The sequence below is a fragment of the Acinetobacter sp. YH18001 genome, from assembly GCF_013416975.1.
Taxonomy (GTDB): domain Bacteria; phylum Pseudomonadota; class Gammaproteobacteria; order Pseudomonadales; family Moraxellaceae; genus Acinetobacter; species Acinetobacter pseudolwoffii.
On record NZ_VPEU01000006.1, the window covers coordinates 57672 to 106223 of the forward strand.

The following is a 48552-nucleotide window of genomic DNA, read 5'->3' on the forward strand; positions in this document are numbered from 1 at the left end:
CGTAATTTCAATCGAGCGATCGATCAAGTCCGTCTTGAGTTTTGCATACTCTTTTGGCCCTAAAGACAGCTGTAAAGAGGTCCGAACCAGGGGTGTTTCCATAATTTCATTAATATGACGTTTGACAATGCGGCGGGTTTTGTCTTTTTTCCCGCCATACATCATCTCGGTCATGATCGATTTTAACGTAATCAGATCTTCTGTGACTACACTTGCGAAAACATCAGAGACTTCATCCTGACGTTTCATAAATGCGCCTTGTATGTTATAGGTGCCAATACGCGGAATGACAGGTTTAATCCATGGAAACTTGCGACTTGTGGTACGGCTAAAGAATTGCGGGTACTTTACCGGGTGCGGATAGAGCGGGTTGAATACCATCCAGATTGCAATCCAGTTGGTCAAAAAGCCCCAGATGGCAGCCCAGAACGGAACAGTCCAGTGCCAAGGCACCACGAACCAGACAATCATCTGGAAAATACCAAAGAACATGCCGATGAGTGCACTGATATGCCAAATAAAATTGATTTCTTTTTGGCCCACTTTCAGAAACATGCGCACCATTAACCGACGGTCACCTTCCATCTGGCTGACCACCATTTCACGCATATCGACAAGTGACTCGACGTTCATGGTCAGCTCGGTCACCAATTCACGCAAAATTGCCGGCATTTGTTTTTGTGCCTGTGCATAAATTCTGCGTTTGATGGCAAAAGGCAGGTTTTCCCAAAGGACTGCATTACGATCCATCATCACTTCATCAATCAGATGTTCCAGTTCGAAACCGACCTGTTCACCAATGATCCGTGCCATATCATCTGGATCCATGGCCTCTAAAAATTCGCGGATGGAACCTAGTTTAGACAAAGTGTTATCGGTAATAATGCCTGAAATACGGCCAGCTTTGCGTGGCACGATCCCCTGCCAGCCGACAGGTACAGGACCGAGATGGACACCCCAAAAATTGATCGGATAAAACACCATTTTCAGTGCCATCCAGACGTGAGCCCACGTTACAAATGCGGTCACCGGAATAATGCTGAGCACGGCCCAAAAATCCGGGCGATTCACAAAGGTTTGCCACAATTCGTTGACGTACTCAAGCATGCATAAGTTCCATATTTAATTTTTTGTTCACAGAATACACATATTTATAAGGTCAAATATTTTGTCTATAAACCGATACTTAAAGTATAGGAAAATTGTAGTCGCGGTTCAGTTTCGGCCACCACACGACCATTTCGATCTTCAAATTTCTCTCCGGCACCAATGCCGACACTAAAACTGCTGATTCGCTCTGAACTCAACAAAACATAGGCCAAATCAATTCCAGCACCTAAGCGGGCCTTGTATTCATTGTCGACGCGTTTGCTTTCAATATGACCCGCATAGCCTCCGACATAATACCCATTTTTATCCTTGCCGGTCAGATGTGCAGGATAACGAAAGCCTACTTGTCCCCCTATCGTTCGATCATCATCCAGAAAAACCCCACCTTTCACATAAGCAATCCCATAAGGATTAACCCATTCAGTATTTAAATGTACCAGCTTCCGGGTAAAACCAGCCCCAACATTAAAGGCTTTTGCCTGAGTAGCTTCTACTTTATCTGCAGTATTATTGATTTGATCATGTGCATAGGCCCCGTTCGCCCACAATGCAAACGCCAACAAAGGGTAAACCTTGTTCATTCCTTCACCATCTTCCTTAATTATAGTTTTTGGTATAGTCCTATTTTTATTCGATTTTACTGTATCAGAATTATCACAACTCTTATATACAGCACTTTACAATTTTCATGTCTGCAAAGTCAAAGCTTAAAGGAACTGATCGTAATGGCAGTTTTTCATTATCAAATCAAGTCCAGTTGCGTTAGAATATTCCACTTTGATTCTTTCCTCCTTTCCTCAGGTCTCAAGTCGATCGCGTATGAAGCAGCACTTTCCTTTAAAAAATGCACAACAAGAAAAGCGCATCTATCGTAGTCGAGTATGGATTTCTGTTGGAATAGTCATCTTTTTTATGCTGCTGCTGGTTAGCCGCTATGCCTATTTACAACTCTTTAATTTCGAGACCTTCAGTACCGCTTCTGACCAAAACCGGATTCGTCTGCAACCTCTGCCTCCAGCGCGCGGTTATATTTATGACCGTAACGGCGTATTGCTGGCCGATAACTACCCGGTTTTTACCGCAACTTTAAGCCGCGCCGATGTGCAGGATATTGACCAGACTTTGGAACGTCTGAAGCCTATTCTGGAGCTGACTGAAGAAGATATTGAACGCTTCCAAAGCCGGATCAAAACAGCACGTAGAACCGAACGGGTTTCGATCAAGCTCAACCTGAATGAAAATGATATTGCCCGTTTTAGCGAGGTCAAATATCAGTTTCCGGGCGTGAATATTGAAACCCAGATGACCCGCTATTATCCGCATGGCGACCTGTTTGCCCATGTGATTGGTTATGTGGGCCGGATTAATGACAAAGAACTCAAAGCCATTGACAAGGATCTGTATGCCGGGACCAACCTGATCGGGAAAATTGGGGTAGAAAAATCCTATGAAGAACTTCTGCATGGGGTGCCAGGAAATGAATCGGTAGAAGCGGATGCTTTTGGTAATGTGCTACGGCATTTGGGCCGTAAGGATCCGGTGCGCGGTAATGATCTGTTCTTGTCACTGGATTATGGTTTGCAGGTGGTGGCTTCAGAGCAACTGGCTGGACGCCGTGGTGCGATTGTGGCGATGAATCCGAAAACTGGGGAAATTCTGGCGCTGGTTTCCAGCCCAAGTTTCAATCCAAATCTGTTTGTGACCGGTATCAGTCATAAAGATTATAGTGATCTGCGTGATAATCTGGATCAACCTTTATACAACCGCGCCGTGCAAGGGGTTTATCCTCCTGGTTCAACCATTAAACCGATGTTTGCATTGGGCGGCCTGCATTATGGTCTGGTGGACTGGGATACCACTATTTCTGATCCGGGCTATTTCAGTCTGCCGGGCGATAGTCACCGCTTCCGTGACCATAAAAAATCCGGGCATGGCGCAGTCAACATGCACAAAGCTCAGGTCGTTTCTTGTGATACTTATTTCTATGTCATGTCCTACCGCATGGGCATTGAGAAAATGAACACCTGGATGCGTCAGTTTGGTTTTGGTGAAAAAACCGGCGTGGATTTACCAAGTGAAAGCTCAGGACTGTACCCGAACCCGGAATGGAAGATGCGTACCCGTAACGCCAAATGGTTACGAGGTGAAACTATTTCGGTGAGTATCGGTCAGGGGGCTTTCACTTCAACGCCGTTACAACTGGCCATGGCAACGGCCATTACCGCCAACCATGGCAATAAAGTCATTCCGCATGTGTTACGTGAAAGTCGCGGTGCCAAAACGTTCAAGGTACATAATGGTACCCACGGCAAAATCGATTTTAATGGTCAGGAAGAAGACTGGATCAAGATGCGTGATGCCATGGTCGACGTGATTCAATCTGGTACAGGCCGAGGCATCAAAAGTGGCTTACAATATTCCATTGCAGGTAAAACTGGTACAGCTCAGGTGAAGAGTATTGCTCAAGGCAAGCGTTATAATGAATCCTTATTGACCGACCGTCAGCTGGATCATGGCCTGTTTGTCGGTTTTGCACCTGCTGAAAATCCTGAAATTGCGATTGCGGTCATTCTGGAAAATGGTCGTGGCGGTAGTGCAGCCACTGTGCTGGCTCGTCCGATTTTTGATTACTGGTTGCTGCATAAAGATAAGAAGCCGGTACGCCCGCAAGGTCATCAGCTCAGTGGTGGTCTGATGACAGCCGGAATCAAGCCTGCTGAATTGCCAAGTGGTGCAGGCATGTTGAGTCAAGATGCAGCAACTGTAGCTCCAGCCAATATTCAGCCACCAGATCCTGCCACCAATCCATCTGCAAATGCAGCTGCTCCAGCTGTAGCGCCTCCTGCTCCCACACCGGTAGAACGAGACTAAAATGAAAAACCAACTTCGAATTATTGGGGGTGACTGGAAACGTCGTCAACTACCTTTTGCCAGCATTGAGGGTTTACGCCCGACGCCTGATCGAGTACGCGAAACCCTGTTTAACTGGCTTATGTGGGACGTACAAAATGCACAGGTTTTGGACATTTGTGCAGGATCTGGTGCCTTGGCTTTTGAAGCCTTATCGCGTGGTGCGGCCTCAGTCGTCATGATTGAACCGGATCATACTCAGGCACAATTCCTGACCCAGAATCTTGAACTATTACAAGTCACCAAAGCACGCGCCCAATTGAAAATAGCAACGGCGCAGCAAGCTTTAACCAGCCTGCAAACACAATTTGATCTGGTTTTTCTCGATCCACCGTATAGCCTGAACTTATGGGAAGAGCTGGCATTACAGGCGGATCATCTGGTGAAAAATAATGCTTATATTTATGTGGAAGCAGACCGTGATCTACAGTTGCTTAAATTACCAGCGTCATGGCGACTCATTAAAAATACCAAAGCCGGCACAGTGCGTGCAGGGCTTTATCAAAAAAGTGTTTCTTAAATAAAGTTACAATTAAGACCCATTAAAAAAGGATTCCGCGGTGGAATCCTTTTTTGTCAATAATAGTCAAACTGAAAGATGCGAGAATCATTTTAGTCACGATCACGGCGCCAATCACGGTTGTCACCTCTGTCACGCTTCCAATCCCGATGATCTCTATGCTCCCGATTTTTCCAGTCACGATCCTTGTGGTCTCGATCATAATGTCCGTTGCGATCCCGGTGATCACGAGAACCATCATCCCATGGATCAACCACACAACCAGTTAATGACACTGCCAATACAGAAAGTAAAATCGCTTTTTTAATCATGTCCCTAATCTCTTTACTGCACCCTATCAGTATCAGGCGAGTTCATGGAGACTAAACGAACTCATTGTTGCTCTGTTGTAGTGATTTATGCATTTTTTATGCAGGAATAAAAAACTCATTCCTTATTTTCGCTTTAATATTTTACGCACATTTGAACTTTAATTTGCATAAATACAGCTAACTAAAAGCTTGGCTTTTGCCCTGATCTTTAGAATACTGCTGCCTTTCCTTCTGACCTTACCTTTATGACCTGGCTGTTATTTATTCTTGGTGCAATGGTCGCTGGTTTCGTACAGGGGCTGACCGGTTTTGCCTTTGCCCTGATTGCCATGTCATTCTGGGTCTGGGTATTGGCTCCGCAACTGGCAGCGCCCTTGCTGGTATTTGCTTCCATCTGGAGTCATTTAATTTCACTGACGCAGGAACAGAAGCCACCCATATTATCTAAACAGTGGCTACTGCCTTATTTAGTGGCGGGTCTGATTGGCGTACCGCTCGGCACTTACCTGCTGCACATCATTCAAGCTGATACATTTAAATTAGTTTTGGGCATTTTTCTGGTGCTCTGGTCTCCGCTGATGCTGCTCAATCCACAAATCAAAACCATTCAGCGCTCGGGAAAAATAGCCGACAGTAGTATCGGATTGATGGGTGGAATATTAGGCGGACTTGGTGGTTTTTGTGGAGCCGTCCCTTCAGCATGGGTGATGTTGAAACAACTCCCGAAAGCCCAGCAACGCTATATCTTGAGGCATTTTAATTTTGCAGTTCAGGTCTTCGCACTCGGTACCTATCTATGGCAAGGTATGATCGATCAAAGTCATTTACCCTATATGGCAGTGTTAATAGTTTTTGTCAGTATTCCGGCCATTTTAGGGGCAAAACTCTTCTATAAAATTTCTGAACTGCTGTTTAAACGTATTATCCTAAGTTTGCTGTTCAGCGCCGGCTGTTTTCTTATAGCGTCCCAATTCATTTAAGCCCAATCTCATGCAGAGTTGGTTTACTTTGCCTCAGGCTTGAATCCGCTGACATAACTGCTATGTTAGGGCCAATATTTCGTAATATAGATCATCATTATGCAGATTCGTGATCAGATTGTTCTCGTTACCGGCGGAGCACGTGGCTTGGGCTTGGCGATTACTCAAGCCCTATTGGCAGAAGGTGCTCGCGTCGTCGTCAATTATCATAGCAGTCAGCAAACCGCCGAACAGCTTGTGCAGCAGTATCCCGAGCAGATCTTTATTTATCAGGCCGATGTCACTCAGGCTGATCAGGTACGGACTTTATTTGCTGCGGCAAAAAACCATTTCGGGGAAGCGATTCATGCGGTCGTCAATAATGCGCTGATTCAGTTTGAATTTAATGGGGATGATCGTCCTAAGGTTGAAGATTTGACTTGGGAGACCATGTCACATCAATTCAGTGGTGCAGTACAGGCCGCCCTCAATACCACACAAGCCGCACTAGATGATATGAAGCACGCGGGTTTTGGCCGGATCATCAATATCGGCACAAACTTAGTGCAAAATCCGGTGGTTCCTTATCATGACTATACCGCAGCAAAAGCGGCTTTATTGGCCTTTACCCGCACTACGGCGCAGGATTTGGGACAATATGGTATTAATGTCAATATGCTCTCTGGCGGCCTTTTACAAACCACAGATGCCAGTAAAGCCACACCAGACTTTGTTTTTGATCTAATTGCTCAATCAACTCCTTTACGCCGCGTGATTACACCAGAAGAGTTTGCTGCTGCAATCCTGATGTTTTTATCGCCTTATTCACGTGCCGTGACCGGACAAAACCTGATTGTGGATGGCGGCTTGGTTAAAGGTTAACTGACCAGAGAATAGACCGGGATTTTTAGATTCTATTGTTCTATTTTTTGACCATCTGGTAGATTAAAAAGGTTTTGTGACCGGGTTTTACTTCTACAATACGGTGTTCCCATAAAACCTTTTGTCTATTTTCTATGAAATTTATCACGACATTGCTCAGTACCTTATTGCTGGCAGGTTGTATGTCTAGCGATCTGAAAAAATCGGAACAGCTGCTGCAAAATTTCCAGTGCTCCCAGATCGAGATGTCACAGATGTCGCATACCAGTATGACCGATTATTATCAGCATTCGCTCTATAGCACAAAATCCAAGGCCGAAGCGTATATCGAGCATTATCACCAAGGTGAAAAGTTATTTGATATTCCCTTATCGGAAGTTGTGCAACAGCAATATGAGCTGTATAAAAGTGCCTGTCAAAGCCTCGGTGGAATTTTACCCGCTTCTGAAAACTAAGTAGTATTTGTCTGATATTCTTAATTCTTAGGCAATAAAAAAGCAGGGAAAATACCCTGCTCTTTTTACAACGCAATTTTAATTCTGATAATAACGCTGATCGACACTGAAACATTCAGGGAATTTTGGCTGAATATCTGCATAAAATGCCATGATTTCCGCCATATCTTTTTCATAATCCCCTGTCGGATAAACAATTTTACCTACGCCAGTTTTTTTCTTGGCATAGTCCATATAAGCCAAAGCAATCGGCACACCCGCATTGATCGCAACATGATAAAAACCGGTTTTCCACTGTTCCTGTTTGGCACGCGTTGCTTCTGGTGTGACCAGCATGACCAGTTTGGGATGGGTCTTAAATAAATCCGTCATCACCTGTACCATGCTCGGACGCGGTTCACCCGGCTGCTTAGGTCGACGGTCAATCCCGATTCCGCCCATCGCCCGTACAAAAGGCCCCAATGGAAATTTCATATAACTGTCTTTAATGGTTAAGCGAACATTCACACCTAACGCTTTCAAAGCCAGACGCGCATAGAGTGCATCCCAGTTACTGGTATGAGGAGCAGCAATCATGACACATTGCTCTAAATCTAGTGGCCAGTGATTATCAATTTCCCAACCCATCATGTTCAGACTTTGTTCTGCTAACTTCTCAAACACCTTATGCACCAGTTCTATTCAAATCTGCGCAGATTCTAGCAATCTAAGCAAATATAGATAGTGCAAATTGCACAACAAATAACCAATTAATCTATATTTGTATAATTAGATTTTTCAAATAAAAAATGAATTAAACACTTATACATTTCAACTTAATTTACCCATCAAGCTGCTCTCAGATTTGACTCTCTCGCTCCATCAACGATGATTGTGAAATAAATTCAAGAGCTTATTCACTAAAATGCTCCTAACCTCCTCATTTTGGGATATGGCAAAACATCACGTCTTTTTATACTTCCCTGACATTATAATTTCAGCAAGATTCTGATGAAAAAGACTTTAATTTGTCTTGCTTTAACGGGGTTAATCACGGCATGTGGCGGTTCGGACAATGATTAAGCCATATGAAAATATTCTTCGACAGCACTCAATTAAAAATTTCGGAAGCCCAAAATCCAGATGAAAGTGCAATTTTTACGAAAATTACCCTTCATAATTCGGGAATTATAGGTGCCTGGAGCTCAGGTTCGGGTAAACAATTATTCGTTTTCAAGGCAAATCATACATATACGCTAGTTGATGCTATCGGGCATGATCAAGTCGAAGCTGGAGACACATCTTGTAGTGGAGCGGGAATCGAATATGGTAACTACCAGATCCGAGATAGTAAATTATTTGTAGATTGTTCAGATCATTGATACCAACGGTTGTACAGGTCTTTCCGAGACTCATGCACATTTAGGTTTGTTAGGTACAATTGATGCTATTATCCTCACATTGACGGGAAGTGGCGAAGGTGGTTTTACACTCTCTCGACTCAACTAAAATAAAATCAACTCAGATAATCCCATCAGAAGATGGCGTTATTTTAATCAATATGTTCAAACTGAATCGTACATCCCATTAATAAGTGCATCAGCTCAATTTGTGAGGTGCAGTTGGTCTTTTCATAAATATTTTTAAAATAGGTGCGAACTGAACTTAGGGTAATACCACATTGCTCTGCAATATCTTCCAGCTTATAGCCATTAATTAACAATTCACATAAATCAAACTCTCGCTTTGACAGATGGTAGCACTGCTGTAGATAAGCTCTGGACAGTGAGTAATGCTGGTTCTTGTCGGTCATAAATAATGCAATCTGGTGCTGATCCGCTTGTAAAAGCTGCATATTTCTTAATTTTTTAAACGGCACGATTGTGAGCATTAATTGAGACCCCGTACTATCACTCAGTGCCAAGACTCCACCGACCTCAGCCTGAACCGTTGTAGCATCCAGTAAAGCACTTTCTAACAACTGATCAAGACGTGCCTGCTGAGAAGGATGGGTTTTTAGATGATTATGTCTATCCAGATCCAGACATGAACTTTGCTGAATCATCTGCTGTGCAACAGGATTGGAATAGCTTAAACACAAGTTTTGATCAAGCAGCACAATCCCTGTTTTTAAACCCTCCAATAGCGTATACAAGTTTAAATTATCTTGTTGAATCAAGCTGATTTGTCGGTGAATTTGTAAAGCCCGGCGTAAATGAATACTGATTCGTCGGAGAAAATCCAGCTCTGCCTGTTCAAAAGGCTGCACCTCAGGCGCACGATGGATACCGAGTACGGCCCAGCGATAATGACCTCGATCGAGCAACACGCCTGCCAGATAGCAGACACCTGTTGGCTTTAAACATTTTTCATAAAATACATAATGATCCGTACCGGGCCGCTCTGCATAATGCTGACAATTCTGATTTAGCGCATCCCCCATCTCAATATCATTCCACAAGGGCATATGAAGTTTCATATCAATCACTCTGATACGTTCATCCTGATAGGCAGCCAAACTTTCATTCGGGATATTATACGTGTGAACAAAATCATAGCCTGGATTAAGCTGATCCAGACCGGTAAAGATTGCACTCTTACTTTTAGTGTAGCTCACGATATCTTCGATCACCTCCAGCCACAAAGCTGGCAATAATGCAGCATCATAAATTTTTGCAATAAGATTATTTTCTTGTTCTAATTTCATTGCTGCCTCATTTTTTATAGTTCTTTCTTAATCATAGCGCCAAGCAGCCCTTGGTGAAACGACATAAAATGCCTTTAATATTTTATGAAAATCCCTGAAGTCTATTGATTGATGAATAACTTTGATCTGATTCACCTAATGAATCAAACTTTAACAAGATTGCTCTATTTATCTATACAGACTGCTTTTAATGTAATTAGCTAACAAATAAATCCATAGGATCAAAACAATGAAGAAATTTATATTCACCGCTGCGATGGCAGTCGCTATTTCATCAACGTTGACAGCATGTTCAAAACAGAATGACAATGAGCCAATGAATCATAATGCACCATCCAGCCCAGCGATGACGGAGCAAAATAACCCCGGTACCAATCTGACTCGGGCTGATAGCGCAGAGACCTCATTAGATTGGGCAGGTGAATATGAAGGTGTATTTCCTTGTGCCGACTGTGAAGGCATTAAAGTCGAGTTACAGCTTAATTCAGATAAGACTTATGAACTGAGTGAAGAATATTTAGGGCAAGCTAATAATAATGAATTTGAACTCAAAGGCAGTTTTAGTTTTGATCCTCAGGATCCGTCACTCATCACATTAGATAACAAAGCTGAAAACCGTAAATTCTTTGTTGGCGAAAATTTTATCGAAGCACGTGATGTTGAATCAGGTAAAAAAATTGAGACTAATTTAAATTATAAATTAGTTAAAAAGTCTTCATCATAATTTTGTAAAGAATAAAAAAATCCCCGCTATTGCGGGGATTTTTTTTAAGATCGGATGATCAACATGAATTACATCATGCCGCCCATACCACCCATGCCGCCCATATCAGGCATTGCAGGCTTGTCTTCTGGAATATCTGTGATCATACATTCAGTTGTCAACATTAATGCAGCAACAGAAGCAGCATGCTCAAGTGCAGAACGCGTTACTTTTGCTGGGTCAAGAATACCCATTTCGAGCATATCGCCATAAACACCTGTTGCCGCGTTATAACCGAAGTTGCCTTCGCCATTTTTCACAGCATTGATCACCACTGAAGGCTCATCACCCGCATTCGATACGATTTGACGAAGCGGCGCTTCAATCGCACGACGTAGAATGTTGATACCTACGTTTTGGTCATCATTCGCGCCAGTTACGTTATCCAATACTTTCGCTGCACGTACCAGTGCAACACCACCACCTGCAACCACACCTTCTTCAACCGCAGCACGCGTTGCATGAAGGGCATCGTCTACACGGTCTTTCTTCTCTTTCATTTCAACTTCAGTCGCAGCACCGATTTTGATCACTGCAACACCGCCTGCCAATTTAGCAACACGTTCTTGAAGTTTTTCTTTGTCATATTCAGACGTCGATTCTTCAATTTGCGCACGGATTTGCTGAACACGTTCAGAAATTTGACCTGCATTGCCCGCACCATCCACAATCACTGTGTTTTCTTTAGATACAGTCACTTTATGTGCAGTACCTAAATGTTCAAGTGCAGTTTGATCTAGCTGCATGCCAATTTCTTCAGAAATCACCGTACCGCCAGTCAAGATCGCGATGTCTTGCAGCATCGCTTTACGACGATCACCAAAACCAGGCGCTTTTACTGCACATACTTTGATGATGCCGCGCATGTTGTTGACAACCAAAGTTGCCAACGCTTCGCCTTCAACATCTTCAGCGATGATCAAAAGCGGTTTACCAGTTTTTGCAACAGCTTCAAGCACTGTGATCAACTCACGAATGTTGCTGATTTTTTTGTCAACCAGAAGAATGAACGGATTTTCAAGCTCCGCAGTTAACGTGTCTTGCTTGTTTGCGAAGTATGGCGAGATGTAACCGCGGTCAAACTGCATACCCTCTACCACATCTAGAGAATCTTCAAAGCCTGAACCTTCTTCTACAGTGATGACGCCTTCTTTGCCCACTTTTTCCATTGCTTGCGCAATCAGTTTACCTACAGTGGTGTCAGAGTTTGCAGAGATCGAACCGACTTGTTCAATCGCTTTAGAATCAGACGCAGGTTGAGCAGTTGCTTTAATTTCAGCAACCAAAGATTTAACAGCGATATCGATACCGCGTTTCAAGTCCATTGGGTTCATACCCGCTGTAACGGACTTGATGCCTTCGTTCAAAATTGCTTGAGCCAATACAGTTGCAGTGGTTGTACCGTCACCTGCGATGTCATTGGTTTTTGAAGAAACTTCTCGAACCAGCTGAGCACCCATATTTTCGAATTTATCTTTTAGGGTGATTTCTTTGGCAACCGTTACACCATCTTTGGTGATGTGTGGCGCACCGAAAGAACGGTCGATCACAACGTTACGGCCTTTAGGACCTAGTGTTACTTTCACTGCATCTGCAAGGATATTCACACCAGCAATCATTTTGCTGCGCGCTGAATCACCAAATTTTACGTCTTTAGCTGACATTTTTGACTCCAAATACTTTTAATATCTTTTAAATTCTGATGAACATAAGACGACTTTAAACGGAAATTAAGCAAATACCGCTAAAATGTCAGATTCTTTCATAATAAGAAGTTCTTCGCCGTCAACTTTCACAGTTGTACCCGCATACGTACCGAACAATACTTTATCGCCAACTTTTACATCTAGCGCACGTACACCATTGTCAGTGATTTGACCATTACCTACAGCAATGATTTCACCTTGAGCTGGTTTTTCTGCAGCAGAACCAGGAAGTAAAATACCGCCAGCTGTTTTAGTTTCTTCTTCAACACGACGAATAACAACGCGGTCATGTAATGGACGAATGTTGCTCATATTTAACTCCATCAGACTAAGTCTTTTTTAGGTCACTGATGACGACTTAATTATTCCATGGGTCATCATCAAAAATTTTTGATGTCACTTTTATGGAGATGGAATAAAACGCTTCAAGGGCAAAAATGAAAAAAAATTGCTTTTTTTTAACGAATACTGATTTTTCGTCTATTTATTCAACATATCAGGCTTTAACAGAAAGGACTGGGTCACATCATCGAATAAATACTGGGAAATTTTTCCTGATGCATCAATCAGATTAAAACTATTTGGCTCTTTTTTATGTAGCCGATGCGAGGCTGAAGTACCTGCATGTACATCATAAACAGGATGATCTGCCCCCAACTCAAAGATCAGGTTCAAATCATAAACCGCAGGTTGATGCAGATGTCCATGCAAGACTGCAAACAGGCCATGTGCTGCCCAAGCCTCTAAAGCAATTTTGGCCATCAATGGACTATCCTTAAAACCGCGCTTATTTTGAAAAGGCACATAGAACGGTTGATGGCTGACAATAATTTTTAATTTGGAAGAAGGCGCTTGGCCTAATTTCCGATCAATACGCTGAATCTGCTCAAGCGATAAATGCCCTTTGGTGTGATAGCGGCGCCGGATTGAGTTCACCCCCACCAGATAAAAGTTGTCTGTTTCAAGTGTGGGTTCAAGTTCACCAAAAAAAAGCTGATAACGGGTAAATGGATTGAACAGCCGATTCCATAAATGATAGAGCGGAATATCATGATTACCCGGAATTACCAGATAAGGTGTCTCAAGCTGATCTAAAAACCGTTTACAGGCCAAAAACTGGCTTAAACGTGCGCGTTGGGTCAGATCACCACTGACGACGACCGCTTCCAGAGGATGAGTCTGACAGAACTGTCGAATTGCCTCTAAACACTCGGGTTTTTCTGTCCCAAAATGCAGATCAGACAGATGCAGGATCATGCGGCACCCTTACACTCAGGCTGTTTTTTAAAACAGAAATATTGAGGGGCGGCGCCATTTCTACGATTTCGCCATCAATCGCCACCATCAATTTCTTGGATCTAGATTCGATACGGACTTGATCGGCAGCAAAACTGTAAACATCCGAAGCCTGATCAATCTTGCCACGAACCAACTGATACACAAGCTTAAATAAAGTTAGCTTATCACTTTTAGAAACCACCACTCCTGCGACTTTACCCTGCTCTGCTGCTTTGGCAATCTGCATTTTCATATCTGCCAGTTGCAAGGGATTGTTGCCAAAAAAGATCAGCGGTGTTTTTACCGGATATTTCTTGTGATCTACCCAGATTTCCAGTTTCAGTTCCTTACGGTCGCGAATCAGCACATCCAGTGCGGAAGTATAGGCATGTAACGGCAATCGACCAAACCGCCGGTTATAATCTTCACGTTTTTTGATAAATAAGGGATACAGACCCAAACTGGCATTATTCAGATAAATATCCTGATTAATTTGGGCTACATTGATACGTTTAGATTGTCCCGTGGCAATCACTTTAGCGGCTTCAATTAAATCCAAGGGAATATCTAATAATCTGGCTACATAATTAAAAGTACCCAAGGGTAAAATTCCAACAGAAATTTGCGTATTCAATAAATGTTTGGCGACTGTATTTAAAGTACCATCCCCACCTGCTGCCACCACGATACCTGCTTCATCCGACGCTAAATGTCGTGTCAACACCTCCGCCATAACGTGATCAAATTGCTGTGAATCATTGATTTCATAAGCTTTAGTCTGATAACCTTGCGCTGAAAATATTTCAGTCAGTTGTTCATAGATCCCTTCTGGCCCTTGTATGCGAAAACCAGCATTATGATTATAAATAAGCGATAAGGGTTTAGATTGATTAGACATTTTTCGCACAACTTTATGAAGCCTATTGGCATTTTGTCCAATTCATAGACAATTAACAGTAGCTTTATGTAAAATTCAAATGGCAACCATTTATTTAATCAATAACGAATATGAGACGTGCTATAAAATTAATAAACTGATTTTATTAATAATTTTTAAAATAAATACTATTCATAATTAAAATAAATAACCAAGACAATTCAAATATTTAGTTTTATCTTATTGTTTTCATTATATTTACAAATAAAATAGCATTATATGCCAAAAGAAATCTAGTGCTTCTTTGGTCTTATTTTTTTTATCATTTTATGCTTTAATACAGCCACTTTTTTTCATATATCATCCGGGCAACATTTTTATTGCTCGGATTGTACTTTGTACATCCTTTTTGTACACATTTGAGATAGGCCTCACCATGACCCAAGTGAACGCACCAGAATTCGTTCGTCACCCTAAGCTTATTGCTTGGGTGGAAGAGATTGCTAAATTAACAAAACCAGCAAAAATTGAATGGTGTGACGGTAGCGCAGAAGAATATCAACGTTATATCGACTTGATGATCGCTAACGGCACAATGCAAGCACTGAATCAAGAAACTCATCCTGGTTCTTATCTTGCGAATTCTGATCCTTCTGACGTTGCTCGTGTTGAAGGTCGTACTTACATTTGCTCTGAAAACAAAGAAGACGCTGGCGCAACCAACAACTGGGAAGCACCTGCTGAAATGCGTGCTCGCCTCAACGGTTTGTTTGACGGTTCTATGAAAGGTCGTACTTTGTACGTTGTGCCTTTCTCTATGGGTCCTTTAGGTTCTCATATTGCACACATCGGTATCGAATTAACAGATTCTCCTTACGTTGCTGTAAGCATGTCTAAAATGGCTCGTATGGGTAAAGCTGTTTATGACGTTCTGGGTACTGATGGCGAATACGTTCCATGTGTTCACACAGTTGGTGCTCCGCTTGCTGAAGGTGAAAAAGATGTTGCATGGCCTTGCAACAAAGAAAAATACATCGTGCATTATCCAGAAACACGTGAGATCTGGTCTTACGGTTCAGGTTATGGCGGTAACGCACTGTTGGGTAAAAAATGCCTGGCTTTACGTATTGCATCATTCATGGGTCGTCAACAAGGCTGGTTAGCTGAACACATGCTGATCCTTGGCGTGACCAACCCGCAAGGCGAAAAACACTACATCGCAGCTGCATTCCCATCTGCGTGTGGTAAAACCAACTTCGCAATGCTGATTCCACCAGCGGGCTACGAAGGCTGGAAGATTGAAACTGTAGGTGATGATATTGCTTGGATCAAACCAGGTGAAGACGGTCGTCTCTATGCAATCAACCCTGAAGCCGGTTTCTTCGGTGTAGCACCAGGTACAAATACCAAAACCAACCCGAACTGTATGGCAACCATGCACAAAGACGTTATTTATACCAACGTTGCTGTGACTGACAACGGTGAAGTTTGGTGGGAAGGCCTGACTAAAGAAGCACCTGCTAACCTGACAAACTGGAAAGGCCAACCACATACTGGCGAAGAAAAAGCGGCGCATCCAAATGCTCGCTTCACTGTTGCTGCTGGTCAATGTCCTTCGATCGACGCTGACTGGGAAAATCCAGCCGGTGTTCCGATTTCTGCGTTCATCTTCGGTGGTCGCCGTGCGGACACAGTGCCTCTAATTTCAGAAGCATTTGACTGGGTTGACGGTGTTTATAAAGCTGCAACTATGGGTTCTGAAACTACTGCTGCTGCTGTTGGTCAACAAGGTATCGTTCGTCGTGACCCGTTTGCGATGCTTCCTTTTGCTGGCTACAACATGGCAGATTACTTCGCGCACTGGTTAGAAATGGGTGAGCAAGTTGCTAAGAAAGCTGAAGCTGCTGGCAACAAACTTCCTGGTATCTATAACGTGAACTGGTTCCGTCGTGATGCTGAAGGCAACTTCGTATGGCCTGGTTTCGGTCAGAACATGCGTGTTCTTGAATGGATCATTGACCGTTGTGAAGGTCGTGCAACTGCTGTTGATACCCCAATCGGCCGTGTTCCAACTTATGAACAGTTGAACTGGACTGGTTCAGACTTCACCAAAGAGCAGTTTGACCTTGTGACTTCTCAAGACAAAGATCAATGGATCAAAGAGCTTGAAAGCCACACTGAATTGTTCGACAAACTGGGTGAGCGTTTGCCAGAAGCGTTGAAACAACGTCAAGCAGAATTGATCACTGCGGTTAAATCTGCTTAATTGCAGTTTTAGCTAAAGGTGTAAATAAAGAAGGTCGCGAAAGCGGCCTTTTTTATTCAATAGATAAACAATTGATCACAATTGACCAGTCCGGCAGTTTGAACAAACTATGGCATACTTAGCCCAAGACATCAGGAAGTATAAATATGAAAAAAACAACAGTAATTTTAGCTTTGGCTGCAAGCGGTTTTGTGGTGAGTGCATGTCAGACTGCTCCACAACAATTTAACGGTCAAAGCGGTTATGAAATTCTGGAGCGCTCAGGCAATACTGCGACTCTGAGCTATACGCTTTCAGGACGGCCCAATCAGGATGAAAGAAGATTACAAGCCGCCTGCCAGCAAGCTCTGGGCGGTTCAAAAACATATAATATCCAGATTATCAGCAGCAATGAAATTTCCAATCCAACTGTGCAGCAAGAACATTATAGCCGCCAACTGGGTAATAGCCGTACCCAAATCAGCTTGAGCAATACGCCTGATTTATATAATAGTGAAAACCCTGGTGCGCGCGAAGCCTTAGATGCCCGTCCAACCACACTACGTGTTATTCGCTACACTTGTTCTTAGTTGTTCATTTTTCATTAAGAGTGGACAATAAAAAAGGGCTGACTGCCCTTTTTTTATTTTTAAAAATTTAAAGCGTTTTATAAAAACTGACATTACGGAATTCTGGTGATTCATCCAGATCGGGCCAGGTCGTTGCACTCCGTTCATCCAGCTTTTCATATTTTGGATGACTAAAATTTTTTACGCGGCTGTCCGCCACCCAGACTTGTGGGGAAAATTTTAAAAACTCATCCAGGAAGAAACGGTTGCACTGATCATAAAGTACATCAGCAGCCAATAAAATATCGACTTGCTCGGCTTTATATAAATCATCTAGATATTCTAATTCAACGCCATTGAGTTCTGCGTTGGCACGACAAGCATCCAGACTGACTTTGTCAATATCACAACAAATCACCCGTTTTGCCCCTGCCATTTTCGCTGCAATCGCAACCACACCTGAACCCGCGCCAAAATCCAGCACCACTTTATCTTTCACATGATGCGGCTCAGCTAGCAACCACTGTGCCATGGCCAAGCCTGAGGCCCAGCAGAAAATCCAGTACGGCGTATCATTCCAGATCCGGTGGATGACTTCATCATCGAGTTTATCGGTGGGAAATACTGGTGGAATCAGCCACAACGAGATGGGTGTATCCGGCAATTGCTGTGCATGCAGTTCACAATGTGGAATCACATCATGCAAAGCGTTTAATAGATGTTCAGGGGCTTTTGGCAATTGAAAGGTGCAGCTCATTGGGTTTTTATTCTTTATGTATTTCAGCAAAAATCTGATGTTAGAGGTTTTACCCTCATCCCAACCTTCTCCCTGAGCCGTATACGGCGCAAGAGAAGGAGTATCCATTATTTTTACAATGAATTTTCCCTCTCCTGAGCAAGATTTAAAGCACTGCTTTTAAATCTAGCGCAAGTGGAGGGTTAGGGAGGATTTGATTAACCCAAAGCCTTCTCAGCCGCTTCTACGGTTTGACGAATCAAAGTAGTAATGGTCATTGGACCGACACCGCCTGGCACTGGTGTGTAAGCAGAAGCAACTTCTTCGATACCTTGTAATTGAATATCACCTACACCGCCGCCTTCACGTGGGTGGAAGCCCGCATCAACGACCACTGCACCTGGCTTAATCCAGTCTTTCTGAATCAGTTCAGCTTTACCAACTGCGCCCACAATAATGTCTGCCTGCTTCACGAATTCAGCCAGGTTTTGTGTGCGTGAGTGGCAGGTGGTTACGGTTGCATTGGCTTCTAGCAGCATCGCCGACATTGGTTTACCCAGAATAGCCGAACGACCAACCACCACCGCATGTTTACCCGCGATTTCAATGTTGTTTTCTTTCAAAATCGTCATGATCCCGGCAGGCGTCGCTGAACCATAGGCAGCTTCGCCCATCGCCATACGCCCGTAACCCAGGCAAGTGACACCATCGACATCTTTTTCAAGCGAGATCGCATCGAAACATGCACGCTCATCAATTTGCGCAGGAACCGGATGCTGAAGCAGAATACCATGTACATCTGGATTGGCATTTAACTTTTCAATTTCTGCAAGAAGTTGTTTAGTTGTGGTTTCTGTTGGAAGCTCAACTTTCAATGAATCCATACCAACACGGCGACAAGCATTGCCTTTCATACGCACATAAGTTGCAGATGCACCATCGTCACCTACCAAAATCGTCGCAAGAATTGGAGTACGACCTGATTTTGCTTTCAGCGCTTCTACGCGAGTAAACAAGTCAGCTTCAATTTGCTTCGCCAATGCACGACCGTCTAGAACTAATGCCACGGCATTTCTCCCAAGTGTTGATATGAATCAATTTTGCACATTCTACATGAATAATTTAAATATTTTCCGCCAGATGCTGTTTTTATGCGCATACAAATGAATATGCTATTGTTTTTTTTTCAGGGCTTGATAATATACGCATCAACAAGACGTGGCGGGGTGGCAGAGTGGTCATGCAGCGGACTGCAACTCCGTGGACGCCGGTTCGATTCCGACCTCCGCCTCCATCTTGTTAAAGCCCGAGTGGTGAAATCGGTAGACACAGGGGATTTAAAATCCCCCGCCCACAAAGCGTGCCAGTTCGAGTCTGGCCTCGGGCACCATTTTAATCCTTGTTAAAATGGTGCAATAAAATCTCCAGCATTAAGCTGGTTTTTTTATGTCTGAAATTTAGAAAATAAGTTAAATCATCAATCCAGTCATCTTATACAGACGTGCGATTTTATCCTGCAGAACGTAAATAACGTTCTAAATCTTGCTCCAGTTTCTGCTGAAAATGTACAGGCTCAGTAATCTTGATGTGGGGCATCCAGTAACGCACCAAAGGTAAAAGCTGCATTTCATGGCGAATCTGACAACTGATTAACAACTCTCCCGATGCTGACTCTTGCTCAATCTGTTGTTCCGGAAATAAACGACGCTCTTTAAAAAACATGGCGACTTCTGGCTGAATTTTTACCCAGACTTGTTGTTTCTGCTGCCCAAACCAGATCCCTTCTTCATCCTCCAGAATTTTTAATATTTCAGCCTCATGTTCAAAGGGCTTCAGATCAAGCAACAATTCAACTTGCTGAATCTGACTGAGACGGTAGGTGCCTAGTTTTCCCTGATCTATACCCGCCAGATACCAAATGCCATGATGATGGATTAAACGATAAGGCTGGATATTTCTGGATTCTTCACGATAACGTAAATGAATATAATAACGCTTATGAATAGCAGCGGCTAAAGTTTTAAAATGCTCAGCAAACTGTTTGGTGTCTTCAAAATGATAGCCTTTTGCAGAAAACACCAGATTGGCACGATCATCTAACAATTCACGTAAAAACGACATATCCAACGCCGGATAAAGCTCACTGATCCCGGAAAGTTGAGCAAAGTTTTGAATATCTTGTAGCTTAAACCGTCCCAAATAAGAGGTATCCAGATAATATCTTTTTTGTTCATCCTGAAGTAAAGGCAAGTAAGAGCTTAGCCGATCGAAATCACGCTCTATGGTGCGGGTGCTGACCTGGAATTCTGCAGCCAATTCGGTAGCCCGAAGTTGATATCCGACATTTAATTTGGTCAAAATTCTGGCTAAACGCTCTGCAAGACGTTCATGTGTTGAAGCTTGACGCTTCATAAATCCCCACTTAATACACTGTTATGTACTTACTTATAGCTAAATATTTGATTAATTATACTCAATCTCAATAAGTGAGTAATATTAGGACAAAGTCTAAGGCATTTATCTATATAAAGTCCTCGTTATCTATTGACTATAAAAATATAACTGCTTATTTAGATTTTCTGGATCGTTTTTGACCTGAATGACTATTCTGGGTGGTTAATCTTTCCACATAGCGCTCCAGATGCAACATCGCACCATATAATTCATGTAGTTTTGCCCAAGTGATTGTCCCGCGTATAATCATTTTATGAATACGCCCTAACGCTTTTGAACCATGTTTAGGACTATAAGGTGCTGAAATAATTTTCATATATTTTTCCATCTCATATTCATGTGAATGTTGAATCTTTTAGTCGGAATTATCTATGAGTGCAATTTACCTATCATTCTTGACAGGTTGTGTCGCATAGTTGTTATTTTTTAACTTTTATTCAAAATAATATACATTTTTTATTGTTAAATTTTTATTTAAAACCAAAAAAATACCAGTGAAATCACTGGTATTTTTTGACTCGATCACATTCGATCAAATTACTTCAACCACCACTTTACCGACATGCTCCCCGGTATCCATGGCTGCATGTGCATCTTGGATTTGATCAAACTTGAAAGTTTTATAAATCATAGGCAGACATTCACCTTTCGCCCATAACGGTGCCACTTGTTCTTTGAGACCTTGTGCAATTTCAGCTTTTTCAGCCCTAGTACGTGCACGCATGGTCGAACCCGTAATGGTCAGACGTTTCATCATGATAGGACCTAAATTAACCTCTTTGGCTTTACGACCGCCCAAAAAGGCGATATACACCAGACGTCCATCACGACGCAGCAAATTCAGGTTCCGCTCTAAATATGGCCCACCCACCATATCCAGAATGACATCGACCCCGCCATTGTCAGTTGCTTCATTAATCACTTGCTCAAAGTCTTGCGTCTTATAGTTAATCGCATAAGTTAACTCTGAAATAGCTGCAACCTTGTCATCCGTACCGACAGTCGCAAAGCTTTTGATTCCGAGTGCTTTACATAACATTAAAGCAGTAGTGCCAATGCCGCTGCTCCCGCCATGAATCAGCACGGTTTCGCCTGCTTTGGCCTGCCCCATCTGGAACACATTGGCCCACACGGTAAAAAAGGTTTCAGGAATGGCTGCCGCCTGTGTAAAGCTTACACCTTCCGGAATATTCAAGGTCTGGCTTTCTGGTACGACACAATATTCTGCATAACCGCCACCATTGGTCAGGCCACAGACTTTATCACCAACTTTAAACTGGCTTACCTCAGTACCGACTGCAATCACTTCACCCGCGACTTCAAGACCCGGGACTGGTGTTACGCCTTTCGGCATTGGATACAAACCTTGACGTTGCAAAATATCTGGACGGTTAATTCCGAAAGCATGGACTTTCACCAGAACTTCATCTGCTTTGGCTTCGGGGATTGCAACCGTTTCATAAGCTAATTTATCGATATCGCCCGGTTCTGTAATAATGACCTGTTGCATGGTTGCTTGTGACATATATTTCCCTGCTTATTGAATATTCAAGATACTTGGCTTTATTTGAACATAGTTAAGCTGAGGAATGAAGCCAAGTCGGACTTATGTATAATCAAGTCACTATTCAAAAAATTGATAGGAGATGGATATGAGCGAGATCATTGAGTATAACGAGAATAATTACAGTAATTTTGAATGGTTCGAAGGTTTTGCAGTCATTCGCTTTTATGCCGAATGGTGTAAGCCTTGTATTCAGAATTTTCCGGTCTTTAATGAACTGGCAGCGCAATATGCTGAAAGCAAGCCCGAAATCAAATTTGGCAAAGTAAATATCGACCAATCTCCAGTATTAACCTTGCGCTATCATGTTTATGGCCTGCCTTCTACGCTGATTTTTAAAAATGGCACAATCATTAAAAGGATTGCTGGCGCAAAAAGTCTAACGGAGATAAAGACGATTCTATCTCAATCCCTAACTGATTTTTCTGAATAATTGAAGCATACATATCTGAAGATAAACTGTAGAGAAAATTTCGTTTTTACCCATCGATAAAATCCTGACTTGGTAATTAACCACGGCTTTTATACTCTTTGACCATCCGATCACTGACATCTTCCGGATAACACAAAGGTGCATGTCCACCCGCCCGATTATATGCACTACGTTTACCACAGCGACTGCCATTACTGGCCGTATTGTAAGGACATGGACAATTCCCCGGATAACGATCAATCGACTGCTGGATAATTTTTTGCTTAATTGCATCTGTACTGGTCGCCTGTTTAGCATCCACCCCAAAAGCCAAACACAACCCGATTAAAATAAATATTTTTTTCATAAACACCCCTCAATATTTGTATTATATCGAGAAGAAATTTAAGTGAAAGTTCAACATTCACACGGCTGCACATTATTTACATACTTAAAAGCATCCAAATAAAAAACCCGCTTTACAGCGGGTTTTTTAAATCGACTCAGTCTTATAATCGAACCAATTCTACAATTTTATCAGCAAGCTCTTCGACTGCTTCCATAATTAAAGTGGTGTCCGTACCTTCAGCAGTATCGGTAATCACCACCACACCTGTTTCACGAAGCAATGCAACTTGTGTAACATCAAGACCCGCTCTGGCAATTGCCACGATGCCTTGCTGAATCAATAAACTTTCAAGTGCCTGAGCATTTTCCAAAGCTTTTGCCGAGACAGTCAGCGCAGCAGGTTTTTGCCCCAAACGCGCAGCACGCACTTCAGCAGTCACGGGCTCATCATGTGCAGACCATTCAACTGATTCTTCCACCATACCTGCACCAATCGTCACGTTATTTAAACGATCAATAAAGATAAATGAACCGGTATAACGGCTGTCTTGATAACGGTCAAAGACCACGGGCGCATCAAATTCAACAGTCACATTGGCAATCGCATTCAGCTCAAGATTTTCGACCTGAACTTTCTCCAGTGTGTTGACGTTGGTACGGTAATGAATCGCTGTCACTTTTGCAGGAACAGTCTGTGTACCAATCTTAATGTTGTACAGCTTGCCAATCACCAGCGCTTGATCTGCCATCCACACCACAGTCGCTTGAACTGAACGAGAAATATTTGGAACCGCTTGATCGGCACGAATTAATACGTTACCACGTGAAATATCAATTTCATCGTTGAGCGTTAAAGTCACCGCTTGACCTGCAACAGCATGCTCAAGATTGCCATCAAAAGTAACGATTTCTTTTACTGTTGATGATTTACCTGATGGTAAAGCCGTTACGGTATCGCCAACGTTGATATCACCAAGTGCGATCGTGCCGCAGAAACCACGGAAATCGAGGTTTGGACGGTTGACATATTGCACAGGAAAACGAAAATCTGCTTTTGCCGAAGTACGGTTAATTTCTACCGACTCAAGCGTACCCATCAATGTTTCACCGGTGTACCACGGTGTATTGGCGGACTTGTTCACCACGTTATCGCCATTCAATGCAGAAATTGGCGTAAAGATGATGTTCGATGGTTTGCGATCGCCCAACTGCGCAACGAATGCTGCATATTCAGCCTGAATTTCATTAAAGCGGGCTTCAGAGAACTCCACCAGATCCATCTTGTTGATCGCAACAACAATATTTTTAATACCAAGTAAGCTTGCAATAAAGGTATGACGACGGGTTTGAGTTTGCACACCATAACGCGCATCAATCAAGATAATCGCAAGGTCGCAGGTCGATGCACCTGTTGCCATGTTACGGGTGTACTGCTCATGTCCCGGAGTATCGGCAATGATGAACTTACGCTTTTCAGTCGAGAAATAACGATAGGCGACATCAATGGTAATGCCCTGCTCACGTTCTGCCTGCAGACCATCTACCAGAAGTGCCAAGTCAGGTGCATCGCCTGTGGTACCGACTTTTTTCGAGTCACGGGTGACGGCTTGCAATTGATCTTCATAAATCAATTTTGAATCGTAAAGCAGTCGACCAATTAGAGTCGATTTACCATCATCTACGTTACCGCAAGTCAGGAAACGCAACAGGTCTTTATTTTCATGTTGTTTCAAATAGCCCAAAATATCTTGGCTAATCAGTTCTGATTGATGAGACATTGCCCAAAGCTCCACATATTTTTAGAAATCGGTTTTTAATCCCTCTAAATCTCCCTGTATAAAAGGGAGACTTCCTCCACTTTTAAGCCCCTCTTTCTCAAAGAGGGGTTTGGGGAGATTTTTAGGGGGAGATTAAATTAGAAGTAGCCTTCCTGCTTCTTCTTCTCCATCGAGCCTGCTTCATCATGGTCAATCATACGACCCTGACGCTCAGAGCTGGTTGCCAAGAGCATTTCTTGGATAATTTCCGGCAAGGTATCTGCAGTTGATTCAACTGCACCTGTTAATGGATAACAACCTAAAGTACGGAAACGTACCGATTTCATTTGTGGAACTTCACCTTCTTTTAAAGGCATACGTTCGTCATCCACCATAATAAGTGTACCGCTACGCTCAACCACAGGACGTTCTGCAGCCAGGTAAAGTGGCACAAGTGGAATGCTTTCCAAATAGATGTATTGCCAGATATCCAACTCGGTCCAGTTTGATAACGGGAATACACGAATACTTTCACCTTGATTTACTTTACCGTTGTAAAGGTTCCAAAGTTCAGGGCGTTGGTTTTTGGGATCCCAACGATGTTTATCATCACGGAATGAATAGACACGTTCTTTGGCACGAGATTTTTCTTCATCACGGCGCGCACCACCAAAAGCAGCATCAAACTTGTATTTATTTAAGGCTTGTTTTAAACCTTGGGTCTTCATGATGTCAGTATATTTTGAACTACCATGATCGAAAGGATTGATGCCTGCCTCGACTCCTTCTTTGTTTTGATGCACGATCAAATCAAAACCATGTTTTTTTGCCATGTTGTCACGGAAAGCAATCATGTCTTTAAATTTCCAACCCGTGTCTACATGCAGTAGCGGGAATGGAAGTTTGGCTGGATAAAATGCTTTCAGTGCAAGATGCAGCATGACTGCTGAATCTTTACCAATGGAATAAAGCATGACTGGATTTTCAAATTCAGCTGCTACTTCACGGATAATATGAATACTCTCAGCTTCAAGCTGTTTGAGATGAGTAAGTCTTTCCTCATTTAACGACATGGACAACACCAGCTTAGAAAAACGTGTACTTATGACACTTTTGAAAATTTATATTCATTATAGTGATTTACTTATCTTAGCCATTGCTTGTTTTATGATATTGATATATCAAAAGCTCATATAAAAATTCACTAATAACAAATATCAGTTTTTATGAATCAATAATGAACGTCACCACATCTGACTATTTTTGCTGTACTAATTTTTAAATTCATCCATAAAAGCATAGATAAATAATCTAAAGTAGTGGTTTCCAAGATGCTGAAAAATTAATAGAGTAGGCTAAATTCTCCCTTTGATATATTTTGCTTATGGCTTATAGCGCTTTTGATCTCTCCACTCTAAAAACTCGCCTGGAACAAGCAGAGCTTGCAGGTTACATTTATCAGCATCAACAACACATTTTAGTCTTACAAGAACCTTTCAGTGAAGATGGCAAGCCTTTAAATATCTATTTGCAACATGAACTGACTGCCGACCAGATCGGATTACAGTTTGGTCTGCGTTTGCAAGAAGGTCATTGGGAATTCTTATTGGGTGTGACGTATAGCAACCAAAATGCAGCTTATGAAATCGGTGCAGGTAATCTTAAAGGTGATCAAAAAGCCTTTAACTTACTCTATGCATTTTACAATTACCCTAAAGCATTCTATCTGGTGGCATTGCCTTTAACCAGCAATAGCCAGATGCTGGAGCAGACTTTGGAACAGCAACTTTTCAGTCAGCCGGATCTGCATTTTCTGGATACTGCGATCAAGGTGAACCCGATGGGTGAACAGATCACATGGATAAAAAACTATATTCTGCAACAGACTCTGGATATGAAAGTTCGGATTCAGACTGCCTTACTCTAAGTCTTTAAGAGAGAAATATAGAGATACTAAGACATAGTATCTCTATATTTCTCAGAAAAACCAATCCACATAACCTTAAAATTCATGTAAAACATTGAAGATAATTAATTTTTTAGCAAATCCTAAATGAACTTATAGTTTACTATTAACTTTAATAGTTCAACAATTATTAAATACATAATATATTCAATCCTTGTTTATAAGGTTTTTTGTTATTTTTTTGCATACAAAATTAACAATTACTGCTATCGTTATAGCATCAGAGGCTTCCTTACACTTTTCCTAAAACATAATTATAGAGATAAAAAATGTGGGAACTGTTTACTCATCCGTCAAATATCGTATTTAGTATCAGCCTGAGTCTGATGCTGATGTTTGCTGCACTGGAATGCATATTACTGCTGCTCGGTGGCGGCTCGCAGAATATGTTAGAACAGTTTTTGCCTGAAGACCCCCTGCAACCAGAAATTAATCCAGATCAACATCCCGGCTTTTTCACCAAAGTATTTGACTGGTTATATCTGGGACGTCTGCCTTTATTTATCTGGCTCATCATTTTTCTGACCAGTTATGGCCTGAGTGGCTTATTGATTCAGGGAATATTTGAACGCCTGACCAGCCAGCTCTTCAATGTATGGCTAATTTCCCCAGCCTGTCTGTTTCTGTGTATGCCGATAGTGCGCTGGCTTGCCATGGCTGCCAGCAAGCTTATGCCTCAAGATGAAACTTCTGCCATTTATAGTGACGAGCTTATTGGGCGTACCGCAATCATTATTCTGGGTGATGCCAAAGTCAACTCTCCTGCACAAGCCAAAGTCCGGGATCAGCATGGCCAGACCCATTATGTTTTAGTCGAACCAGAAACCAATCAAATTTTAAATCAAGGTCAGAATGTCGTACTGACCCATAAAACCAAAAATGGCTTTCAAGCCACTGCACTCTAATTTTATTCAGCCAGAACCAAACTGAGACTTTATAACAATGTTAACTTTTGATTTATATAATATTTTAATTATTTCTGGAATTATTTTTGCAGCACTGGTGACCTTCGGTCTCATCATTGCGCGCCTATACCGCCGGTCCAGTAAAGAAATCTCCTTTGTGCGTACCGGTTGGGGTGGTGAAAAAGTGATTTTGGGCGGAGGCGCAATCGTGCTCCCAGTCTTGCATGAAATTATTCAAGTCAATATGAACACTCTGCGTCTTGAAGTGCGCCGTGCAGATGATCAGGCACTGATTACCCGTGACCGTATGCGCGTGGACGTCATGGCCGAATTCTATGTGCGGGTCAAACCTACTGCTGATTCAATTGCAACAGCCGCACAAACGCTCGGGCAAAAGACCATGTCACCGAATGAATTAAAAAATCTGGTCGAAGGCAAATTTGTCGATTCACTGCGTGCAGTAGCAGCAGAAATGGCCATGGAAGAACTGCATGAAAAACGGGTCGACTTTGTACAAAAAGTACAGCAAGTGGTTTCAGAAGATTTGCATAAAAATGGTCTGGAATTGGAAACCGTTTCCCTGACTGGCCTGGATCAAACTGGATTTAAATATTTCAATCCACAAAATGCCTTTGATGCTGAAGGCCTGACCAAGCTCACTGAAACCATTGAAGATCGTCGTCGCAAGCGAAATCATATCGAGCAGGATACCGACCTGGCGATCAAAACTAAAAATCTGGAAGCAGAACAGGCGCGCCTGCAAATCATTCGTGAAGAAGAATATGCCAAGCTGCAACAGGAACGCGAAATTGCCATTCGCCGTGCCGAGCAACTGGCTGAAATTTCTGCTCAGGAAGCCGGTAAAAAACGTGAAGCAGAAGAAGCACAAATTGCTGCTGAACGAGAAGTCGACCTCAAGCGTATTTTAGCGGCCCGTGATGTAGAAAATGAGAATATCCAAAAAGCGCAGCTGATTCAAAAAGCCCAAGTCGAACAAAAGAAAACTATTGAGCTGGCCGAACAGGATCGTGCCATTGCCATTGCAGAAAAATCTCGCGCCGAATCTGAAGCCAAAGCGCAAGCCGATCAGGCACGTGCTCAAGCGGTAAAAGCGGAAGAAGAAGTCATCACTGTACGCCAAATCCAGCAGGCAGAGCGTCAAAAAGCGGTTGAGCTGGTCGCAGCCAAAGAACACGCAGAAAAAGATGCAATTGCGATTACGGTTGCCGCTGAAGCCGGAAAACAAGCCGCAGCAGATGATGCCGAAGCAGTACGTATTGCTGCTGAAGCTGAAGCCGAAAAGGTTCGTCTTAAGGCCAAAGGTGAAGCGGACGCAAAAATTCTACTGGCTCAGGCGATGGAAAAACAGTATCAGGTCGATGCAGAAGGTACCCGTGCAGTCAACGAAGCCAATAATGTGCTGTCACCTGAACAGGTCGAAATGCAGATTCGCCTAGCCATGTTGAAATACTTGCCTGAAATTATCCGGGAAAGTGTTAAACCGATGGAAAATATTGATGACATCAAGATTCTTCAGGTCAATGGCCTGCATGGCAGTCATGCCGGTTCCTGTCAGACAGATGCACATCATGAAAATGGCAATGTTGCCCTGTCAGATCAGGTGGTAAATAGCGCCCTGCGTTATCGCAGCCAAGCACCCTTAATTGACAGCCTAATGAATGAACTTGGTATTCAGGGTGGTGATATTAATGGTATGACCCAGAGTCTGAAGGCTAAAACTTAAAAATAGAATGAGATATAAAAAAGCTCCCAACTGGGAGCTTTTTAGTGCATGTTTAATCTATAAATCAAACCAAACCTTTATCTTTCAATACTTGCAACATGGTTGAACCAAGTTCCGCAGGACTGCGGGTATATGCCATACCCGCACGCTCAAAGGCAGCAAATTTTTCTTCAGCAGTTCCTTTACCACCTGAAATAATTGCACCCGCATGCCCCATACGCTTGCCTTTAGGTGCGGTAACACCTGCAATATAACCGACCACAGGCTTGGTGACATGAGCCTGAATATATTCCGCTGCCTCTTCTTCTGCGGTACCACCAATTTCACCAATCATAATAATGGCTTCAGTCTGAGGATCGTCCTGGAACAGTTTCAAGCAGTCAATCTGGTTCATGCCCGGAATCGGATCTCCCCCGATCCCGATACAAGTAGACTGACCCAGTCCAAGCTTGGTGGTCTGCGCTACGGCTTCATAGGTCAAAGTCCCTGAGCGCGAGATAATTCCAATTTTACCCGGCTGATGAATATGACCCGGCATGATCCCGATCTTACATTCACCCGGCGTAATAATGCCCGGACAGTTTGGCCCGATTAAACGCGTGCCATTACCATTGGTTTCCAGATAACGCTTGGCTTTAAGCATGTCGATGGTCGGTACACCTTCAGTGATCACCACAATTAACTCAATGCCCGAATCAACCGCTTCAACAATAGAATCCAGCACAAATGGTGCAGGAACATAAATCACCGAAGCATCTGCGCCAGTTTCTTTCACCGCTTCGCGCATGGTATTGAATACTGGTAATTCCAGATGGGTTTGACCACCCTTACCCGGTGTTACACCACCGACAACTTTGGTGCCGTAAGCCAAAGCCTGCTCAGAATGAAATGTACCGTTTTTTCCTGTAAAGCCCTGTACCAATACTTTGGTGTCTTTATTCACTAATACGCTCATGATTGATACTCCTTAAGCTTTTACAGCAGCAACGATTTTTTCTGCAGCGTCAGCAAGACCATTTGCAGAAATCAATTTCAAACCTGATTCATCCAGTAATTTTGCACCCAGTTCCGCATTGTTGCCTTCGAGGCGAACAACCACAGGAACGGTCACATTTACTTCCTGAACCGCCGCAATAATTGCTTCTGCAATCATGTCACAACGTACAATTCCACCAAAAATATTAATCAACACACCCTGCACAGAATGATCTGCCAGAATAATTTTAAAAGCTTCAATCACGCGCTCTTTGGTCGCACCACCACCGACATCAAGGAAGTTAGCAGGTTGACCACCATAAAGCTTGATAATATCCATGGTTGCCATCGCAAGACCGGCACCATTCACCATACAGCCAATGTTCCCTTCCAATGCCACATAGTTCAGATCGAATTCAGATGCTTTGAGTTCACGTTCATTTTCCTGAGACTTATCACGTAGCGCAGCCACTTCAGGCAAACGGTACAGTGCATTCGAATCAATCCCGATTTTGGCATCCACACACAGAATATCGCCATTTTCACGTACCGACAGCGGATTGATTTCAAAAAGTGCAAAATCATTGTCTACAAATGCCTGATAAGCAGCAGTCATGACTTTAACAAATTGATTAATTTGGCCATCTTTGAGTTTTAGGGCAAAAGCCACTTCGCGAGCCTGAAATGGCATGAGCCCCACTAAAGGATCAACTTCAACTTTAATAATTTTTTCAGGGGTTTCTTCGGCCACTTTCTCAATTTCAACACCGCCTTCAGTCGATGCCATAAAAGTAATGCGGCGGGTTGAACGATCGACCACCGCACCCAAATAAAGTTCGCGCTCAACAGGATAAACATCCTCAGAGACTAAAATGCTATTTACCGGCTGACCATTGGCATCGGTCTGATAAGTTACCAGGTTTGAACCGATGATCTGGTTGGCATATTCAGCAGCCTCGGTAGCCGATTTAACGACTTTTACACCACCGGCCTTCCCACGACCACCCGCATGCACCTGAGCTTTCAGTACTGCGAACTTTCCACCTAACTGCTCGAAAGCATGTACCGTTTCATCGGCATTGGTGGCAAGTATCCCTTCCTGTACCGGCATACCATATTTTTTTAATAGCGCTTTTGCTTGATACTCATGTAAATTCATTCAATAACCTTTTATTACTTCTTTGCCTTGTTATAAACCCACCAGTACCCAGACGTCCGTCAAAGCAGTACCAGCATTTCTTAAAATCGTTATCTTTATTTTTAGATGATTGTTCCCATAAAAACAACCATGAAATGTAAAAAGAGCGACCTAAGCCGCTCTTTTTTTAATTTTATTTACGTTTGCGTTGAATCGCATGAATCGCACGACCATCGACCGCAAGTGCAGCTTCGTGTACCACTTCAGAGAAAGTTGGATGACCAAAAGTCATCAACTGTAGATCTTCAACTGAAGATACAAACTCAAGTGCAATCATACCTTGGTGTACGATGTCAGACGCAGCAGGTCCAATCACGTGCATACCCAATAGACGATCTGTTTTCGCATCAGCAACAAACTTCACAAAACCAGCATTTTCGCCAGCAGCCATTGCACGGCCGTTTGCAGCAAAACCGAATTGACCGGTTTTCACTTCGTGACCTTTGTCTTTGGCTTGCTGTTCTGTTAAACCAACCCACGCCGCTTCCGGATGGGTATAGATGACAGAAATAATCGTGTCGTAGTTGACTTGAGCGGCATGACCGTGAATACGTTCAACGGCCATTACGCCTTCTTCCATGGCTTTATGCGCAAGCATAGGACCACGAACCAAGTCACCAATTGCGTATACGCCGTCCACAGACGTTGCACACCAATCGTTCACTTCAACCAGACCACGCTCAGTCAGTTTAATGCCGCAATCATCCGCCAATAAACCTTCAGCATAAGCACGACGGCCTACACATACGATTAACTTGTCGAAAGTTTGAGTCTTGTCTTCACCGCCCTGAGTGTACTTCACAGTCACTTCAGAACCGTTCACTTCAGTACCAGAAACTTTCGCACCAACGCGAATATCAAGACCTTGCTTAGTCAACAGTTTTTGGTAGTCTTTTGCCAAGGCTTTATCAGCCATTGGTAAGAATGCATCCATTGCTTCAAATACAACAACTTCAGCACCCAGACGACGCCAAACTGAACCTAATTCAAGACCGATAACGCCCGCACCAATTACGCCTAATCGTTTCGGTACTTCTTGGAATTCAAGTGCGCCAGTTGAGTCAACAATAATGTTTTGATCAACAGGTGCAGATGGGATATTGATTGGCACAGAACCAGTCGCAAGAATCACGTATTTTGGTTCTAAAATTTGAGTTTCGCCTTCATGAGAAACGAACTCAACTTTTTTACCGGCAAGTAATTTACCTGTACCTTTTAACCATTCGATGCCGTTGCCTTTCAGCAAGCCATCAATACCCATGGTCAATTGGTCAACGATTTTGTCTTTACGCGCTAAAAGTTTAGCAAGATCAAATTTCACTTCACCCGTGGTAATACCGTGATCATCTAGATGCTGCACTGTATCTTCGTAACGGTGAGAAGAATCAAGCAAAGCTTTAGACGGGATACAACCCACGTTTAAGCAGGTGCCACCTAAAGATGGCTTGCCTTTATGAATACGTTTTTCGATACACGCAACTTTGAAACCAAGTTGAGCTGCACGAATTGCTGCTTCGTAGCCGCCCGGGCCACCACCAATTACGACTAAATCGAATTGAGACATGTTTATCTCCAAATAATCCCCTTTAATCTCCCTTCAAAAGGGAGACCTAAGCCCTCTTTTTAAAAAGGGATTAGGGAAGATTCTTAATAAATAAATTACAGATCAAGGATAAGACGCGCTGGCTCTTCTAACAATTCTTTGATTGTTACAAGGAAACCGACTGCTTCTTTACCATCGATTAGACGGTGGTCATAAGACAATGCAAGGTACATCATAGGCAAGATTTCTACTTGACCATTGACTGCCATCGGACGTTCCTGGATTTTATGCATACCCAGAATCGCAGTTTGTGGCGTGTTCAAGATCGGAGTAGATAACAATGAACCGAAAGTACCACCATTGGTAATCGTGAATGTACCGCCAGTCATGTCTTCGATGCCTAATTTGCCATCACGCGCTTTCGCAGCGTATGCACGAATACCGTTTTCAACTTCGGCATAGTTCATGCGGTCTGTATCACGAAGTACAGGAACCACCAGACCACGCTCAGATGAAACTGCAACACCAATGTCATAGTAACCGTGATAAACAATGTCATCGCCATCGATTGATGCGTTCACTGCCGGATAGCGTTTTAGCGCTTCAGTTGCTGCTTTAACAAAGAATGACATGAAGCCAAGACGTGCTCCATGACGTTTTTCAAACACATCTTTGTATTGAGCACGCATTTCCATGATTGGTTTCATGTTCACTTCGTTGAACGTGGTCAACATTGCAGTTTCTTGAGTCGCTGCAAGTAAACGTTCAGCAACACGCTTACGAAGACGTGTCATTGGAACACGTTTTTCGATACGTTCGCCCACAGCAACGCTTAATGGCGCAGCAGCAGGAGCAGCTGGTTTCGCTTGGTGGTTTGCCACATCTTCTTTGGTGATGCGACCGCCACGACCTGTACCCGCAACATCAGCTGCTGCAACACCAGATTCAGTCAATGCTTTACGCACTGCTGGCGCTTGGTCTTGTACTTGCTGACGTTCAACGATTGGTGAATTACCTGCTTCAGTATTCGCCGCAGCTTGTTCAACTTTCTCTTCAGACTGAACTGCTTGAGTTTGAGCAGCGCCAGAAACAGCACCTTCTTCAAACTGTGCAATGACTTCAGCTGAAAGTACAGTGTCGCCTTCATTTTTAATGATAGAGGCAATTGTACCGTCTGCAGGAGCAACAACTTCTAAAACAACTTTATCAGTCTCAATATCACAGATCACTTCATCACGTGATACTGCTTCACCTGGTTGTTTGTGCCAAGTTGCGATCGTACCGTCCGCAACTGACTCTGGGAATACCGGTGCTTTAATTTCGGTTGCCATTACTTAGAATCTCCTGGATTATTCAGCGTCGATCGCAAGCGCGTCGTTGATGAGCTGAGCTTGTTGTTTTGCATGCAAATATGGTGAACCACAAGCCGGTGCAGCAGATGCTTCACGGCCAGCGTAGCTAATACGGACTTGTTTATCCGCTTTCATCACATCGTCATATAGACGCGGAGCGATGAACAACCAAGCACCTTGGTTTTTAGGCTCTTCTTGTGCCCAAACCAGTTCTTTCACATTTGGATATTGTGCAAGGACTTCTGTCAGGCGTTTTTCTGGGTATGGATATAATTGTTCAATACGCACAATCGCAGTATTGTTCAATTCTTTTTCACGACGTTTTTCAATCAGGTCGTAATACACCTTACCACCACACAGAACCAGACGGGTTACATCTGACTTGTTGATGTTGTCCACTTCATCAATCACGGTCTGGAAGCTACCGTTTGCAAGTTCTTCTAGCGTAGACGTTGCAAGTTTGTGACGAAGAAGAGACTTCGGTGAAGTCACGATCAATGGCTTACGGATTGGACGAATCGCTTGACGACGTAAAGCATGATAAATCTGTGCAGGTGTGGTCGGTGTGATCACTTGCATGTTGTCTTCAGCACATAGCTGTAAGAAACGCTCTAAACGTGCAGATGAATGTTCCGGACCCTGACCTTCAAAACCGTGTGGAAGAAGCATGGTCAAACCACAGACACGTTCCCATTTGGTTTCACCAGACGAGATGAACTGGTCAATCACAACCTGTGCACAGTTCGCGAAGTCACCGAATTGCGCTTCCCAAATGATCAAGCTCTTAGGAAGAGTCGTCGCATAACCATATTCAAATGCCAATACCGCCATTTCTGACAACAATGAGTCATAGATTGCAGTACGCGGCTGGTTTTCTTTCAGGTTACACAGCGGAAGATAAGTTGAACCATCGACCTGGTTATGCAGTTTTGCATGACGGTGCGAGAAGGTACCACGACCTACGTCTTCACCGGTTAAACGAAGCAAGTAACCATCATCTAGTACAGTTGCATACGCCAGAGTTTCAGCAGCACCCCAGTTCAGTGGCATTTCACCCGTTTGCATTTTCAGACGGTCATCGATCACTTTCGCAACCTGACGCTGCATCACGAAGCCTTCAGGAAGTTCGCGCATTTTCGCGCCAAGTTCTTTTAGACGCTCGATCGGGAAAGTCGTATCCCATTCGTCTGTGTAGTCATGACCCAAGTAAGGCGTCCAGTCCACAAACATTTTCTTGTTCGGTTCAAGTACCAGCGCATTGGCAACGTGATTACCCGCTTCCAGATCTGCACGGTAATTTTCAACCATTTGATCTGCATTTGCACGATCAAGAACACCCTGTTGTACCAGTTGATCCGCATAAAGCGTACGCGTGGTCGCTTTCTTGCTAATCACTTGATACATCATTGGTTGAGTTGCAGCTGGCTCATCCGCTTCGTTATGACCACGACGACGGTAGCAGAACATGTCAATCACAACGTCTTTACGGAAAGTATGACGGAAGTCATGTGCCAATTGTGAAATGAACACCACAGCTTCAGGATCATCCCCATTGACATGGAAGATCGGCGCCTGAATCATTTTCGCGATATCAGTACAGTATTCTGTAGAACGCGCATCACGTGGATCAGAAGTGGTGAAACCCACCTGGTTATTAATCACAATGTGCACTGTACCACCCACGGTATAACCGCGAGTTTGTGACATCTGGAAAGTTTCCTGGTTGACGCCCTGACCTGCAAATGCAGCATCACCATGTACGATTAATGGCAATACGTCATCGCCGCCAATGTCTTTACGACGTACTTGACGTGCACGTACCGAACCCTCAACCACAGGGCCAACGATTTCCAAATGTGACGGGTTAAACGCCAATGCCAAGTGAACTTCGCCACCTTGGGTCATCACGTTTGAAGAGAAGCCTTGATGGTACTTAACGTCACCAGAACCTTTCTTGTGAATCGATTTACCTTCAAACTCACCAAACAGGTCAGCCGGGTTTTTACCCATGATGTTAACCAGAAGGTTTAAACGGCCACGGTGAGGCATACCGATTACAACTTCTTTACAGCCAACAGAACCTGCACGCTGAATAATTTCGTTAACCATCGGGATGAATGATTCACCCCCTTCAACGCCAAAACGTTTTGCACCAACAAACTTATTACCTAGATATTTTTCCAGGCCTTCAGCTGCGGTTAAACGTTCAAGGACATGTTTCTTTTGTTCAGCATTAAAACCATATTGACCGCGTGCACTTTCCAGACGTTGTTGAATCCAACGTTTCTCTTTGGTGTCCACGATGTGCATGTATTCAGCACCGATTGAACCACAGTAAGTGGCTTCCATTGCCTGAACCATCTCAGCCAAAGTCGCTTCTTCTTTACCGATCGCCAGGTTGCCAGTATTGAATACCGTATCTAGGTCCGACTGAGTTAAACCATGCGCAGCAAGATCTAGATCAGGCACAACTTCACGTTTCGCCAAACCTAATGGATCCAGTTTTGCTTTCTGGTGACCACGATTACGGTATGCAGCAATCAGCTGTAACACGCCAATTTGGCGACGTTCATGCTCTGAGCTGACAGTTGATTGAACAACAGGCTGAATACGGCTTGAATTACGACCTAAAAGTAGGAATTGCTCACGTACATTACTGTGTGGTTGATCACCTTTTGGGAATTTACCGAAGTATTCTTGCCAGTCAGCACCTACTGAATCCGGAGCCGTCAAATACTGCTCATAAAGTTCTTCAATATACGCTGCACTATCAGCGCTAAGTTCAGTGTCAAGACGCAGAGCGTCAGCAACTTCTTGCATTTGTGGACCCATTTCCTATTGCAAAAACATTTTCAGGATGCTTTTTAAGCAAAACCCAGGATTATTAGCGTCAGATTGGTAATATGACACTAGTCCCCCATAAGGCATAAGCCATGAGGCGTTATCACCACACCAAGAAAATCTTGATATGTTTAATGAACAATAACACCCCTCAGCGGTATCATTACTCATTGAATACCCGATCGAAACCGGGCAATTTTTTGCAAATCGACTTAGAAAAAACAAGTAGGAACAAAGATTTTTTCTAAAGCGACTCAAGCCTACCTTTATATACCAGTCCCTGGTTATGCAATGTTTAAAAAATGTACCTAAAATGGCATTTTCTAAAGATAGTCATAGGCTAAATGCTAACATGTTCTCAAGTTTTCAATTGATTTTTTTGACACATACCTTTCATAAATTGGCTAAATACAGTTCAGATATTTTACTCTAACCTATGGTGCTTTATCTCAAAAATAGATTCAATGTAGACTTAAGTCCTAAGCATTTCCGATAAATAAAAAGAGAGCAAACCTTTCAATCCACTCCCTCCTTAAATTTCCGTTATATAATAACATCGTTCTTGTTATTTTTCAGGTCAGTTTTACAGCTAAAAATCATAAATACCCCAAATAATTACATGTTCTTGTTCTATGGCACTTAACATCACCCGTCATTTCCTGACTACCTGACTCAACTTTATACATTTTAAGTATAGTATCTTTATTTTTATCTGATGATTTTTTATTTTGCTTCAATGGTTTGCACAAAAAAAGCACACCTTGTGGTGTGCTTTTTTCCAAACTGCTATCAGCAGCCTATTAACCTGCCATATCTAAAAGCATATTACGGATATGACCGATTGCTTTAGTTGGGTTCAAGCCTTTAGGACACACAGATACACAGTTCATGATGCCTTTACAACGGAACAATGAGAATGGATCGTCAAGACGAGCCAAACGCTCTTGTGTTCCAGTATCACGCGAGTCAATGATGAAGCGGTAAGCGTTCAACAATGCTGAAGGACCTAGGAACTTGTCCGGATTCCACCAGAATGACGGGCATGAGGTTGAACAACATGCACATAGAATACATTCATACAGACCATCAAGATGCTCACGCTCTTCAGGAGACTGTAAACGTTCCTTTGGAGGCGCAGGCTGGTTGTTGATCAAGAATGGATGGATCTTGTTGTACTGATCGTAGAACTGGTTCATGTCAACCACCAGATCTTTCACTACAGGAAGACCAGGCAATGGACGAACAGTAATTTCATTTGGTAAATCGTTCAGGTTCCAAAGACACGCCAAACCATTTTTACCATTGATGTTTACACCATCAGAACCACAAATACCTTCACGACATGAACGACGGAACGTTAAAGATTCGTCTTGTACTTTTAATGCTAGAAGTGCATCAAGCAACATACGGTGCTTGTCAGTCAATTCCAGTTTAAAAGTCTGCATGTACGGTGCTTTATCCTTGTCAGGATCATAGCGGTAGATATGAAATGTACGAGTACCTCTACTCATCTGAATTCTCCTGATTAGAATGTACGTGGTTTAGGTGGAATCGCGTCAACCGACAATGGACGGTAACGAACTGGCTTGTACTCAAGACGGTTGTCCACAGAGAACCATAATGTGTGCTTCATCCACTCATCATCACGACGACCATATGGATAATCCGCATGATCCGGTGACAATTCGAAATCTACCACAGTATGCGCACCACGACATTCTTTACGCGCAGCAGCTGAAATTAAGGTCGCTTTTGCAACTTCATACAAGTTTTCAACTTCTAATGCTTCAACACGTGCAGTGTTAAATACTTTAGATTTGTCTTTCAAATGAATATTACGAACACGTGGCTCAATTGCAAGAATCTGCTTTACACCTTCCTCAAGTAGTGCCGATGTACGGAATACACCTGCATGATCTTGAACGATGTCACGAATCGCATCTGCAACTTCCTGAGCATTCTCACCTGTTGTGGATTCGTCAAGTTTACGAATACGCGCAACCGTTTGCTCAAGTACAGTTGTTGGTAGTGGCTCGTACTCATCACCGTGATGCTTAGTCACATAATCGATGATGTGTTTACCCGCAGCCTTACCAAATACCACCAAGTCAAGCAGTGAGTTGGTACCTAAACGGTTTGCACCATGTACAGATACACATGAACATTCACCAATTGCATAGAAACCTTTCACTGGCTTAGTGAAATCACGTTCGGCTGCATTGGTCGAATAAACATCGGTATCCTTGTTGTAATGTGCCGCCAGCGCTTCAGTTTCGCGTGACTCAGGCACAACAACCTGACCATGAATATTGGTTGGAATACCACCCATTTGGTAATGGATTGTTGGTACTACTGGAATTGGTTCTTTGGTGATATCCACGTTCGCGAATTTCTTGCCAATCTCGAATACCGATGGCAGACGCTTCATGATCGTATCCGCACCTAAATGCGTCATATCAAGCAGGATATAGTCACCTTTAGGACCACAACCACGACCTTCTTTGATTTCTTGGTCCATAGAACGTGATACGAAGTCACGTGGCGCCAAGTCTTTCAAAGTTGGAGCATAACGCTCCATGAACGGTTCGCCATCTTTGTTACGAAGGATTGCACCTTCACCACGACAGCCTTCAGTCAACAATACACCTGCACCCGCAACACCCGTAGGGTGGAACTGCCAGAATTCCATATCTTGCAATGGAATACCTGCACGCGCCGCCATGCCAAGACCGTCACCAGTATTGATATAGGCATTGGTAGATGCACGGTAAACACGACCCGCACCACCGGTAGCAAACAATGTGGCTTTACCTTGGAATACAGCAATTTTACCAGTTTCCTGGTCAATTGCAGTGACACCAAGTACGTCGCCTGCTTCGTTACGGATCAAATCAAGTGCGATCCATTCTACGAAGAATTGTGTACCCATTTTCACGTTGCTTTGATAAAGCGTGTGAAGAAGTGCGTGACCTGTACGGTCGGCAGCAGCACATGCACGTGGCACCGCTTTTTCACCGTAGTTCGCAGAGTGGCCACCGAATGGACGCTGGTAAATTGTACCATCAGCGTTACGGTCAAATGGCATACCCAAGTGTTCTAATTCGTATACCACTTGAGGTGCTTCACGCGTCATAAATTCGATTGCGTCTTGGTCACCTAACCAGTCCGAACCTTTTACTGTGTCGTAGAAATGGTAGTGCCAGTTATCTTCTTGCATATTACCAAGAGATGCACCAATACCACCCTGCGCTGCCACAGTGTGAGAACGGGTTGGGAAAACTTTGGTCAGTACCGCAACTTTCAAACCAGCTTGAGCAAGTTGGTAAGACGCACGCATACCTGAACCACCACCACCCACGATGACTGCATCGAAGGTTTCGTGTGGAATATTTGTGTAATCTTCTTTAGGGTTTATAGCGCCCATGATTGTTTCCTATCAATTCGCCCAAAAAATCTGGATCGCCCAGATTGCATATGCCAACACAGCAATAATCACTGCTGAAGTCAGTACAATACGCAAACCATTCGCCGAAGGACCCATTTGACGAGTCGTCACATAGTCTGTGAAAACTTGCCACATACCAATCCAAGCGTGTGCAACAAGAGATAAGACTGACAATAAAGATAGAATCTTCATTGGAGTTGTCATCATGAAGCCATACCATTGTTCATAGCTGAATCCACTGTTACACAGGATCCAACCCAAAATAACAACGGTATAAACAGCCAAAATAACAGCACTAACACGTTGGAGAAACCAATCGCGAGAACCTGAACCTGTTAAACCAGTAGCGCTTTTCATTAGAGTACGATCCATACAAATGCTGCAACGATACCGATTGCAGACAAGATTAATGCGATAGTAGATGCGACACGGCCACTTTCTAATTCTTCAGCAACGCCAATGTCAGCAAGTAAATGCTTAACACCCGCAATAAAGTGAAAAATCAAGCCGGCGACAAATACCCATACAATGAAACGAACAATGAAACCATTCATGATTTCTTGAACTTGCGCAAAACCTTCAGGTGAAGACAGTGATTTGTCTAAAATCCAGAGAAGGACCGGTACGAGTAAGAATACGATAACACCTGAAAGACGGTGTAGAATTGATGCAATAGCCACGGGCGATTTTAAGTTTACTTCTAAAACTTGACCCATGGACAAATTGACAGGTCTGTTGCTTTTCACAGCGGGCATCCTGTAAGTAAAAACTCCATCCGGAGTTTGTTGGAATTAATTCGAAGGAAAGCTGGCATTCTTAGGCAAATACATGCCTAAAATCAAAACGACACTGAATTATAAAACGTCAACTATTAAAACACAAACAGATGGATTTGGCTTTTTCAAGAAAAACCCTTTAAATAAGAATCATTAACAACAACATATGAGGTTCTTTAGCGACTAAGAATCCACTAACTTTCATCTATATAATTGTTTTTAAATAATTAACTTGATCAATTTACTCTGTTATTCTTTTTAAAGCCAATTCCCGCTATTTAGACTAAAGATGCACAGTTGCAGCACAAATCTTATTTAAAATCTCGATTTAATTTAAATGGAAATCAAGCTCATACAGGTAGTGCAGCAGTTATTAAGATGGGTCTGCTTTCAGGTATAATTATAACCTGAGCTTAAAGAGTCACTTAGACTGCACTCGATGATGGATTTTTTGATCGCTTTAGAGGATTTGGATTCGAAAAATCACTCATTTATTTTTAGACTGGGGACCTTTGCTGCAAAGTTGGCCATTTATTAAGCTATTTTTTAATCAATTGAATCAAGTCAAAAATTTAATTAATTGCTTTTATTTATAATTCTGCATGTGCAAAGGAAATGAGTAAAAACCATGTAAGTTATGAGATTTATATAGTTTTAACAACTCCCAATAAGATCAGCGATACTTTTTCGCAGCATTTCTTAGTCTGAAAAAACGCTTACAAATAATTCAGGCCCTCTATTTTTTTCTGCACCTCTGTTTAAATTTGACTTATTATAGATGTTTGATGCTGTGATTTTACTGAACTTTTTATACCAAGATGGTGTGACTAAGCCGCTGTGCAAGCGTCATTTTTTCATCCATAAGTATAATTGACAAAATTTCAGTACTCACTAATCTTATAGCAAATTTTTGATCCATCCGTTTTGTGCATTAAAAGATTGATAGACAACTCGGATATACATTCACCAGGACAGGAGATCTATTGAATGTCTGAAGCAACTGGCAAGAAAGCCGTTTTACAGCTTGATGGCAAAGAAATTGAACTACCAATTTACAGCGGCACATTGGGCCCAGATGTAATCGACGTTAAAGATGTGTTGGCTGCAGGTCACTTTACTTTTGATCCTGGTTTTATGGCAACAGCGGCGTGCGAGTCTAAAATCACCTTCATCGACGGTAACAAAGGTGTACTTTTACACCGTGGCTACCCAATTGATCAATTGGCGACTAAAGCTGATTACCTAGAAACTTGCTATTTACTTCTTAATGGCGAACTTCCGACTGCTGAGCAAAAAGAAGAATTCGACGCTAAAGTACGTAACCACACAATGGTTCACGACCAAGTTAGCCGCTTCTATAACGGTTTCCGTCGTGATGCGCATCCTATGGCGATTATGGTGGGTGTTGTTGGTGCGTTATCTGCGTTCTACCACAACAATCTGGACATCGAAAATGTTGATCACCGTGAAATCACAGCGATCCGTTTAATTGCGAAGATCCCTACTTTAGCGGCTTGGAGCTACAAGTACACAATCGGTCAACCGTTTGTTTACCCACGTAACGACTTGAACTACGCTGAAAACTTCCTTCACATGATGTTCGCGACTCCTGCTGATCGTGATTACAAAGTTGATCCTATCCTTGCTAAAGCAATGGATCGTATCTTCACGCTTCATGCTGACCATGAACAAAATGCCTCTACGTCTACAGTACGTTTAGCTGGTTCTACTGGTGCTAACCCGTATGCATGTATTGCTGCTGGTATCTCGGCACTTTGGGGCCCTGCTCATGGCGGCGCGAACGAAGCTGTTCTTAAGATGCTTGATGAAATCGGCTCTGTAGAAAACGTTGCTGGCTTCATGGAAAAAGTGAAGACTAAAGAAGTTAAACTGATGGGCTTCGGTCACCGAGTTTACAAAAACTTCGATCCACGCGCGAAAGTCATGAAAGAAACTTGTGACGAAGTTCTTGGTGCGCTTGGCATCAACGATCCACAACTTGCTTTGGCTATGGAACTTGAACGTATTGCACTTTCTGACGAATACTTCATCAAACGTAACCTATACCCGAACGTAGACTTCTACTCAGGTATCATCCTTAAAGCGATTGGTATCCCGACAGAAATGTTTACTGTGATCTTCGCGCTTGCACGTACTGTTGGCTGGATCAGCCACTGGTTAGAAATGCACAGCGGTCCTTACAAGATCGGTCGTCCTCGTCAGCTTTATACTGGTGAAGTTCAACGCGATATCGCTCGTTAATTCGAACGGCGTTGCAAGACAGAAAAACCACCCTTTGGGGTGGTTTTTTTAGTGCTGACAAAATCCTACATATAGCCTCTTTAATCCATTTTAAAATGCATGAACCTCGACCATATTCATAGATTGAAAACTTGAACAGGATCTGTGCTTGATGTTGTTGTATGCCCTACCGTTTATTTTAAGATTCATCCGTTTTGAACAGTTTAAGTGCCGTAACTTAACGGCCGGTGAAATCAGAATCTGTCAGCAGGTATTTGGCAATCTGATTGACTATTCGGCAGTCAGAATCATGAATCACCCTTATTTACCCTGGCAATCCAGCCATGTGATTATGGCGCCCAGTGGTTATATCCATGCACGAAATTTAAATTATCGGGAAGACTATTCATGTGAAAGCTTGGCCTATCAGGCACTGTTTATTCATGAGATGACCCATATTTATCAATACCAACAGCAGATTAATGTGGTTTTAAAAGGCGCATTTCTACAAAGTGCTTATTTTTTAAGCTTAGGGAAATATAATCCTTACAAATATCAATTTAATCCCAACAAATCATTTTCACAGTATAATATTGAACAACAAGGTGATATTGCCCGAGATATTTTTCTTAAAAAAATACCCAATATTATTTTAGATAGCCAAACAATTGTTTGATATATAATCATTTTTATTCAAAATATCATCTTGATTTGGCATTTTGAAAATTAAGGCCATGAATAAATGATTTAAATCCTGAGATTTATTCATGTGCAGAAAACCTACATATTCTTTATTTTTGGATAATAACTTTTCATTTCAACATTCATTCTCGCAAAACAGCTCTAGCTTCTGGATTAAATTTCGATAAAATAACCCAAGTATGATATTTTAGCTCGCAGATCAAGATTTAACGATCATGTGATAAAGACGTTTTTTCTTTTGCCATTTGGCATTTTTTTAAGTATCAAAATGCACTCAGCTGGATAATTAGAATTATAAAAATCAGTGATTTAGTGTATTAACCTATAGGAATAGGATTTAATTGGAATGAAAAGTTTTAAAATTGCGATTGCTCAGCTCTCTCCACATGTGGGCAATTTGGATGCAAATACTCAAAAAATGATTGATCAGGCCAATCAGGCTAAAAAAGATAAGGCTGATCTGATTATCTTCCCTGAGCTTGCAATCTTGGGCTACCCTGCAGAAGATCTATTAATTCGTCCAAGTCTGGCCAAACGCACCAAAGCTGCTTTTGAAAAACTGACTGAAGTCAAAGATATTGTGATGGTCTTCGGTTTTGTAAATCAAACTGAAGATGGCCAGCGTTATAACTCAGCAGCCGTCATGAAAGATGGTGAGGTGCTGGGTATTTATAACAAACAGGTGTTGCCAAACTATGGCGTATTTGATGAAAAGCGTTATTTCGGTGAAGGTCATCAACATCTGGTATTTGAATATCTCGGACACAAATTTGGTGTGCTGATTTGTGAAGACGCATGGTCTTTAGCTACTGTACAGCAGCTGGCAAAACTCAATATCGAAACTGCTCTGGTACTGAATGCCTCTCCATATGAAGTGGGTAAACCACAACACCGTATCGAGACCATGGCAGCTCTGGTAAAACAATTGAATATCAATCTGGTCTATTGTAACCAGGTCGGTGGTCAGGATGATCTGATCTTTGACGGTACCAGCTTTGTGTTAAATAAATCTGGCGAAGTCGCGCTACAGGCCCCAAGTTTCCAGGAAAGCCTTTCTATCGCAGAATATGATGCTGAACAGCTTCAATTTAGCAAAGGTACAATTACACCTGCGCTGGACACCATGGCTGAGATCTATCAGAGCCTGGTGATGGCAACCCGTGATTATGTACAGCGTTCTGGCTTCCCCGGCGTGATTCTGGGCCTATCCGGTGGGATCGATTCTGCCCTGACCCTTGCGATTGCTGCAGATGCCATTGGTGCAGACAAAGTTCAGGCGGTCATGATGCCTTATACCTATACCGCGCAAATCAGCGTAGAAGATGCGGCTGAACAAGCAAAAAATATGGGTGTAACTTTTGGTATTGCCGAAATCAATCCGGTAGTAAACGGCTTTATGCAGGTACTCTTCCCGTTCTTTGGAAGCGCCCCGGCAGATGCGACTGAGGAAAACCTGCAAGCACGTTCGCGTGGCACCTTATTAATGGCGCTTTCCAACAAGTTCGGCAATCTGGTGCTTGCGACCGGAAATAAATCTGAACTGGCTGTGGGTTATTGCACACTGTATGGTGACATGGTCGGTGGCTATGCCGTCTTGAAAGATGTGTACAAAACCATTGTGTTTGAACTGGCGAAATATCGTAACAGTATTTCAGAAACACCCGTGATTCCAGAACGTGTCATTACTCGTCCACCATCAGCAGAATTGCGTCCAGATCAGGTCGATCAAGACTCTTTACCTTCGTATGACATTCTGGATGCCATCCTGTATTCATACATCGAAGAAGACATGAGTCAAGACGATATTATTGACAAAGGTTTTGATGCCGAGGTGGTGAAAAAAGTCATCCGTCTGGTCGACATGAATGAATACAAGCGCCGCCAAGGTGCAATTGGACCACGAATCAGTTCACGTTCTTATGGGCGCGAACGTCGTTATCCAATCGTCAATGGCTGGAAAGCAGGTAACTAAGCCCTTTTCTTAGTCATTTAAATCAAATCGCCCGAGTGAATACTGGGGCGATTTTTTATATCAACCATCAAAGTAGAAAATTAATCAACAATCACAGAAAAATAATTTTGGAAATATCTGAAATTTTACTGGATGCTTCAAATAATTTTTATCATGCGCCATACTTTTTAAAAGACAAAAAAAGAGACCAAGCTGAGAGCTTGGTCTTTTAAAATGGTGGCTATGACGAGACTTGAACTTGTGACCCCCGCATTATGAGTGCGGTGCTCTAACCAACTGAGCTACATAGCCGTAAACTGTGTGCGCATTATCGTAATTTCAGGTGCTATCGTCAAGCATTTTAAAACACAAATGTTCAGTCTTTATGCAAATGAAGAATAAACTCTTAAACTTTAAACAATATTAGATTTTTTATTTGGTATTTCACATATTCTTATGAAGAACTTTAATGCTTGGAGCTTTCACCGATGTACAAAATTAACATACTGATTCTTTTGCTCAGCACTTTAGCAATCACCGCCTGCCAAGTGATTTCTCCTATTTTTGTCAACTACAATGGAGTACGTCGCGATGTGGCACAGTGGATTAATCATCAACAATTCATGAGCATGCAACAGAAACGCACCTTGGCGCAATTAAGTCGGGCTCAACAGCAAATCAAGCGTTATCCGGAATATGATCAGACTCAACGACTGGCCATTGCCAAAGAAAATCAGATTGCATTCTATTGTGCACGTTTGCATGTGAACGAACATAAAATCCAGCAACTGCAACAACAAATTTTCGCACCTGAGACGCAGGCGATTTTAAATCAATATGAACAACTGGCACCACAAATCAAATTGGACCCGGCATCCATTCAATGTGATTGACAATCAGCTTGAATATTTCTATAAATCCATATAATTCAATTACTTAAAATCAATAAACCATGAAACTTAAAACTCAGAAACCTGCATTTAACTGTTTAATCTATTAGACATTATACCTATGTATTTACTTGGTTTTATTTTTATACAATACAGGCTATGATCAAAGTATAAACAACTATTCGTACTCGGTTTAACGCGTCATCATTTTTATAACACTTAATTCCCAACAGGAGAATTCTAATGCCTTTTGAACATATTTTAGTTCCTATTGACGGTTCGGAAACATCTTATGCTGCCGTTGATAAAGCAGTCGAAGTTGCCAAAGCATTTAACAGTAAAGTGACAGTGGTACAGGTACTGACACTCGACCCTTATATTGCTGCGGAATATATCTCTGCAGCGCAAACCAACGACCTGATTGAACGTGCCCGCACCTCGATCTTAAAAACTCTGGATGAAGCCAAAGCAAAATTCTCTGGTGCAGGTGTTGAAGTAGATACCCAGCTACTTGAAGGCCAGGTGATTTATAGCGAGATTGTCAAAGCAGCGAAAGATTTAAATTCTGACCTGATCATAATTGGTTCACATGGCCGTACCGGCTTCAAGAAACTGTTCCTGGGCAGCGTAGCTCAAAGCATTCTAGGTCAGGCCGATATTCCAGTGATGGTTATTCGCAAGTAATCCGTGCATCAAACTCAAAATCCCCACTTTCTAAAAGCGGGGATTTTTTATATCTAGACCCAACCATCCCACTGATAGCGTTTTAAATCCACACGATCACCATTCAGCACAATCCCTTCCTGTATCAGCTTTTGTTGCTGAATATTCTGGCCAGATGAATCAAGCTTGTTCAGACTGATTTTAGCTTGTGCATTGATCACCCGATACCAGGGAATGTCGGTATTTTCTTCCAGATGGCTTAAAACCCGACCCACTAAACGTGCATGTTGAGGTAAACCGGCCAGTCTGGCAATCTGCCCATAGGTTGCAACTTTTGCATAAGGGATCTGACTGACCACAGTCAAAATCATCTCTGCCATTTCCTGACTGGCTGAACTTGTCTTGCTGCATTTCATCTGTTCAATAGTACCTTTAAATAAAAGATCACGCCCTGATCCCCCTATTAACAGCTATAGGAAAATAATCACGCCTGATTAAATGCTGATTCAAGCGATCTCATTTCACTATTAAACATAATCCAGTAGCGCTTTATCTTCTGGATTTTATCTTTAGAAATTATCTGGATTTTCCAGCCGTTTTACCTCTTGAACTTTGTCTGGATGATGTACGGTAGCAACACCATCGATATCTTTCTGATCAATCAGAATCTCTGGCTGAAAAATAGTGATGGTTTCATTTCCTTTGACATCTTCTCCGACAATATATTGAAAACCCTTACGGTTCAGCTTGTGGCACATACGCTGGTACCAGCCTTTAAAGCCCTGTGTGTCTTCCTCGGGATTATAGTAAAAAGCATT

Annotated in this window: 45 protein-coding genes, 3 tRNA genes and 1 pseudogene (1 of these 49 cut by a window edge); 20 read left to right on the forward strand and 29 right to left on the reverse strand. The window is 42.7% G+C overall.

Going from position 1 to position 48552, the window contains the following annotated elements; translation table 11 throughout:
* On the reverse strand, positions 1-1107 hold the 5' portion of the coding sequence (locus FTV48_RS03745) for a hypothetical protein (RefSeq protein ID WP_005096327.1). The gene continues 210 nt to the left of window position 1, outside the view; 1107 of the gene's 1317 nt are visible here — the first part of the coding sequence; the start codon lies at positions 1105-1107; its stop codon lies beyond the left edge, outside the window.
* 65 nt (positions 1108-1172) lie between these two features.
* Positions 1173-1691, reverse strand: coding sequence for a hypothetical protein (locus FTV48_RS03750; protein WP_005096326.1), 519 nt, complete (start codon positions 1689-1691; stop codon positions 1173-1175).
* 238 nt (positions 1692-1929) lie between these two features.
* On the opposite strand from FTV48_RS03750, the gene mrdA reads away from it, so the two are divergent.
* Together mrdA and rsmD are read left to right on the forward strand one after the other, a co-directional pair.
* Positions 1930-3981: a penicillin-binding protein 2 gene (mrdA, locus tag FTV48_RS03755; protein ID WP_005171906.1), complete on the forward strand. Its 2052-nt coding sequence runs from the start codon at positions 1930-1932 to the stop codon at positions 3979-3981.
* A gap of 1 nt (position 3982) precedes the next feature.
* Positions 3983-4540, forward strand: coding sequence for a 16S rRNA (guanine(966)-N(2))-methyltransferase RsmD (gene rsmD / locus FTV48_RS03760; protein WP_159516444.1), 558 nt, complete (start codon positions 3983-3985; stop codon positions 4538-4540).
* Positions 4541-4632: 92 nt separating this feature from the next.
* On the opposite strand, the gene FTV48_RS03765 is transcribed toward rsmD, so the two are convergent.
* Positions 4633-4851 carry a hypothetical protein gene (locus FTV48_RS03765; RefSeq protein WP_005171910.1) on the reverse strand — a complete coding sequence of 73 codons (219 nt, stop codon included), beginning with the start codon at positions 4849-4851 and terminating at the stop codon, positions 4633-4635.
* Positions 4852-5096: 245 nt separating this feature from the next.
* Here FTV48_RS03765 and FTV48_RS03770 point away from each other — a divergent pair, with 245 nt between their 5' ends.
* The 3 genes from FTV48_RS03770 to FTV48_RS03780 all read left to right on the forward strand — a co-directional run bounded on the left by FTV48_RS03770 (position 5097) and on the right by FTV48_RS03780 (position 7147).
* The gene (locus FTV48_RS03770) at positions 5097-5831 is read left to right on the forward strand and encodes a sulfite exporter TauE/SafE family protein (protein ID WP_005171912.1); all 735 of its coding nucleotides are present in this window, start codon (positions 5097-5099) and stop codon (positions 5829-5831) included.
* A gap of 99 nt (positions 5832-5930) precedes the next feature.
* The gene (locus FTV48_RS03775; RefSeq protein ID WP_179999445.1) at positions 5931-6692 is read left to right on the forward strand and encodes a 3-oxoacyl-ACP reductase; all 762 of its coding nucleotides are present in this window, start codon (positions 5931-5933) and stop codon (positions 6690-6692) included.
* A gap of 134 nt (positions 6693-6826) precedes the next feature.
* The gene (locus tag FTV48_RS03780; protein ID WP_005096317.1) at positions 6827-7147 is read left to right on the forward strand and encodes a hypothetical protein; all 321 of its coding nucleotides are present in this window, start codon (positions 6827-6829) and stop codon (positions 7145-7147) included.
* 78 nt (positions 7148-7225) lie between these two features.
* Here the strand turns inward: FTV48_RS03780 and FTV48_RS03785 are convergent, their stop codons facing one another.
* Positions 7226-7774: a 1-acyl-sn-glycerol-3-phosphate acyltransferase gene (locus FTV48_RS03785; protein ID WP_171294118.1), complete on the reverse strand. Its 549-nt coding sequence runs from the start codon at positions 7772-7774 to the stop codon at positions 7226-7228.
* Positions 7775-8214: 440 nt separating this feature from the next.
* On the opposite strand from FTV48_RS03785, the gene FTV48_RS03790 reads away from it, so the two are divergent.
* Positions 8215-8508, forward strand: coding sequence for a hypothetical protein (locus FTV48_RS03790; protein WP_159516440.1), 294 nt, complete (start codon positions 8215-8217; stop codon positions 8506-8508).
* Between the two features lie 170 nt (positions 8509-8678).
* Here FTV48_RS03790 and FTV48_RS03795 read toward each other — a convergent pair whose 3' ends face one another.
* Positions 8679-9833 (reverse strand): LuxR C-terminal-related transcriptional regulator, encoded by a 1155-nt coding sequence (locus FTV48_RS03795; RefSeq protein WP_179999446.1) that lies wholly within the window; start codon positions 9831-9833, stop codon positions 8679-8681.
* Between the two features lie 229 nt (positions 9834-10062).
* Here FTV48_RS03795 and FTV48_RS03800 point away from each other — a divergent pair, with 229 nt between their 5' ends.
* A complete protein-coding gene (locus FTV48_RS03800; RefSeq protein ID WP_179999448.1) occupies positions 10063-10557 on the forward strand; it encodes a copper resistance protein NlpE in 495 nt (164 codons plus the stop codon).
* 68 nt (positions 10558-10625) lie between these two features.
* Here FTV48_RS03800 and groL read toward each other — a convergent pair whose 3' ends face one another.
* The 4 genes from groL to FTV48_RS03820 all read right to left on the reverse strand — a co-directional run bounded on the left by groL (position 10626) and on the right by FTV48_RS03820 (position 14478).
* Entirely contained in the window at positions 10626-12260 is a 1635-nt protein-coding gene (gene groL / locus FTV48_RS03805; protein ID WP_005096312.1) for a chaperonin GroEL, read from the reverse strand.
* Positions 12261-12326: 66 nt separating this feature from the next.
* The gene (gene groES, locus FTV48_RS03810; RefSeq protein WP_005096311.1) at positions 12327-12614 is read right to left on the reverse strand and encodes a co-chaperone GroES; all 288 of its coding nucleotides are present in this window, start codon (positions 12612-12614) and stop codon (positions 12327-12329) included.
* Between the two features lie 168 nt (positions 12615-12782).
* Positions 12783-13559, reverse strand: coding sequence for a metallophosphoesterase (locus FTV48_RS03815; protein WP_005096310.1), 777 nt, complete (start codon positions 13557-13559; stop codon positions 12783-12785).
* Positions 13540-14478 (reverse strand): diacylglycerol kinase family protein, encoded by a 939-nt coding sequence (locus FTV48_RS03820; protein WP_159138047.1) that lies wholly within the window; start codon positions 14476-14478, stop codon positions 13540-13542. Before FTV48_RS03820 ends, FTV48_RS03815 begins: the two co-directional genes overlap by 20 nt.
* 415 nt (positions 14479-14893) lie before the next feature.
* Between FTV48_RS03820 and FTV48_RS03825 the strand changes: the two genes are divergently transcribed.
* Entirely contained in the window at positions 14894-16723 is a 1830-nt protein-coding gene (locus FTV48_RS03825; RefSeq protein ID WP_179999450.1) for a phosphoenolpyruvate carboxykinase (GTP), read from the forward strand.
* A gap of 146 nt (positions 16724-16869) precedes the next feature.
* Complete coding sequence (locus FTV48_RS03830; protein WP_179999451.1) at positions 16870-17292, forward strand: hypothetical protein; 423 nt, start codon at positions 16870-16872, stop codon at positions 17290-17292.
* A gap of 67 nt (positions 17293-17359) precedes the next feature.
* Here FTV48_RS03830 and FTV48_RS03835 read toward each other — a convergent pair whose 3' ends face one another.
* Entirely contained in the window at positions 17360-18028 is a 669-nt protein-coding gene (locus FTV48_RS03835) for a methyltransferase (RefSeq protein WP_179999458.1), read from the reverse strand.
* A 197-nt stretch (positions 18029-18225) separates the two neighbouring features.
* On the reverse strand, positions 18226-19074 hold the full coding sequence (gene folD, locus FTV48_RS03840; RefSeq protein WP_179999453.1) for a bifunctional methylenetetrahydrofolate dehydrogenase/methenyltetrahydrofolate cyclohydrolase FolD: 849 nt from the start codon (positions 19072-19074) through the stop codon (positions 18226-18228).
* A gap of 153 nt (positions 19075-19227) precedes the next feature.
* On the opposite strand from folD, the gene FTV48_RS03845 reads away from it, so the two are divergent.
* A tRNA-Cys gene (locus FTV48_RS03845) sits at positions 19228-19301 on the forward strand.
* 10 nt (positions 19302-19311) lie between these two features.
* Positions 19312-19397 (forward strand) — tRNA-Leu (locus tag FTV48_RS03850).
* 119 nt (positions 19398-19516) lie between these two features.
* Here FTV48_RS03850 and FTV48_RS03855 read toward each other — a convergent pair.
* The 3 genes from FTV48_RS03855 to FTV48_RS03865 all read right to left on the reverse strand — a co-directional run bounded on the left by FTV48_RS03855 (position 19517) and on the right by FTV48_RS03865 (position 21986).
* Positions 19517-20419, reverse strand: a complete 903-nt coding sequence (locus FTV48_RS03855) for a YafY family protein (RefSeq protein ID WP_005096301.1) — start codon at positions 20417-20419, stop codon at positions 19517-19519.
* A 154-nt stretch (positions 20420-20573) separates the two neighbouring features.
* Positions 20574-20777: a hypothetical protein gene (locus FTV48_RS03860; protein ID WP_005096298.1), complete on the reverse strand. Its 204-nt coding sequence runs from the start codon at positions 20775-20777 to the stop codon at positions 20574-20576.
* Between the two features lie 216 nt (positions 20778-20993).
* The gene (locus tag FTV48_RS03865; protein WP_005096297.1) at positions 20994-21986 is read right to left on the reverse strand and encodes an NAD(P)H-quinone oxidoreductase; all 993 of its coding nucleotides are present in this window, start codon (positions 21984-21986) and stop codon (positions 20994-20996) included.
* A 127-nt stretch (positions 21987-22113) separates the two neighbouring features.
* On the opposite strand from FTV48_RS03865, the gene FTV48_RS03870 reads away from it, so the two are divergent.
* On the forward strand, positions 22114-22458 hold the full coding sequence (locus FTV48_RS03870) for a co-chaperone YbbN (RefSeq protein WP_005171940.1): 345 nt from the start codon (positions 22114-22116) through the stop codon (positions 22456-22458).
* 76 nt (positions 22459-22534) lie between these two features.
* On the opposite strand, the gene FTV48_RS03875 is transcribed toward FTV48_RS03870, so the two are convergent.
* The 3 genes from FTV48_RS03875 to cysD form a co-directional block, all read right to left on the reverse strand.
* Positions 22535-22804: a hypothetical protein gene (locus FTV48_RS03875; RefSeq protein WP_005171942.1), complete on the reverse strand. Its 270-nt coding sequence runs from the start codon at positions 22802-22804 to the stop codon at positions 22535-22537.
* Between the two features lie 142 nt (positions 22805-22946).
* Complete coding sequence (gene cysN, locus FTV48_RS03880) at positions 22947-24563, reverse strand: sulfate adenylyltransferase subunit CysN (RefSeq protein ID WP_179999455.1); 1617 nt, start codon at positions 24561-24563, stop codon at positions 22947-22949.
* A 137-nt stretch (positions 24564-24700) separates the two neighbouring features.
* The gene (cysD, locus tag FTV48_RS03885; protein WP_005096294.1) at positions 24701-25615 is read right to left on the reverse strand and encodes a sulfate adenylyltransferase subunit CysD; all 915 of its coding nucleotides are present in this window, start codon (positions 25613-25615) and stop codon (positions 24701-24703) included.
* A 311-nt stretch (positions 25616-25926) separates the two neighbouring features.
* On the opposite strand from cysD, the gene FTV48_RS03890 reads away from it, so the two are divergent.
* The 3 genes from FTV48_RS03890 to FTV48_RS03900 all read left to right on the forward strand — a co-directional run bounded on the left by FTV48_RS03890 (position 25927) and on the right by FTV48_RS03900 (position 29157).
* Complete coding sequence (locus FTV48_RS03890; protein WP_005171949.1) at positions 25927-26469, forward strand: hypothetical protein; 543 nt, start codon at positions 25927-25929, stop codon at positions 26467-26469.
* Positions 26470-26777: 308 nt separating this feature from the next.
* Positions 26778-27413, forward strand: a complete 636-nt coding sequence (locus FTV48_RS03895; RefSeq protein ID WP_005096292.1) for a YqiJ family protein — start codon at positions 26778-26780, stop codon at positions 27411-27413.
* A gap of 37 nt (positions 27414-27450) precedes the next feature.
* Entirely contained in the window at positions 27451-29157 is a 1707-nt protein-coding gene (locus tag FTV48_RS03900) for a flotillin family protein (RefSeq protein ID WP_005096291.1), read from the forward strand.
* Positions 29158-29221: 64 nt separating this feature from the next.
* Here the strand turns inward: FTV48_RS03900 and sucD are convergent, their stop codons facing one another.
* The 9 genes from sucD to sdhC all read right to left on the reverse strand — a co-directional run bounded on the left by sucD (position 29222) and on the right by sdhC (position 41266).
* Entirely contained in the window at positions 29222-30112 is an 891-nt protein-coding gene (gene sucD / locus FTV48_RS03905; RefSeq protein ID WP_005096290.1) for a succinate--CoA ligase subunit alpha, read from the reverse strand.
* A 12-nt stretch (positions 30113-30124) separates the two neighbouring features.
* Positions 30125-31291, reverse strand: coding sequence for an ADP-forming succinate--CoA ligase subunit beta (gene sucC, locus FTV48_RS03910; RefSeq protein ID WP_005096289.1), 1167 nt, complete (start codon positions 31289-31291; stop codon positions 30125-30127).
* A gap of 172 nt (positions 31292-31463) precedes the next feature.
* Complete coding sequence (gene lpdA, locus FTV48_RS03915; RefSeq protein WP_005096288.1) at positions 31464-32894, reverse strand: dihydrolipoyl dehydrogenase; 1431 nt, start codon at positions 32892-32894, stop codon at positions 31464-31466.
* 95 nt (positions 32895-32989) lie between these two features.
* Complete coding sequence (odhB, locus tag FTV48_RS03920) at positions 32990-34204, reverse strand: 2-oxoglutarate dehydrogenase complex dihydrolipoyllysine-residue succinyltransferase (protein ID WP_074383084.1); 1215 nt, start codon at positions 34202-34204, stop codon at positions 32990-32992.
* An 18-nt stretch (positions 34205-34222) separates the two neighbouring features.
* Positions 34223-37045 carry a 2-oxoglutarate dehydrogenase E1 component gene (locus tag FTV48_RS03925; RefSeq protein WP_074383181.1) on the reverse strand — a complete coding sequence of 941 codons (2823 nt, stop codon included), beginning with the start codon at positions 37043-37045 and terminating at the stop codon, positions 34223-34225.
* Between the two features lie 821 nt (positions 37046-37866).
* Entirely contained in the window at positions 37867-38577 is a 711-nt protein-coding gene (locus FTV48_RS03930; protein WP_005171970.1) for a succinate dehydrogenase iron-sulfur subunit, read from the reverse strand.
* Between the two features lie 14 nt (positions 38578-38591).
* On the reverse strand, positions 38592-40490 hold the full coding sequence (gene sdhA, locus FTV48_RS03935; RefSeq protein ID WP_005171973.1) for a succinate dehydrogenase flavoprotein subunit: 1899 nt from the start codon (positions 40488-40490) through the stop codon (positions 38592-38594).
* A gap of 12 nt (positions 40491-40502) precedes the next feature.
* Positions 40503-40868, reverse strand: a complete 366-nt coding sequence (gene sdhD, locus FTV48_RS03940; protein WP_005096282.1) for a succinate dehydrogenase, hydrophobic membrane anchor protein — start codon at positions 40866-40868, stop codon at positions 40503-40505.
* Complete coding sequence (gene sdhC, locus FTV48_RS03945) at positions 40868-41266, reverse strand: succinate dehydrogenase, cytochrome b556 subunit (RefSeq protein ID WP_074383085.1); 399 nt, start codon at positions 41264-41266, stop codon at positions 40868-40870. Before sdhC ends, sdhD begins: the two co-directional genes overlap by 1 nt.
* A 1008-nt stretch (positions 41267-42274) precedes the next feature.
* Between sdhC and gltA the strand changes: the two genes are divergently transcribed.
* The 3 genes from gltA to FTV48_RS03960 all read left to right on the forward strand — a co-directional run bounded on the left by gltA (position 42275) and on the right by FTV48_RS03960 (position 46202).
* Positions 42275-43549 (forward strand): citrate synthase, encoded by a 1275-nt coding sequence (gene gltA / locus FTV48_RS03950; protein WP_005096279.1) that lies wholly within the window; start codon positions 42275-42277, stop codon positions 43547-43549.
* 151 nt (positions 43550-43700) lie between these two features.
* The gene (locus FTV48_RS03955; protein WP_074383086.1) at positions 43701-44204 is read left to right on the forward strand and encodes a hypothetical protein; all 504 of its coding nucleotides are present in this window, start codon (positions 43701-43703) and stop codon (positions 44202-44204) included.
* 372 nt (positions 44205-44576) lie between these two features.
* Positions 44577-46202 carry an NAD+ synthase gene (locus FTV48_RS03960; RefSeq protein ID WP_179999456.1) on the forward strand — a complete coding sequence of 542 codons (1626 nt, stop codon included), beginning with the start codon at positions 44577-44579 and terminating at the stop codon, positions 46200-46202.
* Between the two features lie 214 nt (positions 46203-46416).
* Here the strand turns inward: FTV48_RS03960 and FTV48_RS03965 are convergent.
* Positions 46417-46493: transfer RNA gene (locus tag FTV48_RS03965), tRNA-Met, on the reverse strand.
* A gap of 176 nt (positions 46494-46669) precedes the next feature.
* Between FTV48_RS03965 and FTV48_RS03970 the strand changes: the two genes are divergently transcribed.
* Together FTV48_RS03970 and FTV48_RS03975 are read left to right on the forward strand one after the other, a co-directional pair.
* Positions 46670-47074 (forward strand): hypothetical protein, encoded by a 405-nt coding sequence (locus FTV48_RS03970; RefSeq protein ID WP_005171986.1) that lies wholly within the window; start codon positions 46670-46672, stop codon positions 47072-47074.
* 240 nt (positions 47075-47314) lie between these two features.
* Positions 47315-47755 carry a universal stress protein gene (locus FTV48_RS03975; protein ID WP_005096273.1) on the forward strand — a complete coding sequence of 147 codons (441 nt, stop codon included), beginning with the start codon at positions 47315-47317 and terminating at the stop codon, positions 47753-47755.
* Between the two features lie 53 nt (positions 47756-47808).
* On the opposite strand, the gene FTV48_RS03980 is transcribed toward FTV48_RS03975, so the two are convergent.
* Together FTV48_RS03980 and FTV48_RS03985 are read right to left on the reverse strand one after the other, a co-directional pair.
* Positions 47809-48105: an MGMT family protein gene (locus FTV48_RS03980; RefSeq protein WP_074383182.1), complete on the reverse strand. Its 297-nt coding sequence runs from the start codon at positions 48103-48105 to the stop codon at positions 47809-47811.
* 198 nt (positions 48106-48303) lie between these two features.
* Positions 48304-48552 (reverse strand): annotated as a pseudogene (locus FTV48_RS03985) (sodium:proton antiporter); the annotation flags it as partial.

Coding starts and splice junctions, on each gene's coding strand:
- FTV48_RS03980 (WP_074383182.1), bottom strand. CDS start 48,105: ATGATTTTGACTGTGGTCAGTCAGATCCCTTATGCAAAAGTTGCAACC.
- sdhC (WP_074383085.1), bottom strand. CDS start 41,266: ATGCCCGCTGTGAAAAGCAACAGACCTGTCAATTTGTCCATGGGTCAA.
- lpdA (WP_005096288.1), bottom strand. CDS start 32,894: ATGTCTCAATTCGATTTAGTCGTAATTGGTGGTGGCCCGGGCGGCTAC.
- FTV48_RS03970 (WP_005171986.1), top strand. CDS start 46,670: ATGTACAAAATTAACATACTGATTCTTTTGCTCAGCACTTTAGCAATC.
- FTV48_RS03875 (WP_005171942.1), bottom strand. CDS start 22,804: ATGAAAAAAATATTTATTTTAATCGGGTTGTGTTTGGCTTTTGGGGTG.
- FTV48_RS03955 (WP_074383086.1), top strand. CDS start 43,701: ATGTTGTTGTATGCCCTACCGTTTATTTTAAGATTCATCCGTTTTGAA.
- sucC (WP_005096289.1), bottom strand. CDS start 31,291: ATGAATTTACATGAGTATCAAGCAAAAGCGCTATTAAAAAAATATGGT.
- FTV48_RS03960 (WP_179999456.1), top strand. CDS start 44,577: ATGAAAAGTTTTAAAATTGCGATTGCTCAGCTCTCTCCACATGTGGGC.
- FTV48_RS03830 (WP_179999451.1), top strand. CDS start 16,870: ATGAAAAAAACAACAGTAATTTTAGCTTTGGCTGCAAGCGGTTTTGTG.
- groL (WP_005096312.1), bottom strand. CDS start 12,260: ATGTCAGCTAAAGACGTAAAATTTGGTGATTCAGCGCGCAGCAAAATG.
- cysD (WP_005096294.1), bottom strand. CDS start 25,615: ATGTCGTTAAATGAGGAAAGACTTACTCATCTCAAACAGCTTGAAGCT.
- FTV48_RS03930 (WP_005171970.1), bottom strand. CDS start 38,577: ATGAGTAGAGGTACTCGTACATTTCATATCTACCGCTATGATCCTGAC.
- FTV48_RS03890 (WP_005171949.1), top strand. CDS start 25,927: ATGGCTTATAGCGCTTTTGATCTCTCCACTCTAAAAACTCGCCTGGAA.
- FTV48_RS03775 (WP_179999445.1), top strand. CDS start 5,931: ATGCAGATTCGTGATCAGATTGTTCTCGTTACCGGCGGAGCACGTGGC.
- FTV48_RS03785 (WP_171294118.1), bottom strand. CDS start 7,774: ATGGGTTGGGAAATTGATAATCACTGGCCACTAGATTTAGAGCAATGT.
- FTV48_RS03780 (WP_005096317.1), top strand. CDS start 6,827: ATGAAATTTATCACGACATTGCTCAGTACCTTATTGCTGGCAGGTTGT.
- FTV48_RS03820 (WP_159138047.1), bottom strand. CDS start 14,478: ATGTCTAATCAATCTAAACCCTTATCGCTTATTTATAATCATAATGCT.
- FTV48_RS03870 (WP_005171940.1), top strand. CDS start 22,114: ATGAGCGAGATCATTGAGTATAACGAGAATAATTACAGTAATTTTGAA.
- FTV48_RS03765 (WP_005171910.1), bottom strand. CDS start 4,851: ATGATTAAAAAAGCGATTTTACTTTCTGTATTGGCAGTGTCATTAACT.
- FTV48_RS03800 (WP_179999448.1), top strand. CDS start 10,063: ATGAAGAAATTTATATTCACCGCTGCGATGGCAGTCGCTATTTCATCA.
- FTV48_RS03855 (WP_005096301.1), bottom strand. CDS start 20,419: ATGAAGCGTCAAGCTTCAACACATGAACGTCTTGCAGAGCGTTTAGCC.
- FTV48_RS03750 (WP_005096326.1), bottom strand. CDS start 1,691: ATGAACAAGGTTTACCCTTTGTTGGCGTTTGCATTGTGGGCGAACGGG.
- gltA (WP_005096279.1), top strand. CDS start 42,275: ATGTCTGAAGCAACTGGCAAGAAAGCCGTTTTACAGCTTGATGGCAAA.
- FTV48_RS03975 (WP_005096273.1), top strand. CDS start 47,315: ATGCCTTTTGAACATATTTTAGTTCCTATTGACGGTTCGGAAACATCT.
- FTV48_RS03815 (WP_005096310.1), bottom strand. CDS start 13,559: ATGATCCTGCATCTGTCTGATCTGCATTTTGGGACAGAAAAACCCGAG.
- FTV48_RS03900 (WP_005096291.1), top strand. CDS start 27,451: ATGTTAACTTTTGATTTATATAATATTTTAATTATTTCTGGAATTATT.
- odhB (WP_074383084.1), bottom strand. CDS start 34,204: ATGGCAACCGAAATTAAAGCACCGGTATTCCCAGAGTCAGTTGCGGAC.
- sucD (WP_005096290.1), bottom strand. CDS start 30,112: ATGAGCGTATTAGTGAATAAAGACACCAAAGTATTGGTACAGGGCTTT.
- mrdA (WP_005171906.1), top strand. CDS start 1,930: ATGAAGCAGCACTTTCCTTTAAAAAATGCACAACAAGAAAAGCGCATC.
- FTV48_RS03925 (WP_074383181.1), bottom strand. CDS start 37,045: ATGCAAGAAGTTGCTGACGCTCTGCGTCTTGACACTGAACTTAGCGCT.
- FTV48_RS03865 (WP_005096297.1), bottom strand. CDS start 21,986: ATGTCACAAGCAACCATGCAACAGGTCATTATTACAGAACCGGGCGAT.
- cysN (WP_179999455.1), bottom strand. CDS start 24,563: ATGTCTCATCAATCAGAACTGATTAGCCAAGATATTTTGGGCTATTTG.
- FTV48_RS03770 (WP_005171912.1), top strand. CDS start 5,097: ATGACCTGGCTGTTATTTATTCTTGGTGCAATGGTCGCTGGTTTCGTA.
- FTV48_RS03895 (WP_005096292.1), top strand. CDS start 26,778: ATGTGGGAACTGTTTACTCATCCGTCAAATATCGTATTTAGTATCAGC.
- FTV48_RS03795 (WP_179999446.1), bottom strand. CDS start 9,833: ATGAAATTAGAACAAGAAAATAATCTTATTGCAAAAATTTATGATGCT.
- sdhD (WP_005096282.1), bottom strand. CDS start 40,868: ATGAAAAGCGCTACTGGTTTAACAGGTTCAGGTTCTCGCGATTGGTTT.
- FTV48_RS03860 (WP_005096298.1), bottom strand. CDS start 20,777: ATGAAAATTATTTCAGCACCTTATAGTCCTAAACATGGTTCAAAAGCG.
- FTV48_RS03790 (WP_159516440.1), top strand. CDS start 8,215: ATGAAAATATTCTTCGACAGCACTCAATTAAAAATTTCGGAAGCCCAA.
- groES (WP_005096311.1), bottom strand. CDS start 12,614: ATGAGCAACATTCGTCCATTACATGACCGCGTTGTTATTCGTCGTGTT.
- sdhA (WP_005171973.1), bottom strand. CDS start 40,490: ATGGGCGCTATAAACCCTAAAGAAGATTACACAAATATTCCACACGAA.
- FTV48_RS03835 (WP_179999458.1), bottom strand. CDS start 18,028: ATGAGCTGCACCTTTCAATTGCCAAAAGCCCCTGAACATCTATTAAAC.
- rsmD (WP_159516444.1), top strand. CDS start 3,983: ATGAAAAACCAACTTCGAATTATTGGGGGTGACTGGAAACGTCGTCAA.
- FTV48_RS03825 (WP_179999450.1), top strand. CDS start 14,894: ATGACCCAAGTGAACGCACCAGAATTCGTTCGTCACCCTAAGCTTATT.